The 57,671-nt window shown below is 41.7% G+C and carries 47 protein-coding genes, 1 tRNA gene and 1 pseudogene (1 of these 49 running past the window's edge); 24 read left to right on the top strand and 25 right to left on the bottom strand.

Annotated elements, in window-relative coordinates:
• The 7 genes from MTF66_RS04295 to MTF66_RS04265 all read left to right on the top strand — a co-directional run.
• Positions 1-811 carry the 3' portion of an efflux RND transporter permease subunit gene (locus tag MTF66_RS04295; RefSeq protein ID WP_248526523.1) on the top strand. It extends 2,363 nt beyond the left edge of the window, so 811 of the gene's 3,174 nt are visible here — the last part of the coding sequence; its start codon lies off the left edge, out of view; its stop codon occupies positions 809-811.
• Between the two features lie 105 nt (positions 812-916).
• On the top strand, positions 917-1,510 hold the full coding sequence (locus tag MTF66_RS04290; protein ID WP_058584935.1) for a PilZ domain-containing protein: 594 nt from the start codon (positions 917-919) through the stop codon (positions 1,508-1,510).
• Positions 1,511-1,594: 84 nt separating this feature from the next.
• Complete coding sequence (locus MTF66_RS04285) at positions 1,595-2,653, top strand: agmatine/peptidylarginine deiminase (protein ID WP_248526522.1); 1,059 nt, start codon at positions 1,595-1,597, stop codon at positions 2,651-2,653.
• Positions 2,646-3,539, top strand: a complete 894-nt coding sequence (locus MTF66_RS04280) for a carbon-nitrogen hydrolase (protein WP_248526521.1) — start codon at positions 2,646-2,648, stop codon at positions 3,537-3,539. The genes MTF66_RS04285 and MTF66_RS04280 overlap by 8 nt, the downstream gene beginning before the upstream one ends.
• Positions 3,540-3,568: 29 nt before the next feature.
• A complete protein-coding gene (gene mfd, locus MTF66_RS04275) occupies positions 3,569-7,042 on the top strand; it encodes a transcription-repair coupling factor (RefSeq protein ID WP_248526520.1) in 3,474 nt (1,157 codons plus the stop codon).
• Positions 7,042-7,872, top strand: a complete 831-nt coding sequence (locus tag MTF66_RS04270) for a peptidoglycan binding protein CsiV (RefSeq protein ID WP_248526519.1) — start codon at positions 7,042-7,044, stop codon at positions 7,870-7,872. The genes mfd and MTF66_RS04270 overlap by 1 nt, the downstream gene beginning before the upstream one ends.
• 11 nt (positions 7,873-7,883) lie before the next feature.
• Entirely contained in the window at positions 7,884-8,147 is a 264-nt protein-coding gene (locus MTF66_RS04265) for an outer membrane protein assembly factor BamE (protein WP_248526518.1), read from the top strand.
• Positions 8,148-8,175: 28 nt separating this feature from the next.
• Here MTF66_RS04265 and MTF66_RS04260 read toward each other — a convergent pair whose 3' ends face one another.
• The 3 genes from MTF66_RS04260 to MTF66_RS04250 form a co-directional block, all read right to left on the bottom strand.
• On the bottom strand, positions 8,176-9,552 hold the full coding sequence (locus MTF66_RS04260) for a hypothetical protein (protein ID WP_248526517.1): 1,377 nt from the start codon (positions 9,550-9,552) through the stop codon (positions 8,176-8,178).
• Positions 9,553-9,660: 108 nt separating this feature from the next.
• Positions 9,661-12,252, bottom strand: coding sequence for a TonB-dependent siderophore receptor (locus MTF66_RS04255; protein ID WP_248526516.1), 2,592 nt, complete (start codon positions 12,250-12,252; stop codon positions 9,661-9,663).
• Between the two features lie 590 nt (positions 12,253-12,842).
• Positions 12,843-13,262 carry a hypothetical protein gene (locus MTF66_RS04250; protein ID WP_063529357.1) on the bottom strand — a complete coding sequence of 140 codons (420 nt, stop codon included), beginning with the start codon at positions 13,260-13,262 and terminating at the stop codon, positions 12,843-12,845.
• A gap of 346 nt (positions 13,263-13,608) precedes the next feature.
• Here MTF66_RS04250 and ccoN point away from each other — a divergent pair, with 346 nt between their 5' ends.
• The 10 genes from ccoN to uspE all read left to right on the top strand — a co-directional run bounded on the left by ccoN (position 13,609) and on the right by uspE (position 22,535).
• Positions 13,609-15,042 carry a cytochrome-c oxidase, cbb3-type subunit I gene (gene ccoN / locus MTF66_RS04245; RefSeq protein WP_248526515.1) on the top strand — a complete coding sequence of 478 codons (1,434 nt, stop codon included), beginning with the start codon at positions 13,609-13,611 and terminating at the stop codon, positions 15,040-15,042.
• A 12-nt stretch (positions 15,043-15,054) separates the two neighbouring features.
• Complete coding sequence (gene ccoO / locus MTF66_RS04240; RefSeq protein ID WP_054561332.1) at positions 15,055-15,729, top strand: cytochrome-c oxidase, cbb3-type subunit II; 675 nt, start codon at positions 15,055-15,057, stop codon at positions 15,727-15,729.
• 5 nt (positions 15,730-15,734) lie between these two features.
• On the top strand, positions 15,735-15,920 hold the full coding sequence (locus MTF66_RS04235) for a cbb3-type cytochrome c oxidase subunit 3 (RefSeq protein ID WP_054561331.1): 186 nt from the start codon (positions 15,735-15,737) through the stop codon (positions 15,918-15,920).
• Positions 15,917-16,882 (top strand): cytochrome-c oxidase, cbb3-type subunit III, encoded by a 966-nt coding sequence (gene ccoP, locus MTF66_RS04230; protein WP_054561330.1) that lies wholly within the window; start codon positions 15,917-15,919, stop codon positions 16,880-16,882. Before MTF66_RS04235 ends, ccoP begins: the two co-directional genes overlap by 4 nt.
• A gap of 149 nt (positions 16,883-17,031) precedes the next feature.
• Positions 17,032-17,523, top strand: coding sequence for a FixH family protein (locus MTF66_RS04225; RefSeq protein WP_054561329.1), 492 nt, complete (start codon positions 17,032-17,034; stop codon positions 17,521-17,523).
• Positions 17,524-17,532: 9 nt separating this feature from the next.
• Complete coding sequence (locus MTF66_RS04220) at positions 17,533-19,908, top strand: heavy metal translocating P-type ATPase (RefSeq protein ID WP_248526514.1); 2,376 nt, start codon at positions 17,533-17,535, stop codon at positions 19,906-19,908.
• Complete coding sequence (ccoS, locus tag MTF66_RS04215; protein ID WP_054553052.1) at positions 19,905-20,072, top strand: cbb3-type cytochrome oxidase assembly protein CcoS; 168 nt, start codon at positions 19,905-19,907, stop codon at positions 20,070-20,072. Before MTF66_RS04220 ends, ccoS begins: the two co-directional genes overlap by 4 nt.
• Positions 20,065-20,736: a sulfite exporter TauE/SafE family protein gene (locus tag MTF66_RS04210; RefSeq protein ID WP_058584856.1), complete on the top strand. Its 672-nt coding sequence runs from the start codon at positions 20,065-20,067 to the stop codon at positions 20,734-20,736. Before ccoS ends, MTF66_RS04210 begins: the two co-directional genes overlap by 8 nt.
• Positions 20,737-20,774: 38 nt before the next feature.
• A complete protein-coding gene (locus MTF66_RS04205) occupies positions 20,775-21,509 on the top strand; it encodes an FNR family transcription factor (RefSeq protein ID WP_054553050.1) in 735 nt (244 codons plus the stop codon).
• Between the two features lie 102 nt (positions 21,510-21,611).
• Positions 21,612-22,535 carry a universal stress protein UspE gene (gene uspE, locus MTF66_RS04200; protein ID WP_054561326.1) on the top strand — a complete coding sequence of 308 codons (924 nt, stop codon included), beginning with the start codon at positions 21,612-21,614 and terminating at the stop codon, positions 22,533-22,535.
• A gap of 48 nt (positions 22,536-22,583) precedes the next feature.
• On the opposite strand, the gene ttcA is transcribed toward uspE, so the two are convergent.
• The 5 genes from ttcA to MTF66_RS04175 form a co-directional block, all read right to left on the bottom strand.
• Positions 22,584-23,477 carry a tRNA 2-thiocytidine(32) synthetase TtcA gene (ttcA, locus tag MTF66_RS04195; RefSeq protein WP_054561325.1) on the bottom strand — a complete coding sequence of 298 codons (894 nt, stop codon included), beginning with the start codon at positions 23,475-23,477 and terminating at the stop codon, positions 22,584-22,586.
• A 143-nt stretch (positions 23,478-23,620) separates the two neighbouring features.
• Complete coding sequence (locus MTF66_RS04190; RefSeq protein ID WP_248526513.1) at positions 23,621-23,935, bottom strand: hypothetical protein; 315 nt, start codon at positions 23,933-23,935, stop codon at positions 23,621-23,623.
• Positions 23,936-23,946: 11 nt separating this feature from the next.
• On the bottom strand, positions 23,947-24,840 hold the full coding sequence (gene ppk2 / locus MTF66_RS04185) for a polyphosphate kinase 2 (RefSeq protein ID WP_248526512.1): 894 nt from the start codon (positions 24,838-24,840) through the stop codon (positions 23,947-23,949).
• Between the two features lie 496 nt (positions 24,841-25,336).
• Positions 25,337-26,005, bottom strand: coding sequence for a DUF2987 domain-containing protein (locus tag MTF66_RS04180; RefSeq protein ID WP_248526511.1), 669 nt, complete (start codon positions 26,003-26,005; stop codon positions 25,337-25,339).
• On the bottom strand, positions 25,998-26,816 hold the full coding sequence (locus MTF66_RS04175) for a glucosaminidase domain-containing protein (RefSeq protein ID WP_058584850.1): 819 nt from the start codon (positions 26,814-26,816) through the stop codon (positions 25,998-26,000). The genes MTF66_RS04180 and MTF66_RS04175 overlap by 8 nt, the downstream gene beginning before the upstream one ends.
• A gap of 214 nt (positions 26,817-27,030) precedes the next feature.
• Between MTF66_RS04175 and MTF66_RS04170 the strand changes: the two genes are divergently transcribed.
• Positions 27,031-28,326 carry an anti-phage deoxyguanosine triphosphatase gene (locus MTF66_RS04170; RefSeq protein ID WP_248526510.1) on the top strand — a complete coding sequence of 432 codons (1,296 nt, stop codon included), beginning with the start codon at positions 27,031-27,033 and terminating at the stop codon, positions 28,324-28,326.
• A gap of 102 nt (positions 28,327-28,428) precedes the next feature.
• Positions 28,429-29,520, top strand: coding sequence for a DUF481 domain-containing protein (locus tag MTF66_RS04165; protein ID WP_248526509.1), 1,092 nt, complete (start codon positions 28,429-28,431; stop codon positions 29,518-29,520).
• Positions 29,521-29,588: 68 nt separating this feature from the next.
• Here the strand turns inward: MTF66_RS04165 and MTF66_RS04160 are convergent, their stop codons facing one another.
• The 6 genes and pseudogenes from MTF66_RS04160 to MTF66_RS04135 form a co-directional block, all read right to left on the bottom strand.
• Positions 29,589-31,742 (bottom strand): prolyl oligopeptidase family protein, encoded by a 2,154-nt coding sequence (locus MTF66_RS04160; protein WP_248526508.1) that lies wholly within the window; start codon positions 31,740-31,742, stop codon positions 29,589-29,591.
• Between the two features lie 161 nt (positions 31,743-31,903).
• Positions 31,904-32,905, bottom strand: a pseudogene (locus MTF66_RS04155) (branched-chain amino acid aminotransferase); the annotation flags it as partial.
• Positions 32,906-33,083: 178 nt separating this feature from the next.
• The gene (locus tag MTF66_RS04150; RefSeq protein ID WP_054561314.1) at positions 33,084-33,872 is read right to left on the bottom strand and encodes an SDR family oxidoreductase; all 789 of its coding nucleotides are present in this window, start codon (positions 33,870-33,872) and stop codon (positions 33,084-33,086) included.
• Positions 33,873-33,893: 21 nt separating this feature from the next.
• Positions 33,894-34,397, bottom strand: a complete 504-nt coding sequence (locus MTF66_RS04145; protein WP_248526507.1) for a DUF962 domain-containing protein — start codon at positions 34,395-34,397, stop codon at positions 33,894-33,896.
• A gap of 104 nt (positions 34,398-34,501) precedes the next feature.
• The gene (locus tag MTF66_RS04140; protein ID WP_248526506.1) at positions 34,502-34,906 is read right to left on the bottom strand and encodes a hypothetical protein; all 405 of its coding nucleotides are present in this window, start codon (positions 34,904-34,906) and stop codon (positions 34,502-34,504) included.
• 54 nt (positions 34,907-34,960) lie between these two features.
• On the bottom strand, positions 34,961-35,623 hold the full coding sequence (locus tag MTF66_RS04135) for a Crp/Fnr family transcriptional regulator (protein ID WP_130166474.1): 663 nt from the start codon (positions 35,621-35,623) through the stop codon (positions 34,961-34,963).
• Positions 35,624-35,677: 54 nt separating this feature from the next.
• Between MTF66_RS04135 and MTF66_RS04130 the strand changes: the two genes are divergently transcribed.
• Entirely contained in the window at positions 35,678-36,967 is a 1,290-nt protein-coding gene (locus MTF66_RS04130; protein ID WP_248526505.1) for an amidohydrolase, read from the top strand.
• 115 nt (positions 36,968-37,082) lie between these two features.
• Complete coding sequence (locus tag MTF66_RS04125) at positions 37,083-37,712, top strand: trimeric intracellular cation channel family protein (protein WP_248526504.1); 630 nt, start codon at positions 37,083-37,085, stop codon at positions 37,710-37,712.
• On the opposite strand, the gene MTF66_RS04120 is transcribed toward MTF66_RS04125, so the two are convergent.
• The 8 genes from MTF66_RS04120 to MTF66_RS04085 all read right to left on the bottom strand — a co-directional run bounded on the left by MTF66_RS04120 (position 37,709) and on the right by MTF66_RS04085 (position 53,118).
• Complete coding sequence (locus MTF66_RS04120) at positions 37,709-38,164, bottom strand: GNAT family N-acetyltransferase (RefSeq protein WP_248526503.1); 456 nt, start codon at positions 38,162-38,164, stop codon at positions 37,709-37,711. The two genes, MTF66_RS04125 and MTF66_RS04120, sit on opposite strands and share 4 nt — an antisense overlap.
• On the bottom strand, positions 38,151-40,217 hold the full coding sequence (gene recD / locus MTF66_RS04115; protein ID WP_248526916.1) for an exodeoxyribonuclease V subunit alpha: 2,067 nt from the start codon (positions 40,215-40,217) through the stop codon (positions 38,151-38,153). The genes MTF66_RS04120 and recD overlap by 14 nt, the downstream gene beginning before the upstream one ends.
• A 5-nt stretch (positions 40,218-40,222) precedes the next feature.
• Positions 40,223-43,798, bottom strand: coding sequence for an exodeoxyribonuclease V subunit beta (gene recB, locus MTF66_RS04110; protein ID WP_248526502.1), 3,576 nt, complete (start codon positions 43,796-43,798; stop codon positions 40,223-40,225).
• Positions 43,785-47,108 carry an exodeoxyribonuclease V subunit gamma gene (gene recC / locus MTF66_RS04105; RefSeq protein WP_248526501.1) on the bottom strand — a complete coding sequence of 1,108 codons (3,324 nt, stop codon included), beginning with the start codon at positions 47,106-47,108 and terminating at the stop codon, positions 43,785-43,787. The genes recB and recC overlap by 14 nt, the downstream gene beginning before the upstream one ends.
• 153 nt (positions 47,109-47,261) lie before the next feature.
• Positions 47,262-48,278, bottom strand: a complete 1,017-nt coding sequence (locus MTF66_RS04100; RefSeq protein WP_248526915.1) for an alkaline phosphatase D family protein — start codon at positions 48,276-48,278, stop codon at positions 47,262-47,264.
• Between the two features lie 41 nt (positions 48,279-48,319).
• Positions 48,320-49,447, bottom strand: a complete 1,128-nt coding sequence (locus tag MTF66_RS04095) for a sulfatase-like hydrolase/transferase (RefSeq protein WP_248526500.1) — start codon at positions 49,445-49,447, stop codon at positions 48,320-48,322.
• Between the two features lie 57 nt (positions 49,448-49,504).
• Positions 49,505-51,862, bottom strand: a complete 2,358-nt coding sequence (locus MTF66_RS04090; protein WP_248526499.1) for a TonB-dependent receptor domain-containing protein — start codon at positions 51,860-51,862, stop codon at positions 49,505-49,507.
• A 212-nt stretch (positions 51,863-52,074) separates the two neighbouring features.
• Positions 52,075-53,118 (bottom strand): alkene reductase, encoded by a 1,044-nt coding sequence (locus MTF66_RS04085; RefSeq protein WP_130166481.1) that lies wholly within the window; start codon positions 53,116-53,118, stop codon positions 52,075-52,077.
• A gap of 331 nt (positions 53,119-53,449) precedes the next feature.
• Between MTF66_RS04085 and MTF66_RS04080 the strand changes: the two genes are divergently transcribed.
• Positions 53,450-54,031 (top strand): TetR/AcrR family transcriptional regulator, encoded by a 582-nt coding sequence (locus tag MTF66_RS04080; protein WP_062565206.1) that lies wholly within the window; start codon positions 53,450-53,452, stop codon positions 54,029-54,031.
• Positions 54,032-54,116: 85 nt separating this feature from the next.
• Complete coding sequence (locus tag MTF66_RS04075) at positions 54,117-54,515, top strand: DUF2750 domain-containing protein (RefSeq protein ID WP_248526498.1); 399 nt, start codon at positions 54,117-54,119, stop codon at positions 54,513-54,515.
• A 27-nt stretch (positions 54,516-54,542) separates the two neighbouring features.
• Here the strand turns inward: MTF66_RS04075 and MTF66_RS04070 are convergent, their stop codons facing one another.
• Positions 54,543-55,427, bottom strand: coding sequence for an AraC family transcriptional regulator (locus tag MTF66_RS04070; protein WP_248526497.1), 885 nt, complete (start codon positions 55,425-55,427; stop codon positions 54,543-54,545).
• A gap of 229 nt (positions 55,428-55,656) precedes the next feature.
• On the opposite strand from MTF66_RS04070, the gene MTF66_RS04065 reads away from it, so the two are divergent.
• Positions 55,657-56,181: a carboxymuconolactone decarboxylase family protein gene (locus tag MTF66_RS04065; RefSeq protein WP_248526496.1), complete on the top strand. Its 525-nt coding sequence runs from the start codon at positions 55,657-55,659 to the stop codon at positions 56,179-56,181.
• Positions 56,182-56,191: 10 nt separating this feature from the next.
• Here the strand turns inward: MTF66_RS04065 and MTF66_RS04060 are convergent.
• Positions 56,192-56,279: transfer RNA gene (locus tag MTF66_RS04060), tRNA-Ser, on the bottom strand.
• Positions 56,280-56,427: 148 nt separating this feature from the next.
• Positions 56,428-57,468, bottom strand: coding sequence for a quinolinate synthase NadA (gene nadA / locus MTF66_RS04055; protein WP_054561293.1), 1,041 nt, complete (start codon positions 57,466-57,468; stop codon positions 56,428-56,430).
• Between the last annotated feature and the right edge of the window lie 203 nt (positions 57,469-57,671).

The following is a 57,671-nucleotide window of genomic DNA, read 5'->3' as shown; positions in this document are numbered from 1 at the left end:
CCAAGGTACTATGGTGCCGCTTTCAGCCTTTACCACTATCGAGTATAGCCGAGGCCCTGAAAACCTAAATCGTTATAACAACTTACCTGCGGTTAAATTGATGGGTAATGCAGCGCCGGGTTACAGTTCTGGTCAAGCTATTGCTGAAGTAGAACGTATTGCACAAGCAGTATTGCCACCTAATATGACCTACGAATGGACAGGCTCTGCATTCCAAGAGAAACGCAGTTCAGGCACCACAGGAATTGCCTTAGGCCTTGCTGTGATCATGGTATTTTTGATTCTAGCAGCGCTGTATGAGCGTTGGTCACTACCGCTGTCTGTGATGCTTGCTTTGCCATTTGGTACCTTTGGTGCGCTTATAGCGGTTTGGGTTGTTGGCATGACAAACGATGTGTACTTCCAAATTGGTCTGGTAACACTACTTGGTCTTGCCAGTAAGAACGCGATTCTTATTGTTGAATACGCCTTGATGAAACATCAACAAGGCTGGAGCGCAAGTACTGCAGCACTTGAGGCTGCACGGTTACGTTTTAGACCTATCATTATGACTTCGCTTGCATTCATTTTAGGCGTAGTGCCTTTAGTACTAAGCTCTGGCGCAGGTGCAGGTGCCCGTCACAGTGTTGGTACCGGTGTAATGGGCGGTATGATGGCAGCGACATTCCTTGCAGTATTCTTTGTGCCGCTGTTCTTTTATTGGTTAACGGCACGTAAGTTAACTGAAAAACGTTCAAGACAAGAGCTTGCTGATGAGATAGCAGCACATCATCAACAAGAACATGTCAAAACCCAAGAGGGTAACCTGTAAAAAATGAAGGGCAAACAATGAGTTTGCCCTTTTTTTTGATTATTTGATTACTAGCAATTTACTGCTTCGAACGCTAGTATTAAGGAAAGATGTGTGGAGTACAGCATGAATAATCAAAAATTAGCCGAATTTGAACAGTATTTTCAAATCAACGAGAGCAACCGTGTCAATTTATATGCGGTTGAACCAAGTGCTGTGCCAAAAACCAATGCTGAACTTGAAGCGGATATCCCTGCCCTATTTAAACTTGCCAACGAAGTAAACGAACTTGAGCAAACAAGCTTACGACCACTTCGTAATCTAGGTGATGTTGCACAAGAACTGGCGGCCTTTTTACAGGCGCAATCTCGTAAAATTGATTTAATCATGAGTCACATCTTAGCCTCAGAGCAGCCTGACGATAACGCAAACTATTGCGATAGTTATGGCGGTGGCGGTGTAAAACTTACCTCCGCTGATGTGTATGAATTAGGGCAAACATTTCGCACAAAGTTATTCTTACAACACGAAGCATCAGCTATTTATTGCTATACCGAATTAGTGGCCATTGAAAAATGTGATGATGATAAATACCAATACACATTATTGTTTACTGCCATTCGCGATGCTGACCAAGATTTAGTCGTAAGAGCGGCCCTGCACGCACAAACACGCCAACTTAAAAAACGTCAGCAAGAAAACAATCAGCAAGACAGTTAAAAATCACGCTTTATCGCGCACAAAAAGCTGACATCTATGGCTAAAATGCTAAACTAGCCCCACCTTAGTTTGTTTAATACCTTCATGAAATTTAGACTTTTACCTGAATGGGCTGAGCAAGATGCAGTTATGCTTACTTGGCCTCATCAAGACACAGATTGGGCAGCAAATTTAACCGCTGTTGAGCCTGTGTATGTAGCACTTTGCCAAGCAATAAGCCAACAACAAGATGTTGTGATTGTGGCTCATGATAATGCCCTCAAAGCACATATTGAGGCATTACTTTCAAATGCAGAGGTTGATGCTAAACGCATTCACTTTGTGGTGACACCCTGTAACGATACTTGGGCACGTGACCATGGCCCATTGACCTGCGCGAATATTGATGACGCAACAGAGTTGAAAGTAATGGATTTTATTTTTAATGGTTGGGGCAATAAGTTTGCAAGTGATCTTGATAATCAAATTAATCAAGTACTTGTAAATCAAGTCGCGAGCCTTAAAAATGGTTATCAGCAAAGTGATCTGGTTCTTGAAGGCGGTGGTGTCGAGATTAATGAACACGGCGTGCTACTCACAACCAGCGAGTGCTTATTAAACCCAAATCGTAACCCAGAACTTACAAAAGCAGATATAGAACAAACGCTGGTTGAGCAACTGGGTGCTACGTCGTTTCTTTGGGTTGATCATGGTTACCTTGCAGGTGATGATACCGACAGCCATATTGATACACTGGTACGTTTTGCCCCAAACAACACGCTTGTTTATGTTAAGTGCGACGATAAAAATGATGAGCACTTCGCGGCCCTTGATGCAATGGAAAAACAACTGCAATCATTTAAAACAGCAGAGGGTGAAAACTACACGCTGATTGCCTTACCTTGGCCAAAAGCAGTGTTCGATGAAGATGGTGACAGACTACCTGCCACCTACGCTAATTATTTAATTATCAATAAAACTGTTTTAGTACCAATTTATGGTGACGAAAACGACCAACTGGCGCTTGGTCAGGTTGCCAAAGCATACCCAAATCACACTGTGGTGGGTATTAATTGTTTACCAATTATTCACCAATTTGGCAGCTTACACTGTATTACAATGCAATTACCGCGCGGCTTTTTAGCAGGAACAAACAATGACTAAACCAACGCATTTAAAGGTTGCTCTTGTTCAGCAATCAAACACCGATAATGCTCATGACAATATGGCAAAATCAATTGCTGGTATTCGTGATGCAGCAAGCCAAGGCGCTAAGCTTATTGTTCTTCAAGAGCTACACCGTAGCTTGTATTTTTGCCAAACCGAAGATGTAGACGTTTTTGATTTAGCAGAAACAATCCCGGGTCCAAGCACAGATACCTTAGGTGCACTTGCCAAAGAACTTAATGTGGTGATCGTGTCATCATTATTCGAAAAGCGCGCTACGGGTCTTTATCACAATACTGCTGTGGTACTTGAAACTGACGGCAGCATTGCCGGTAAATACCGTAAAATGCATATTCCTGATGACCCAGGCTTTTACGAGAAGTTTTACTTCACGCCGGGTGATTTAGGTTTTGAGCCTATTCAAACCTCTGTTGGTAAACTAGGCGTATTAGTGTGTTGGGATCAGTGGTTCCCAGAGGCTGCACGCTTAATGGCAATGGCCGGTGCTGAAATTTTAATTTACCCAACAGCCATTGGTTGGGACCCGCGCGATGAAAAAGACGAACAAACACGTCAAAAAGACGCCTGGGTTATTTCGCAACGCGCTCATGCAGTAGCCAACGGCGTACCTGTGATCAGCTGTAACCGTGTTGGCCACGAAAGTGATCCAAGCGGTCAAAGTGAAGGTATTCAGTTCTGGGGTAACTCGTTTATCGCAGGCCCTCAAGGTGAAATCTTAGCCGAAGCGAACAACAGCGATGAGCAATTACTAGTTGTTGAATTAGACCAAGCGCGTAGTGAAAACATACGTCGAATTTGGCCTTACCTTCGTGATCGTCGCATCGATCACTATCAGGACTTAACCAAGATTTATCGAGACTAAGCAGTAAAAACAGTTTAAAGGAGTAGTAAATGGCGTTTGCGCAATGGGCAGCATTGCCTTGGGTAAAATCTGAAAAAGATAAGATTCAATGGGGACAACTTACCGGTAGCGGGCTTAGCATCGCCATCGCAGAAGGTGTAAAGCAACACAACGAGCTGGTTGTGATTGTCACCCCAGATACGCCAAGCGCCCTTCGCCTTGAAACTGAACTCGAATTTCTGTTGCCTGAAAACCCAGTCATGGTTTTCCCTGACTGGGAAACCTTACCTTATGATCATTTTTCACCCCATCAAGATATTATTTCGGCGCGCTTAGCCACGTTAAATACCTTAAAAAAAGAACAACAAAGTGTATTAATCGTGCCAGTGTCGACCTTGATGCTGCGTACTGCCCCTGCTTCGTTTATTTATGGTTCAACCCTTAACTTTAAAGTGGGTGATACCCTAGATACGCACACACTGCGTGAAAACTTAGAACAAGCGGGCTATTTACATGTACAGCAAGTAATGGAGCATGGTGAGTACGCGATTCGCGGCTCTATCGTTGACTTATACCCTATGGGTAGCCCACACCCATTCCGTTTAGACTTTTTTGATGATGAGCTCGACAGCATTCGCTTATTTGATGTTGAAAGCCAGCGCTCAGATGAAAAGGTCGACAAAATTGAGTTACTGCCTGCTCACGAATTCCCAACTAACGACTCAGACATTGAGCGTTTTCGTATCAACTATCGTGAACAATTTGGCGCAAGCTCTGAACAAGACTCAATTTATATGCAGGTGACTAAAGGAACTTGGCCTGCCGGTATCGAATATTATATGCCACTGTTTTTTGATGAATTGGCAACTATCTTCGATTACTTACCAAGTAATACAACCTTTATGCATTTTGGCGATATTGAGCATGCTGCTGATCAGTTTTGGCATGATGTGAATGTACGCTATGAAAATCGCCGTGTTGATCCGCTCAGACCTTTACTTGAACCTGTAAAGCTGTATCAAAGCGTGAATGAGCTGTTTGGTGAATTCGGTAAGTACGCGCGCATTCGTTTATCGCAAGCAAAATTAGGCACCAAAGCGGGTCACACCAACCTTGCGAGTAAAGAGCTGCCAAATGTTCGTATTGATCATAAGTTACATGAACCTTACCAAGGTTTAATTGACTATGTTGCCAGTGAGAAAAAACAAAAAGGCCGCGTGCTGCTCTCGGTTGAATCAGATGGCCGCCGCGAATCATTACTCACTTTATTAAAGCCAAGTGGTTTAAAGCTTAAAGAATTTGAATCGTTTAGCGATTTTACCAACAGTTCGAGTGATGTTGGCCTAATTGTTTCGCCACTTGAGCAAAGTGTGGTGCTAGACGGTAAGCCGCGTTTAACCATTATCACAGAGCAAGAATTGCTAGGCATTAAGGTCTCGCAACGTCGACGCCGTAAACACAAATACGAAGCCAGCCAAGATGCGCTTATTCGTAACCTTGCTGAGCTACGCGAAGGTCAACCGATTGTGCACCTTGATCATGGTGTAGGACGCTATCAAGGCCTTGAAACCATTGATGCTGCCGGTGTGATCACTGAATTTGTTACGATCATCTACGCTAACGAGGCAAAGCTATACGTGCCCGTTTCAGCGTTACATATGCTGAGCCGCTATTCAGGTGGCGAAGAAGCCTCTGCCCCGCTTCATAAGTTAGGCTCTGATGCGTGGGAAAAAGCAAAAAAACGTGCCGCCGAAAAAGTTCGTGATGTGGCTGCTGAGCTTTTAGATATTTACGCTAAACGCCAAGCAAAGCCTGGCAATAAATTTAAGCTTGATGGCAGTGCTTATCGTCAGTTTAGCGACAGCTTCCCATTTGAAGAAACTGACGATCAACGCAACGCCATTGAATCTGTGCTCGGTGATATGCAAAGTAAGCAAGCGATGGACCGTTTAGTATGTGGTGACGTTGGCTTTGGTAAAACCGAAGTGGCAATGCGCGCAGCCTTTGTTGCTGTTAACGATAACAAGCAAGTTGCGGTACTTGTACCAACCACACTGCTTGCACAGCAGCATTATGAAAACTTTAAAGACCGCTTTGCCGATTTACCAATTGAGGTTGGCGTTTTATCACGCTTTAACTCAACCAAAGAGCAAAAAGACACCCTAGATAAAATGGCTGAGGGTAAATTAGATATCGTGATTGGTACTCACAAGCTTATTCAACAAGATATTCAATTTAAAGATTTGGGCTTATTAATTGTTGATGAAGAGCACCGTTTTGGGGTGCGTCAAAAAGAAAAAATAAAAGCATTACGTGCCGATGTGGATATTTTAACGCTCACTGCGACCCCTATCCCACGTACATTAAACATGGCAATGAGTGGCATGCGCGACTTATCAATCATAGCCACACCGCCTGCGAAACGTTTAGCAGTTAAAACCTTTGTTAGACAAAGAGATGCAGAACTAATTCGCGAAGCAATTCTGCGTGAGATTAAACGCGGTGGTCAGGTGTATTTCTTACATAATAATGTTGAAACCATAGACCGAGTTGCAGAGGAAATTAGTGAGTGGGTACCTGAAGCCAGCGTAACTACGGCACATGGTCAAATGCGAGAACGCGAGCTTGAACAAATCATGAGTGATTTTTATCACCAAAAATATAACGTGATTGTGTGTACCACTATTATCGAAACCGGTATCGATGTACCAACTGCCAACACCATTATTATGGATAGAGCAGATAAACTCGGTCTGGCACAACTGCATCAGTTACGTGGTCGTGTTGGCCGCAGCCATCACCAAGCGTATGCATACCTACTGACTGGTAACCCTAAATCACTCAGTAAAGATGCTGTTAAACGATTAGAAGCGATAGAGTCACTGGAAGACCTTGGTGCAGGTTTTGCGCTTGCAACTCATGATTTAGAAATTCGTGGTGCCGGTGAGCTGCTTGGTGATGATCAATCAGGTCAAATGCAAACAATTGGTTTTAGTTTGTATATGGAAATGCTGGAACAAGCGGTTAACTCGCTCAAAGAGGGTAAAGAGCCTACCCTTGAGAACTTGCTCGGTCAACAAACTGAGGTTGACTTAAAGCTGCCAGCGTTATTACCTGATGATTATATTCATGATGTAAACGTACGTTTAGGTATCTATAAACGCATTGCAAGCTGTGCTAACCTCAACGATATGGACGAGTTACAGGTAGAGCTTATTGACCGTTTTGGTCTACTACCTGACGCCACGAAAAACTTATTCAGTTTGCAGCAATTAAAACTGCAAGCAAGTAATATTGGCATTAAGAAGATTGAAGCAAACCCGAAAGGCGGTTATTTTGAGTTTAGCCAGCATACAAAGGTTAACCCTAGCTTCATTATAGGTTTGATACAAAGTGCACCGCAGGTGTATAAAATGGATGGCGCAAACAAACTGCGCTTTGCAATTAGCGAAGCCAACGCTCGCGAACGCTTAAAAATGGTCACTGCAATGATTGCAGATTTCGATAAAAAGGTTAGCCATTAATGTTGTTTAGAAATAGTTTACTACTGCTTTGTTGCTTATTTACAAGCTCGTCATTTGCAACACGTTGGTTCGAAATAGAAGTTCTTATTTATAAACAGCGCCCGGCTCCTTATTTACAGGAAGATTTCAGTTTAAAACACGATGAAATCAAGGCTAAGCGTAGCAAAGATCTATTATCCCCTGCCTACACAGAGCAGGCAAAACAGGCTTGTATTGAAGGCGATAGCCGCTTTCGCTCAGATTCGTTCACAGATTCTTTAGTCAATACCAACCCTCACTCAAACGTGTGTGATGACAGTGTTGATTTTTTAGCAAGTTATAATCAACTGCCTGTGACACCCGTTGTAGAACCCCGTGAAGACACTGACGAAATTTATTTAATGGCGCCAGAACAATTACAGTTTGTTGAGCAAAAAAATCAGCTTGATAGAAAAGGCTTAACCCCAATTTTACACACCGGCTGGCGTTTTCCTGAAATGAGTGAAAGAAGAGCACCGAGTATCCGCATATTCGCCGGTGAACACTTAGCAAAACACGCAAGTCCTGTAGAAGAAAACAACGATTTTATTAGTTTAGTCGGCCCTACTGAGCGCTACATTCCCGATCAGCTGCAAAATGTGCCTGAGTGGGAATTAGACGGTTTAATGAAGATTTATGTTCGTCACTACCTTTTTATAAACGCAGATTTTGATATTAGTCAGCGCTTAGAAACTGGTGATTACGAAAAAGCACGTTTTTCACAATTCAAACGTGTGATCAGTAACGAGATACATTATTTTGATCACCCACGTATGGGGATGATCGTGCAAATAAGACGCTACAACCATTAATGGATACAATTATGAAAAAATATATGGCAATTGCAGCAGCGGCTGCGGCACTTACTTTAGCTGGTTGCTCAAAAGTAAATTTAGAGAACTACGAAAAAATTGAAATTGGTATGGATAAAACTGAGGTTGAAGCTATTTTAGGTTCAGCTGATAAGTGTGAAGAAAAGACACTACACACTAACTGTATCTGGGGTAGCAAAGATAAAAACATCGAAATTACCTTAGTATCAGACAAAGTGTCGCTTTACAGCAAAACAGGTTTAGACGCTAAATAAACCGAAATGGGTGGCCAAGGCCACCCTTTCATCTTTCATCTTTCAAAATGTCAGTTTGTGAGTAAATACGCTCAATATTAACAATTTTGCTGCGATTTAACGTAATCTTGTAGCGCTGATACAAAGTTTCATCTTCGCTTTGTGTAAACACTAATACCACATTTAACTGATAACGCCTCTCTACGGCTTTCTTAGAGATTTTATTGCTATCTAGATGATAGAGCTTACCTTCACCTCGCTTTAAATAGCGAGCAAACGGTGCCAAGCTAAATTGCATAGTTTGTTGCAAGGTATCGTAGCCAGGTAAAAACTCTTTAGCGTTAACTTGTGTTTCGCTTGCAAAACGCAGCCACTGAGCAGCCTGTTTATTTTGATGACGTCGCTTTGAAAAAATTCTTCTTACCGCTTTAGGCAGGCGTTTAAAACTGGTGTATTCAAGCCAAATGTATTGGCTAGCAATTTTGTCTTTGGTTATGCTGTTTTTAAATTGAAAGCGCCATTTAGGTCGCCCTCGTACGATAGCTCGCCAGATCACCCGTGTTATGTCTTCTTTAAATATTTCACGAAGACCATAAATAACACCCAAGATCAAAATCAACGTCGCTGTTACTTCGGTAAAGTTTGAGCGAGCATTTAACACAACCAACATCACAAAGGCCATGATCACAGCGGTCACCGTGCCCTTTACCATACGTTTTAAATAACTGTTTAAGTGACGCGTGCTACGTGTAAGTACCACTCCATGCTCAATCAAACGTTGTAATAGGCGCATTTTGTTGGTGATACGGTTGGCATCTTCAAGTGTCGATTGCGAGTTATATTCTTGCTCGTCACGGTAACTGTTTTCATTTTTGCAAAACTCTAATAGCTCACTGCGCTCTTTTGCAAAATCACTACTACGCGGCCCTTCATCCAGTAGTTTTAAAAATGACTGCTCTACATGCCAGCTTAAGTAGTTATCGGCATTTTTATAAAATGGCAGTAGTTTTTCGTCATCTGGGGTATAGCGTCTTAGTTTTTTCAACAAACCTCTGGTTTGCTCACACAACTCAATGGCTGCAGGGTAAAACTCTTCAGCTTCTTGGTGTTTTAGGGTGTCTTTAATATCGGCATTCAGCGCTAATCGAACTTGATAGCAATATAAGTTTAAGTTTTGCCGATAATCTTGCTGTTCACCTTTGTTTTTACTAACAAAGCGGCTTCTAACTAAAGGTAAGTGAATGTTGTTAGCGTTATACGCAAGGTGCGATTTAAAATTGTTGTTAAAGAAAGATTCTTCGCTAAGTGTTTGTGGATTAACACTCATTTCATTAGGAATGGAGAAATACAGGTCGAGTCGTTGCTCTGTGCGTGGTTTAAGCTCAGGCTCAATAATAAAAGATAAGTTTTCGTCTTGTTTAAGCAATATCACCTCGTTTTTTAATAATGCTCCCTTAGTTTACGCGTTGATAGGCTTTCAGACAATAAAAAAGGCCCAGTAAAAACTGGGCCTTAGTAATCATTTCAAACTAGATTAGAACTTAACGTTCATACCAGCGAAGAAACGACGACCTAGTACATCGTATGTGTACGGGTCAGTGTTTGAGTCATTGTTACCTGAGTAGTAAGGTGCTTGCTTATCGAATAAGTTGTTAACACCTGCAGAGAATGACACTGTGTCGTTCAGGATGTATGAACCGCTGATGTCGTGGTATACAACAGTACCAACGCTTGGTACTAGACACTCGCTGTCGTCAGCAAGACATGCGTAGCTGTCTAAGCCGTCGATCATACGTGCTTGGTATTGTGCATCCCAGTTGTCGCCAGACGCGTTAAGAGTGAAGTTAGACTTAACTTTCGCGTAGCTACCGATACCTGAAGTTACAAGACCTGTGTAATCGATTGTGCTTGTGCCTGAATCAACGATGTACTCATCAAGGATAGTTACATCAAGACCTGTGCGCCAGTTAATACCTGCAGCTTCAAATGCATACTTGAAGTTTACGTCATAACCTTTAGTAGATTCATTACCAATGTTTTGTAATTGGTTGTTGAAGCTAATGCGACCAGTGCTTTGGTTGAAGTTGATTGCAGAAGACTGACATAGAGCAGTATCTTGGTTCTTGTATGCGCCAGTAGAGGCATCAAGACAGTTTTCAACGATGTACTGGTTGTTTACGCTTGAAATTGAGTTTTCAATTTCGATTTCGTAGTAGTCAACAGTCATTGAGAAACCGTCGAACCATTCTGGAGCGTATACGAAACCAGCAGTTACTGTGTCAGCAAGCTCTGGCGTTAATTGGTCATTACCACCAACAGTTACTTCAGCTTGGTCTTGTGCACCAGGGAAGTTAACTTGTTCGAATGAAGGTGATTTACCTTGGTAAAGCTCAGATACTGTAGGAGCACGGAATGCAGTTGAACGAACAGCACGTAGCATTAGTTCGTCGTTTACACGCCAAGTTAGACCAAGTTTCCAAGTCTCATCTGAACCAAATGTGCTGTAATCGAATGCACGAACAGCTGCGCTTAAGTCAACCATTTCTGCAAATGGTGCATCAGCTAGAAGTGGAACAGCGAATTCTACGTAAGCTTCGTTTACGTCAAAACGACCGCCAGTTGGTTCAACACGTGGGTCATTTGCAAGACCTTGTGAAGTTAGTGAATCTGGAACGTACCATGCTTTTTCTTCACGACGCTCGATACCAGCAGCGAAACCAACGTAACCAGCAGGAAGTTCCATTACTTCACCGTTAAGGCCAGCAGAAAGAACTAATAATTGGCTACCACCTGAGTTGTTCTCAGTGTAGTTGTACTGTGCAAGGTTGCTACCTGACCAATCAGCTTGGTTAAGTGGGTTGAAAGTACCCTCTTCGATTGCGTCTTGGATTGAACCCATGTTAAGTAGGTTAGTTGCACGGTCAACTGAGTCGTTACGACCGAATACTACTGAAGTATCCCAGCCCCAACCGTTGTCGAATGCACCGTCAAGACCGACTACTGCACGTACAGTATCAACAACTTGCTCATAACCACGAGGACCAACATCAGTCATACGACGACCGTAAGAGATGTCTTCACCATCAGCTACGCCGTGAGAAAGAAGTGAATCACCCATTGCGTCTGCATCGTAAGTGAAGTCAAACCATACTGGCTGTGGAGCCATTTGTTGAGTTGACCAACGCTTAGAGTAAGTGAACTCAGAAACTAAACGCGTTTCATCAGTTACGTCAAAGTGGCCGATACCTGTAAGGTTTAAACGACGCATTGGCGTGTAAAGGTAGCTTGTTGCTGAGTAGTTGTAAGCATCACCTGCTGAAGTGAAGTCGTGCCACTCGCCGTCTGCTTGACCTTGTAGGTCTGCATTTTCAGCCCAAACGTGGCCGAAAGGCGTGTAAGAAGAACCGCCACAGTAGAAGCTACCGTTTTCGTAATCTTCTTCGATTGGACAATCAGAGAAATCACGGTCTGCTTGAGAAGCGTCGCCACGGTCTGTGTATTGTAAACCAATTACAACGTTACCACGGTCAAAGCTTGAACCCATTGTGATATCGAAAGACGTTTCGTCTGCATCGCCTTCACCAGTGATAGCACCGTTAAGGTTCATGTCTAGACCTTCGAAGTCGTCTTTTAAGATGATGTTAACAACACCAGCTACCGCGTCAGTACCATATACAGCAGATGCGCCGTCTTTTAGTACTTCAACTTGCTTGATCATTGATACTGGGATTGTGTTTAAGTCAACAGTAGATGCTGCGCCAGTACCAGAGTTGATCATACGACGACCATTTACTAGTACTAGAGTACGTTGTGCGCCTAAACCACGTAGGTCAACACGTGCGTTACCGCCTGAACCGTTGTTAACAGCAGGGTTAGTCATCGCACCGCTTGCTGCAGTCATTTTTTGTAGAACGCCATCGATGCTTGATGCACCCATTGCTTTGATGTCATCTGCACCAATTAAAGTTACAGGACTAGACGTCTCCATATCGGTACGCTTAATGCGAGAACCTGTAACTTGAATTTTTTCAATAGACTCTGCTGCATCATCAGCAGCTAAAACTTGCATGCTTGAGAACATTGGGATTGCTGAAACAACAGCTAAACCAAGAATTGATTTTTTCATGTGAAAACCCTACTTGTTGGAAATTTACCTTTAGTTAGGTAGCGCTCGTTATTATTAGAATCACGAGTCAGCGGAGGGCAACTTAGGCTCAGTTAACTGAACGAAAACTGAATGAAAGGTTAAAGAAAAAACAACCCCAAAATGACGTATCCATTTTAGGTAATAAGGTTTCACGATGTATCAATGTTAACAGAAAAAAACACTTCTACATCAGCAATGTAACATTATTAAGTAGCAAAAAAAACACGATTGAAATCAATTGCACGCACTTTGTAATCAAGTGTAACTAAAGCCCAATTAGTGCTACAAATGAAATTTTTACAAGTTGATCACACAACGTTATAAAAACCGTAAAAGCTTGGTAAGAATGCTAACCATAGTTATTCACTTAAATTAACTAAATAGACAAAGTTAGCCCGTTAAACAGTGTATTAGAGGAAGAATTTTTGTTTTTGTTCCTTAAATTTGTAATACCGTATAAAGATACGGCTAATAAAGAACATTAAAGTAGAAAAAGATGACGTAGGGATGACGACAATCACAGCTTTTAAATAATCAAAAGCTGTGATCAACAATAATAAGGGAAGATGTTATCGAGTTTGCAGTGAATCGAAATAATAAAGCAAGGTTTGTGGTTGATTGTCACCAGTAGTATAAGTGAGCATCATTTTCCAGGTCATTACAGGCTCAGAGCATGCGCCAACCATAGTATCAGCAACCCAAACTTGCCCTTTCTGTTTAAACTGCAGCGGAATAAACCCCATATACATAGTGACCCCTTCAAGTTTTGCAGAGAGGTTTTTAGCATCTTTCGGCAGCTTTAGGTTGATTGCAAAAGGCAACTCAGGGCTGACAGCTGGGTTGCTCAGCCAAACTTCTGCATTATTAGGGTAATAACAATGACTATTGTTCTCACAACTTGTACTTGTGCTGCCCTCTTCTATACTTTGGCTATCACATGCAGCTAAAAATACACTGAAAAGGAAAACGGGTAAAAAACTAGTTCGCACTCTATTTGCCTGTATAAAATAAAAGCGGATACTAGTGAGCTACCCGCGAAAAGACAACCATGCTAGATGGAATAAGCTAATAAAAATACAATCTCTGACAAAAAATAACCAACAAAGCGCTAAAATTTGATTGATGTCATAATTTTATGCAATTGACCTATCTTTTTAAGGTCAAAAATTTTATCATTTCCATCGCAAAAATAAGGGTTTCTCGAGTTTGTTTTCTGAAGCTAGCACCGCTAAGTTGGCTTTAGGTAACACGCTTGTGAAGTAATAGTAGGCCCCACTTTGAATAAAAGTGGGTAATTCATTTCTAAAACGCATTTATTGCAGCGGAAGCCAGAAAATGAGCCAAACAGTAGCATCACAAACTGAGTACAATTATAAAGTTGTACGCCAATTCGCTATTATGACAGTGATTTGGGGCATCGTTGGCATGAGTGTTGGGGTTCTGATTGCTGCCCAATTAGCTTGGCCAGCACTTAACTTTGATACACCATGGTTAACTTACTCTCGACTACGTCCGTTACACACGAACGCAGTAATTTTCGCATTTGGTACAAGTGCACTTTTTGCGACGTCTTATTACGTCGTACAACGTACATGTCAAACGCGCCTTTTCTCAGATAAACTAGCAGCCTTCACCTTCTGGGGTTGGCAACTTGTTATCGTACTAGCAGCGATTACCTTACCACTAGGTATCACCAGCTCAAAAGAATACGCAGAACTTGAATGGCCAATCGATATTCTTATCGCCGTTGTTTGGGTAACTTACGCAGTTGTATTCTTTGGTACGTTAATCAAGCGTAAAGTATCGCACATCTATGTTGCGAACTGGTTCTACGCTGGTTTCATCATTACTGTTGCCGTTTTACACATTGTAAACAGCATGGCAATTCCAGTTTCACTAACTAAATCATACTCTATCTACGCAGGTGCTGTAGATGCAATGGTTCAGTGGTGGTACGGTCACAACGCTGTTGGTTTCTTATTAACTGCTGGTTTCTTAGGTATGATGTACTACTTCGTACCAAAACAAGCAGGTCGCCCTGTTTATTCTTACCGTTTATCGGTAGTTCACTTCTGGGCTCTTGTTTCTTTATACATCTGGGCAGGTCCTCACCACCTACACTACACTGCGCTTCCAGACTGGACGCAAAGCTTAGGTATGGTTATGTCAGTTATCCTATTCGTTCCATCTTGGGGTGGTATGATCAACGGTATCATGACGTTATCAGGTGCATGGCATAAACTACGTACTGACCCAGTACTTCGTTTCTTAGTTGTTTCTCTATCTTTCTACGGTATGTCAACGTTCGAAGGCCCAATGATGGCTATTAAGTCAGTTAACGCGCTTTCTCACTACACTGACTGGACTGTAGGTCACGTACACTCAGGTGCACTAGGTTGGGTTGCAATGATTTCTATCGGTGCTATCTATCACCTAATCCCTGCACTATTCTCACAAGGCCGTATGTACAGTGTTAAACTAGTTAACACGCACTTCTGGTTACACACTGTTGGTGTTGTTCTATACATCGTAGCAATGTGGATCTCAGGTGTAATGCAAGGTCTAATGTGGCGTGCAGTAAACTCAGACGGTACGTTAATGTACAGCTTTGTACAGTCATTAGAAGCTTCGTATCCGTTCTATATCATGCGTTTCCTAGGCGGTGTATTCATCGTAGCAGGTATGCTAATTATGGCTTACAACGTTTATCGTACTATTGCAGCGAAGAAAGATTCGCTTCAATTAGACGCTGACGCACAATTGGCATAATGGAGTAGCACGATGAGCAATAATAATTCACAAAACAAACACGAAATAGTCGAAAAGAACGTTGGCCTAATGGCTATCTTGACTGTCTTTGCAATCAGCTTTGGTGCGTTAGTTGAGATTACTCCACTAATGTTCCAAGACGATACGACTAAACCTGTTGATGGCTTACGCCCTCTTACAGCGTTAGAAATGGAAGGTCGTGATATCTACGTGCGTGAAGGTTGTTACAACTGTCACTCACAAATGATTCGTCCTTTCCGTGACGAGGTTGAGCGTTACGGTCACTACTCTGTAGCTGGTGAGTCAGTATGGGATCACCCATTCCAATGGGGTTCTAAGCGTACTGGTCCTGACCTAGCTCGTGTTGGTGAGCGTTACTCAGACGATTGGCACCATGCTCACTTAATGGACCCACGTGCTGTGGTTCCTGAGTCAAACATGCCAGCGTTTCCTTGGTTAGACGAAAACAGAGTCGATACGACCCATACACTTAAAAAGCTTCAAGTATTCCGTGATAGCTTCGGAATCGACAAAGCAAGCGACCGTTACGACGGTAAAGGTTACGGAAGTGACGAAGAGCTAAAAGCTGACATTGCGAAAATCGAAGCCATGAACAATGGTGAAGGCGCAACTGAAATGCAAGCTCTAATCGCTTACTTACAACAGCTTGGCACACACTTGAAGTAATTATTATGGATTACGGAACATACAGAGGCATTTTGACTCTGGTAATTTTAGTACTGTTTATTGTGATTGTTGTATGGGCATACAGCAAGCGTAGCAAAAGCCGATTTGATAACGCTGCTAATGCCATATTTGAAGATGAAAAAAAACACAACAACACAATCTCTAACGAGGAAAAGGAGTCTGAGAAATGACTAGCTTTTGGAGTATATGGGTTATCGTATTAACCCTAGCGTGTCTTGCTATCATCTTCGGCCTACTTCTGTGGAACTTAAAAAACTACACAGGTGTTAAAGAAGGCGAAAGCTGTGGTCACGAATTTGACGGCATTGAAGAACTAAACAACCCACTACCAAAATGGTGGACTTACATGTTCTTCGCGACATTCATTTGGTCTGTATACTACCTTGCTGCTTACCCAGGTTTAGGTAACTGGGAAGGTTTAGGTAAATGGACAAGTTCTAACCAAGGTATTACTTCTTTAGCTGAGTCTAAAGAAGCGACTGAACAAGCATTAGCTAACGGTGAGAACGTTCAATTAGACCAAGAATTTATCGCTGCTGATGAGCGTTTTGGCCCAATCTTTGAGTCATTCGCAAAACAAGATATTGAAACACTAGTTAAAGATGAAAAAGCGCTTGAGATTGGTCAACGTTTATTCTCACAAAACTGTGCACAATGTCATGGTTCAGATGCACGTGGTGGTCAAGGCTTCCCTAACCTAACGGATAACGATTGGTTATACGGCGGTACACCAGACAAGATCAAAGAAACACTTCTTTACGGTCGTGTTGCTGCGATGCCACCTTGGGGTGATGCACTTGGCGAGCAAGGCATTAAAGAAATGACTGCTCACGTACTTAGCCTTTCAGGCCGTACTGTTAACCAAAAAGACGCTGCTGCAGGTGCTGCTAAGTTTGCAATGTGTGCTGCGTGTCACGGTGCTGACGGTAAAGGTTCAGTTGCACACAACTTACCATTTGGTGCACCTAACCTAACAGATAACATCTGGTTATACGGTGGTTCTAAACGTGCTGTTGAAGAAACACTAATCAATGGCCGCGCCGGTGTAATGCCAGCATGGAAAGACATTTTAGGTGAAGATAAAGTTCACTTATTAACAGCGTACGTTTACAGCTTATCGCAAGATAAATAACCACGCGGTTAATAAAATGTATAAACAATTAATCTTTTAATTCAATAGATTAATTAAGATCAAAAAAGCCTCCATCTGGAGGCTTTTTTTTAGTCTTTTGCTTTTAAATCCGATAAAATGCGTACAACGTTTTTAAAGGTATAAGTACTATGAAACCCACTCCTTGGTATAAAAACTTTTGGCCATGGTTTTTAATCTCTTTTCCTCTTGCAGCTATCATCGGCTGTGCTGGTCTTATTTATATGGCGATTGGCAACGGCCCAGATATGGTTGTTGATGATTACTATAAAAAAGGCAAAGCAATTAACCTTGAACTCAGCAAATTTAATAAAGCAAAAGCACTTTATTTACATGGCGATTTAAATGTTGCAGGCGACAAAGTAACTTTCACTTTCACCAAGGGTGATGCAAGCAATGTTCACTCTTTAAAAATGTCATTTTATCATCGCACCATTAAAGCCAATGACTTTGATGTAAGCCTAATGAAAAACGCTCATGGCGATTTTACTGCCCTACTCGACACCCATGTTGACGGTGCATACACAGTGTTTATTGAACCAATCGATAACAGTTGGAAACTTAAAGAAGATGTAATTCTACCAACTGATAAAACGATTTCGATTAGCCCTGAATATAAGTAGTAAACTCTAATGTCCGATAATTGCTTTCATTGTCTTGAAAGTGTGCCAAAAGGCTTTAATGCGACTGTCGAAATAGACGGTAAGGCACAACCTATGTGTTGTATTGGTTGCCAAACGGTTGCTGAGAATATCGTCGCCCAAGGCATGACCGATTACTATAAATTTAGAACTGTGCGCTCTGGTAAAGTTGAACAGCTTGTTCCAGAGCAACTCGAGTTGATTAAAAGTTACGATAACGAAGATATTCAAGACGAGTTTATTTCAGCCACTAATGATTTATCAGAGGTGCTATTAACTGTTGAAGGCATCACCTGTGCTGCCTGTGCTTGGTTAATCGAAAAACAGTTACTTAATTTAAAAGCGATAAAACGTGTTGATGTAAATACATCGACTAACCGTGCCATGATCCAATGGGATAAATCGGTCATACCGCTTAGCCAAATTATCACCTCATTACATGAAATCGGCTATAAAGCCTACCCGTTTCAGGCAGACCTTGAAGCGAGCCAAAAACAACAAGCCGCGAAAGCCTACATTCGCCGTTTAGGGGTTGCCGGTCTGATGACCATGCAAGTAATGATGTTTGCTTTTGCCATGTATTTTGGCATGTTCTCTGGCATGGAAGAGAACTTCGAGCAGTATTTTCGATGGATAAGCTTAGTACTTGCTTCTCCAGTTATTCTTTATAGTGCCCTGCCATTCTTAACCAATGCCATTAATGGTTTAAAAGCCAAACAGCTGAATATGGACTTACCCGTCTCATTAGCTATTTTCGGTGCTTATGGGGCAAGTTGTTACGCCACATTAATGTCGGTTGGCGAAGTTTATTTTGAATCTATCTGTATGTTTACCTTCTTATTATTATTAGGTAAATATTTAGAATTTAGAGCCCGTTTAAAAGCCAGTGAATTTACCGCTAATTTGCAAAAGTTACTGCCGCTTACAGCTCGTATTATTGATGAAAATAATCAAGAATCGATAATTGCGGCTAAAAAACTAAAACTGGGTGATATTGTATTAATCAAAGCAGGCGAGACAATTCCTGCTGATGGTATTGTTACAAAAGGTCAAACAACCGTTGATGAAGCCATGATGACGGGTGAACACCAGCCAGTTAACAAGTTTGTCAGCCATCAAGTTTACGCTGGAACGATTAACCATGATGGTGTGATCAGTATTGAGATCAACAAAATCGGTCAAAATACCCTGCTTAATCAAATTATTAAGTTGCAACACACAGCGTTAACCAAGCGCCCGCGATTAGTTGAGATAACAGATAAAGTAGCGCAGTGGTTTGTTGCCTGTTTATTAGTGTTTGCCTCAATAACAGCAATTGGTTGGTATCAAATAGACCCCGAGCATGCCTTTTGGGTTACTATTTCTGTACTTGTTGCAACCTGCCCTTGTGCGCTTAGTTTAGCAATTCCAACCGCTCTCACGTGCGCTGTAGCCAGCCTTACGAAGCGTGGAATTTTAATTAAACAAGCCCATGTGTTAGAAACGCTACCACAATTAACAGATATCGCTTTTGATAAAACAGGTACTTTAACGCAAGGTCGCTTTACCATTGAACGCGTTGAACTAGTTAACACCCAATACAGTGAAGCTGATGCATTACGCTTAGCAGCGCAACTTGAAAGTTTCTCTGAGCACCCTATTGCTAATGCATTCGCTGGTTTCAACGACACAGTGAACCCTATTGAAAATGTGACTATCGAACCGGGTAAAGGCATTACCGCTTTACTAAATGATCAGCACCTTGCGATAGGTAAAAGCGGTTGGTTTGATACCGAAAAAGCAGATGCTCAAGCAACCTTATATATCGATAAGCAAGTCATTGCGCGCTTTTACTTAGCCGACAGCCTACGTAATAACGCAGAAAAATTGATTACTACACTTCATTCGCAACAAATTAAGTGCCATATGTTAACGGGCGATGCCTCTAACAGTGGTGAGCGAATTGCAAAACAGCTCAATTTAGATACCGTGCATGCTGCATGTAGCCCTCGCGACAAACAAACCCATGTCGAAGCACTTGCAAGTAAAGGTGCCATTGTTGCTATGGTGGGTGATGGCGTGAATGACAGCCCAGTATTTGCCAGTGCCCATTTATCTATTGCGATGGAAACCGGCGCTGATATTTCCAAAAATAGTGCTGATGTGGTATTACTCAATAGTGATCTAACAGCCATAGAGCATTTGCTTACTGTCTCGAAAAAGACGCGCCGTATTGTTAAGCAAAACTTGGCATTATCACTTATTTACAATGGTTCGATTTTACCATTGGCAGCCCTTGGGCTCGTTGCTCCTTGGATGGCTGTAATTGGTATGTCTGCAAGCTCCATTTTGGTTATTACCAACTCATTAAGGTTATTAAAACTATGAGTATCATCTACATGCTTATCCCAATTGCCATTTTATTTGTGCTAATTGCTATTGGGGTATTCTTTTGGGCTGTAAAAAGCGAACAATTTTCTGATTTAAACAAACAGGGCCACAGTATCCTGTTCGAAGACGATAAAGAGCAGCACAACAAAAGTAATGATTGATCCGCTGTTTATTAGTGCATTTATAATGGGCTTGTTAGGCAGTGGTCATTGCCTTGCTATGTGTGGTGGCATTGCCAGCAGTTTACAACTTGCTGCCAACAAAAACCGTGCTGTGAGCTTTTCGATTGCTTATAACCTAGGCCGTGCACTCAGTTACATGCTTGCCGGTGCACTTGTAGCAGGAATTAGTAGTCGCTTTGCAGCGCAAAATACTTCTATATCGATAGCGTTGTCGTTTTTGAGTGGTATTTTTATGCTCCTTGTTGGGGTTTACATTATGCGTTTAGCGGCAACTCTTCAGTGGCTAGAAAAACTTGGCAAAACCCTAGTATGGCAGCATTTAGCTAAACTTAATCGTTATTTATTACCTGTCGATACTACCCCAAAAGCCCTACTCTATGGCGCTTTGTGGGGCTGGCTGCCCTGTGGATTAGTTTATTCAGCGCTAACCTGGGCACTGACTAGCCCATCAGCATCACATGGTGCAGGTGTGATGTTGTTTTTCGCGTTAGGCACCTTTCCTGCGATGATAAGCGTAGGACTCGTCAGCCAGAAAATAAACACTATTTTCAACCATGTTTGGACTAGGGTTATTCTAGGCAGCGTAATAATATGGTACGGTATATACTTATTAATTATAGCAACCGATAAGCTAATTCATTAATATTACTGGTTGTTAACTTATTTGAATGGATTTGATGTATGGACTTCTCACAAAACAAGTCAAAAGGCTTATGCACAATTAGCTGTAATAATTGCAGTATCAGCCAGCTATGTTTGCCATTTTCATTAAACGGTCAAGAAATGGATCGTCTAGATGAAATCATCGAACGTAAGAAACCACTGCATAAAGGTGATTATTTATTTGAGTCTGGCGAAAGCTTAAATGCCATTTATGCGGTACGCTCTGGCTCGTTTAAGTCTTATACTTTGTCAGAACAAGGTGATGAACAAATTACTGGTTTTCATCTAGCTGGTGATTTGGTTGGTTTCGATGCTATTAACAAAATGGCTCATCAAAGCTTCTCACAAGCCCTTGAAACTTCAATGGTATGTGAAATTCCATTCGATACTCTAGACGAATTAGCGGGTAAACTACCTAAGCTACGCCAACAAATTATGCGTTTAATGAGTAATGAAATTAACTATGACCAAGAAATGTTATTGTTACTCAATAAAAAGTCAGCTGAAGAGCGTTTAGCAAGTTTTATTTATAATCTTGCAGAGCGCTTTGGTGAACGTGGTTTCTCACGTAAAGAATTCCGTTTAACCATGACACGTGGTGAAATCGGTAATTATTTAGGCCTTACTGTTGAAACAATTAGCCGCCTTTTAAGCCGCTTCCAAAAAGCTGGTTTTATTAAGGTTGAAGGTAAATTTATCACCATTTTGGACCAGCAAGCGCTTGCAGCAACAGCAGCGATTAAATGTAAATAGAGTTTGATTTAACGCAACTTTATATTGTTTGCCCCTTTAACTGTTCTAAATTTAGGTTACACTCAAAGTACTACTTTTTGCGGAACAGTTAAGGAGCAGCACATGGACGCAATTAAACGAATTTTAGCAGTTATAGACCCAACCAAAGAGCAGCAACATAGTTTAAGCCGCTCAATTGATCTAGCCAAAAAATCTGGCGCGACCATCACCGCTTTCCTCAGTATCTACGACTTCTCTTATGAAATGACCACAATGCTTTCTGCTGATGAGCGTGAAGCAATGCGCGAAGCCGTAATAAAAGACCGCCAAGAATGGTTAAATGAACAAATTGCCCTTTACCCAGAGCTTACCATTGATAGCTGTGTTGTTTGGCATAACCGCCCTTACGAAGCCATTATCAATACCGTGATCAACGATGGTTTTGACCTTGTTGTCAAAGGCACCCATCAACACGATACACTTAAGTCTGTTATTTTCACACCAACTGACTGGCACCTCATTCGTAAGTGCCCTGCTCCAGTTTTGCTTGTTAAAGAGAAAGAGTGGCCGGCAAAAGGCAACATTTTAGCTGCTGTGAACGCAGTGAGTGAGAATGAACAACACCTTGAACTTAACAAGCGTATTATCAATGACGCTCGTTTCATTTGTGATTTAGCCAACGCAACGCTTAACCTTGTGAATGCCTACCCAGCAACTCCAGTTAATATCGCTATTGAAATTCCTGAGTTTAACCCAGGTGTTTACAACGAATCAGTTAAAAAACATCACTTTGAATCAACGCTTTCATTAGCTGAAGGGTTTGATATTGATAAAGCTCATTGCCACATTGAAGAAGGCTTACCAGAAGATGTTATTCCTGATGTGGCTTCACGCCTCAACAGCGAATTAGTAGTGATAGGTACAGTTGGACGTACTGGCTTAAGTGCTGCGCTTGTCGGTAACACAGCAGAGCATGTTATTGATAGCCTTGACTGCGATGTTTTAGCACTAAAACCAGACGGCTATGTAAGCCCACTTGCTAAATAACCTTTTAAATATGCATTAAAAAAGCCCCAGTTTGGGGCTTTTTTCTTTTTATATATTTGTTACATCAATAAATAATGATTCATCAATGTTTGTTGATGAGACCACCGCCTCGCTAAAGTCATAGCTTTCACGATTGCCTTCTCTATCAAGTGGTAAATTTTCAAAATCAAATAAGTTTCTGTCTGCAAGCTGGCTTGGGCTAACATTTTGTAAAGACTTAAAGATACTCTCAACACGACCTGGAGTTTTCTTATCCCACTCAGTCAACATGGCTTTGATTGATTGACGCTGCAAGTTTTCTTGTGAGCCACATAAATTACAAGGAATAATTGGAAAGTCTTTGTGCTCAGCGTATTTAATTAAATCTTTTTCACGGCAATATGACAACGGACGGATTACCACGTTACGTTCATCATCAGAGCGCAATTTTGGTGGCATCGCTTTTAGTCGTGAACCATGGAACATATTTAAGAACATTGTCTCAACGATATCATCCATGTGATGACCAAGTGCTAGTTTGGTTGCACCAATTTTTTCTGCAAATGAATAAAGTGTGCCGCGACGAAGTCGTGAACACAGACCACAGGTTGTTTTGCCCTCTGGTACTTTTTCTTTTACTACTGAGTAAGTATCTTTATCAACGATGTAATACGGAATATTTAGCGTTTCAAAGTAATCAGGCAAAATGTGCTCAGGAAATCCAGGCTGCTTCTGATCAAGGTTTACTGCAATCACTTCAAATTTAATCGGCGCTGCTTTTTGTAAATTAAGCAAAATATCTAGCATTGCAAAAGAATCTTTACCACCACTGATACATGCCATAACAACATCACCGTCTTCGATCATGTTATAATCAGTAATTGCGTTACCAACATGCCTTCTTAGACGCTTTTGAAGTTTATTAAATTCAAGAGTTTCTTTTCTAGTATCAGTTTGATTCATTTGCTCTGCTCATACAGGCTTTTGTAAGCCATGTTTCATAGTAAAAAGTTCGGCGTGGATTATACGGACTTTTTGAGCCAGTTGAAATGATTAGCTATAAACTTAAAACAAAGGGCACATTAGCCCTGTGCCCTTTGTTAACGTTAAGCGCTTTTAGTTTTAGCTTTTTTATTCTTTGCCATTCGTTTAGCACGTTTTATTGCCGACTTTTTCGACGCATTTTTCTGCGCTATTTTTAACACTTTAGCCTCTTTTAATTGCTTTTTTGCTGCTTTCAAGCGCTGTTTAGCATTTTCTGCTAGGTTCTCTGCTTCACTAGCACACTCTACAGCTGCTTGTGCTTTAAGTGCTGCATCTTTTGCAATTTCAGTGGTTTTGGCCACTTCTTTTTTACTCTTTTCGAGAATTTTTTCGAGCTTAGCAAGACGTTTCTCAAATACTGACTGTGAATTTTGCATAGTATTCTCCTTTACTGACGTGCAGACATGCGGGTAGGCTCGGTGACAATAAGCGGGTCGAGACGATTCACAATTTCGTGATCTTTTTCTGGGTAATCCAAACAACTTAAAAAATGACGCATACAATTTATACGCCCGCGCTTTTTATCGTCAGAGCGAATTTGTGTCCAAGGTGCATCCTTAGTATGGGTATGAAACATCATGGCATCTTTGGCATCACTATAATCATGCCATTTAGCCAGTGATGCCATATCAACTGGGCTTAGCTTCCATTGTTTGAGCGGATCATTTTGGCGCGATTTAAAGCGTCTAAATTGCTCTTCTCTACTGACCGAAAACCAATATTTAAATAGCTTAATACCGCTATTCACCAACATACGTTCAAGTTGGGGTGTTTGACGCATAAACTCTAAATATTCGTGATCATCACAAAACCCCATTACCTTCTCAACACCGGCTCGGTTATACCAAGAACGGTCAAATAGTATAATTTCACCCTTGGTAGGTAGGTGGTTAATGTAACGCTGAAAGTACCATTGATCACGCTCTCTTGCAGAGGGTTTTTCTAAAGCCACTACGTGCGCCCCACGAGGGTTTAAATGCTCCATAAAGCGCTTAATAGTGCCACCTTTACCCGCCGCATCACGACCTTCAAATAAAATCACAATTTGCTGGTTGGTATCTTTTGCCCAGCCTTGCATTTTTAAAAGCTCGATTTGCAGTTCGTGTTTATGGCGCTCGTATTCAACTACGTCCATTTTGCGTTTATATGGGTATTTACCGTCAGCATTCCACTTTAAGCTTGGGTTTTTAACATTTAGATCAAAAACCACATCCTGCTTAGCATTAGCTTCGGCTAATTTCTGTTGTTTAACTGATACAGGTTCGACATTGAATGTCTGCATAACGACTCCTTTTAAACTATAACTACCTATATTGAGATCTTTATAGTTTTACTTTAAGCCAGTTATTGCTAAGTAATTTGATCTAAATCTATATTTTTAATTCTTGAAAAATCATTTAAAAATAGAAGGTTAGCACTTAATAATTAATTAAAAATAAGGATACTAAAATAAAATTAAACCTTTTATCTATAGCAAGAAACAACCAGTAAAAACTCATATCTTCATACTGTTTGCAGATCTAAAAACACGCTAATTCTTAAATGCACAGCAATACAAATAGTTAGAAAAGATATGAATTAAGGGAAATAATGAAGATAAAATAAACAGTAAAAGTAACTGCTCTGCTTACGATGAATTTCAAATTTTGATGCTAAACCAAAATACCGAGGCAACTCTTTAAAAAAAGAGACATAAGAACTATCTGCTTCACAACGAAAAAAGGACCTAATAAGGTCCCTTTTGTAGATGTTTAATCGCTTTTGCCAATATATGGACGCTATTTAACAATCCACGGTGTGGCACTGATGAGCTCAGCATGACTGCTAAGAACTGTTTTATCGTCTTGCCAGTCGTCTGTTACTTTTATTGAACAACGCTGCTCTTTACAGCTAACGTCATTTGCCGAAATAGCATCTTGGCCATTAAATTTAAGTACAACACCTTGTTGTTCAGGCAGTAAAAACCACATTAATTTGCTAACAAAAAAGCCTGACAAATCAGATAAAAGCTCGTCAAATTCTTCATTTAACGTATATAAGTTCGCTTTACTGAGTTCAAAATCAGCCAGATCCGTTGCTTCAATTTGTAACTTTAATTGGCATTCATGTTTTGGATTTTCTGGTTGAACAACTATTACGGCTTTATCTGTATCAAGCTGCTTATCGAATGGTAAAAGTAGTTGAGCCTTATCTGTATAAGTTAGGTCAAACTCTTGTTTTTCTGTAATTATTTTACCTGATTTAATTGTGCATACTTCGTTGCTTGCAATATCAGACAAATAAAAGTTAACTTGTGCGTATTGAAACTCGCCTTTATTAACAACTTTCAAACGATCGTAAAAGCCATCATAGGCAACAACAAATTCTGTTGCAGCGGCCTTTGAAGCAACTGCACCTAGCGCAACCGCGATGGTTGCTGCTTTTAACCATGGAAGGAGTTTATTCATCAAAGTAAGCTCTGTTTTGATTTATCATTTTATTTAATTCTTCAATGTACGCTTCACGTCGTTCAGAATAAGACAGCAAACCTTGTGTTAGCTTAGTTGCATCAATTGGCTTTTGCTGGCGACGTAAATCAGCACGAATTGATCTTAAATCTTTATACGCCGCATGGGTATTAATATTTTTAAAATAAGAGTTTACAGCAGCACGTACCGATTGAAATGCAGCCACTTCGTGAGCAGCTTCGTTGGCACGGCGACGAGGAACCATGCCACAGCCTTTTTTATAACACCACTGGCCGAAAAAGTTTAAGCCAATACGTGCAAAACGTGACGTACCCCATGCTGACTCATTAGCTGCTTGCATAAGCGCAAGCTCTTTAGGAATGATATCTACACGACGAAGTGCCTGGGTAAGCGATAAAGTATCTATGGTGGTAGGCAACTTGTAGCTATTCAGTATTTTTTTAATATCTGATTGCTGTTTGCTACTTAGTGGCTCATTGTACTCCAGCATCATGCGCGCGATTTCTAAAGTCGCACGTTGCTGTAGAATCTTTTTATTTTCGGCCTCAACATGAGGGCGAATAAAATCAAAAAATGCATGTTTCTTTTCTTTCACATCAGTAAAAGCTGCAAAATCTGGCAGTTTCACATTATGTAATGGCTTTTCTTTTTTGATTACGCGCTGGGTCCCTTTTGGCGTTGTCTGCGATTGTTCAGACCCACTTTCTACTACTTCTTTATCTACAAATGGCGATAACAACGCCCATGCAAAAAAAGCAGCAAGTAAAGCTCGAAAAACGTAATTAAGCATGTATTCTCTCATATAAACTACTACTCATGTGCGGTAACGTCACGCACACACAAAGGCGAAGTATACCAAAACCGTCTATTTTTGGCGAATTTGCCCTAAGAAAATTACCTAAACCTTTACCAAAATAGCGTGATTTAGCGCCAATTTACTCGCAATTTTCAAGCGCTTGCGTATACTGAAAAGCAAGCAAACGAGAAAAAGGTAGGTTTTTTTTATGTGCCAATCTTGGCAAGCTCGCATTATTGATCAACAAAAATATCGTCCAAACGATAACCGCTCAGCTTGGCAAGTTGACCGCTCTCGAATCATACACGCCGCAGCCTTTAGGCGGTTGCAGGCTAAAACCCAAATTATGGGTATTGGCTTAAATGATTTTTATAGAACCCGTCTGACCCATTCTTTAGAAGTTGCTCAAATTGGCAGTGGTTTATTACGTCATCTAAAAAAGCAGCACCCTGAATTTACGAATTTTCCGAGCGGTAGCCTACTCGAGACCCTATGTCTTGCTCATGATATTGGCCACCCTCCTTTTGGTCATGGTGGTGAAATAGCATTAAATTACATGATGCGCGAGCATGGTGGCTTTGAAGGTAACGCCCAAACATTAAGAATTGTGTCTAAGCTTGAGCCCTATTCAAATGGCTATGGCATGAACTTAACCAGACGCACCTTATTAGGTTTTATTAAATACCCAGCCTTTATTGATGATTTGTGGCACAGCATTCCACCTTTGACTGAGCAACGTAGTTTTATTAAAGCTGACCATTGGCGACCAGCCAAAGGCTTATATAAAGACGATAAAGATGTTTTCGATTGGATCATTGAGCCACTCTCTAATAATGATAAAGCGCTGCTGAGTAGTCATTATAAGGTTGATGAGTTTAGAGCTAAAACCCATTACAAATCGATAGACTCAGCAATTATGGAATTAGCTGACGATATTGCTTATGCCGTACATGATTTAGAAGATGCCATAGCCACCGAAGTTTTAACGCTGGCTGATTGGCAAAATCATGCCCTTGTACGATTACAAGAGCTTGACTCAGCGTGGCTAACTACCCATTTAAGCACGATAACCGCCAGACTCTTTTCTCATCACGAGTATGAGCGTAAAGACGCTATTGGTGAGTTGGTTAACACCTTTATTATTAACGCTCAGTTAGTTGTACAAAACGCAGATTTCGAATCTGAAATACTGCAGTACACAGTAAGCCTACCGGATGAATTTGCTGAAATTCTTAACGTGCTAAAACATTTTGTTTTTAAACGTTTAATTCGCGAGCCAAAGATGCAGCAAGTAGAATTTAAAGGGCAAAACCTGCTGATTGAGTTATTTAGTGCTTTTGCCAGCGACCCTATGCGCTTATTACCTGAAACAACCCAAGAAATGTGGCTAAATGCGCACCAGCAAGGTGATAATGCAATGCGCATAATATGTGACTACTTATCAGGGATGAGTGATGAATATGCTTATAAAACCTATCAGCGCTTGTTTTTGCCATCTGCTTAAGTAATTTTTTGAACAGCAGTTAAAATTGTTCTAAAATTAAACAGGTTATAGTAATAACAACCTCACCCCTTGAATGCATTTTATTTAACATGGATTGAAATAATGCTCAAAAAATACCTGCTTATTAGTGCTGCTGTTGCAAGCTCATTTGCTTGCTATAGTGCAGAATCACTTCCTGATCCGCTTCTTGAAGAACGCGGCATAATCATAAAAGATGCCACTCATTTCGATTGGGTACGGCTGAATTCGGGCGAATGGCTCAAAGGCGAGCTAGTCTCCATGTATGATAAAGAGATTGAGTTCGACAGTGATGTGCTCGACACACTAATTATTGATCGCGAAGATGTCTACATGATCATCTCAGATCGTCACCATACTGTGCGCTTTAATGATGGTAATGAGCTAAGCGGCACATTAAATATCTCTGGTGGTTATGTAAAAGTTGGCGAACAAGAAGCTAAATACCGTTATCGCGATTTAGTCTCTATTGCTCCTTCAGTTGAAAGCGAACTCAGTGCATGGACAGTGAAAATATCACTAGGTGCCGATATATCAAAAGGTAATACCGAGCAAACCGAATATTCGGCTCGTGCAGATATCAAGCGCCGTACGGCGTCTAGCCGTTTCCTCGCAGAGTTTTTAGGTTATCGCACCACCAGCGATGAGCAAGTCACTAAAAACAACATTCGCGCTAACGGTACCTTCGACTGGTTCCAGACCCAAAAAATGTATTACCGCCCTATCTTCTTTGAGTACTACCGTGATCCGTTTCAAAATATCGCTAACAAGTACACTGTGGGTGCCGGTGTTGGTTACTATGTAATGGATACCGATAAAACAGAATGGGATTTTTCAACAGGCCCTGCTTATCAAAAAACTGAGTTTGATACTGTCGCTACGGGTGAAGAAAAATCAAATTCATCTTGGTCATATTTTGTCGGCACTAATTACGAGCTAGAGGTCACCAAGAAAATTGATTTTACCTTTAATTATCGCTACCTAACTGCAAACAGTGATGCAGGTGGTGACTCTCAATATGCGATGGCTGCGTTTGAGTTTGAGATCACTGATGATATTGATTTTGATATGTCATTAGTATGGGACTATTTAGCTGACCCGATTGCCGATGAAAACGGTGTAGTACCAGAAAAAGAAGATTACAAAATGATTTTCGCGCTGGGTATCGATTTATAAACATCTCGATTATTCGATACAAAAACGCCGAGCTTAGCTCGGCGTTTTCATTTTAGTTAATAAATATCTTATAGCGATTTAACACCCATGTTATATAGGGTAAAGCCATAAATATCAGCGTATTGATCAATGATCTTACTTGTTGGTGTTCCTGCACCATGGCCTGCATTTGTTTCAATGCGAATAAGATACGGGTTTTGTTTCGCACCTTTTTCTTGTAGCTCTGCTGCAAACTTAAATGAATGCGCAGGCACAACACGGTCATCATGATCCCCTGTTGTTACTAAGGTTGCAGGGTAGCTAACACCCTCTTTTACATTGTGAACTGGTGAATAGCCTTTTAAGTACTCGAACATTTCTTTACTTTGTTCACTCGTACCGTAGTCATACGCCCAACCAGCACCCGCTGTAAAGGTGTGGTAACGCAGCATATCTAAAACACCTACAGCAGGAAGCGCAACTTTAAATAGCTCAGGGCGCTGTGTCATAACCGCACCAACTAATAAGCCACCATTTGAGCCACCACGAACCGCTAGGTAATCAGGTGAGCTGTATTGTTTTTCGTTTAAGTACTCAGCCGCAGCAATAAAGTCATCAAATACATTTTGTTTCTTAAGCTGTGTACCATTTACATGCCATTCTTTACCGTATTCGCCACCACCACGAATATTAGCAACAGCATAGATACCACCGTGCTCAAGCCATGCCGCAATTGTAGGGCTGTAGCTTGGTGTTAGGCTCACGTTAAAGCCACCATAACCATATAAAATAGTCGGATTTTTACCGTTAAGTTCGGTGCCCTTTTTGTACGAAATAATCATCGGAACTTTGGTGCCATCTTTTGATGTATAGAACACTTGTTCAGAGATGTATTCTTCGCTATTAAATTTAGCACCCGACTTGCGGTACACATCAGACTTACCTGATTCAACATCAAACGAATAGGTATTGCCTGGTGTAGTGTAATTAGTAAATGAGTAATACAGCGTTTGTGCATCGTGCTTACCGCTAAAGCCATATGCAGTACCCACACCTGGCAGGCTGATGTCACGCACCAATTTACCTGATTTATCGTATTGTTTTACTTGTGAAATCGCATCAACCATATACTTAGCAAAGAAGTAGTCACCACCTTTTGAAAGGCTAAGCACATTGTCAGTTTCTGGGATTAAATCTTGCCAATTTTCAGGGCTTGGATCAGCAGCATCAACAGTCACTACACGTTTATTTGGCGCATTTAAGTTAGTCACTAAATACAGTTTCGAGCCGTCATTATCAATAATTGAGGTATCTGAGTCAGTGTTATCTAAAATAGTCACTAGTTCGCTGTCAGGCTTAGTTAAATCTTTGATAAACAGTTTATTACCTGAAGTTGAAGTACTTGCAGCAATTATTAAATAACGATTATCACGGGTTACATCAGCACCAATATAACGATGTTTCTGAGCCTCTGTGCCACCATAAACTAATTGGTCATCTGCTTGTGCCGTGCCTAACTTATGGTAGTAAACTTTATGTTGATCTGTTTTTGCAGATAGCTCACTACCCTTTGGCTTATCGTAGCTCGAATAATAGAATCCTTCGTTGCCAAGCCAAGAGATACCGCTGAATTTTACATCGACTAATGCTTCTTCAATTGGTTGTTTAGTCGCTGTATCAATAATGATAATTTTACGCCAGTCACTGCCGCCTTCAGAGATTTGATAGGCCGCTAGCGTGCCGTCCTCTGTGAATGTTAAGCCCGACATTGAGGTTGTGCCGTCGCTGCTAAAAGTATTTGGATCTAAGAACACCTCAGCTTCTGAGTCACCTTTTTTACGATAAACTACATACTGATTTTGCAGACCATCGTTTTTATAAAAGTAGGTGTACTCACCCTCTTTAAATGGCGCTGTGACTTTTTCATAGTTCATCAACTTTTCAAGCGTAGTTTTTAGTTTATCGCGATACGGAATATTTTTTAGATAAGAAAAGGTAACGTCATTTTCGGCTTTAACCCACTGGGCTGTTTCGTCGCTCATATCGTCTTCTAACCAACGATACGGATCGGCTACTTTCTCACCGAAATATTCATCAACAACATTGCCTTTTTTAGTATCTGGATAATTCACAGCAGCTTTAACCTCTGCAGTTTTTACTGTTTGTTCTGTTTTTGTTGGGGTAGATTCACCGCAGCCCGCCAATGCAACAACAATTGCACATGCTAGTGTTTTCTTGATCATAATAAATTTACTTTTAGTTATTGTTAATAAAATGAAAGTAAAATTAAAGCATTAGAATGTCTAGTAATTTGCGGTTAAACACAGGAAGTGCTGTAAACCAATGTAAAAACAAAAAAGCCACGTAGTAACGTGGCTCTTCAAAGCATGTATTTGCTCAACGATTATACTTTTGTTAACCAGCCATGAGTATCTGCTGATTTACCCCATTGAATATCATTCAATGCTTGGCGTAATTTAGCAACTTTCTCACCTGGTTCACCCGACCCCACTTTAAACTCTTGGTCGTTATGAATAAGTGTGCCAACCGAGGTAAGTACCGCAGCGGTACCTGATAACGCAGCTTCAGTACCTGGTTTAGCGGCTCTTTCTAGTAACTCAGACACAGTAAAGTTACGCTCAGATACTGTCATACCTAAATCTTTAGCAATCGTTAAAATACTATTACGCGTCACACCGTGTAAGAATGTGCTATCAAGTGCTTTTGTGATGATTTCATCACCATCAATTAGAATGAAGTTTGCAGCACCAGTTTCTTGTACATCACCACCAGGGCAGAATAAAATTTGGTCTGCTTGATGCTCTGAGCGAGCTTCTAAGATTGGACCTAATGCACTTGCATAGTTACCACCACTTTTAACCATACCCATGTGTGGTGCACAGCGCATGCCGTCTTCTTCAAGTAATACACGTAATGCTGTAGCACCACCTGAGAAATAATCACCTACTGGCGAAAGTAATACATAAAGCAAGGAACTCATTGACGGTGCAGCCGCTTTACCAATTGCCGCTTCTGTACCAATGTGAGTTGGGCGAATATACATTGAACCCGGCGGTGTTGGTGTTTCGTCTGCGTACTCTTTTACAATGTCTTTGATCATTTGCTCAAGCATGCTTTCGTCAAAGTCAGGTAAGTTTAGTAACTTAGAGCTTTGTTTCATACGAGCAATGTTAGCATCCATACGAAAGATATAGACCGAGCCATCTTCGTGACGAAATGCTTTTAATCCTTCAAAACAGGTGCTTGAGTAATGTAATACGTGAGCACCCGCATGTAATTCGATTTTATCAGATGGGACCAGCGCGCTTTCACTCCATGAGTTATCAGCAAAACGTGCTTGGATCATTTGTGGCATAAATACAGTACCAAATGCGGCCATTGTTGTTCTCTCTTGTTTGGACTACTTTTACCCCATTGTATGCTAATCCATCCCCGTTTAACCATAGCAAACTAGTGCCTTTTATCGATTAAAGTGATAATAATCCGACCATTTGGTACAAAAAATGCGCAACCCAAGTTGCGCATTGTTTACTGAGAATCATTCGCTAACAAATGACTATAAATTATCTGTAGTTCATTTTTGCTGTGAGGCGATTAAAAAAGCCCGGGAAAAAACGCTTGATAGTCGGTGCTAAACCACTTATACCTTCACCAATAACAACTTCATCTTTCTCGGCTTCAATGGCTTTAATCATTTTTGCAGCCGCTTTTGCCACATCCATACCGTTTTCGATTGATTCCTCTGGCTTATTTTGCGGTTTACCTTGGCCATCTAACGAATTATGCGCAATGGCTGTTTTAATTGAACCCGGGCAAATAGTCAGGCAATTCACATTTTTGTCGGCTAGTTCAGCTCTTAAGCAATCCATAAAGCCGACAACCGCATACTTAGAACCCGAATACCCAGTTCTGAACTTTGAACCGACTTTACCAGCTACACTGCTAATTGATACCACCATGCCCATACCTTGCTTCACCATCTGTGGTACGACCGCCTTAGTTAAAGCAATCAAACCAAAGTAATTTACTTCCATCAGTTGGCGATAAACCGTAAATTCGTTTTCTAAAAATAGACTACGCTGCGACACCCCACCGTTATTGATAAGCACATCAATGCGGCCAATTCGCTCAATCACTGCAGGCATATCTTCAAGCAAGGCTTCGGGCTTTGCCAAATCAAGAGCGACCACATGATGATTACCGCCGAGTCTTGTATTAAGAGCGTTGAGTTTTTCCTCATTACGGGCAGACAGTACTAGCGTTGCCCCTTTTGCCGCCAATTGCTCACAAAGTGCCTCACCAATTCCAGAAGATGCCCCAGTAACCCAAACTGTTTTACCATTTAATTGCATGTGTGTTCCTTATTATTGTTGTTATGCTTTGTTAGGCCCTGCATGTTGTTCGATATGATCAGCAATATCTTTATAAAAACCAAGCATAATCAAGAACTCTGCTAATACAAATAAAGGCCCTATTACCAAACCAATTAAATCATCAACAAAAGCTGGCTTTTTACCTTCAAAATAGTGACCAATAAACTGAAACACCCAACCAACAACGAAACTGCCAACGCTCACAGCTAGCCATAACTCTGTTGAAAGCGACACCACAGGCTCAGCAGCAATGCTTAACAAACTTAAGCATACAGCCATAATTAACCCCATTGATAAGCTAAGCATTAAGTAATAAAGGCAGGTGAGTGCAATCACCACGGTTGCCAAGGAGATAACGGCAGGTTCAGAGATAAGCGTGACGCGTTGCAATAAACAAATAATTGCAAACACAATTAATGGAATGCCAATAAAGTGAGTGTAAATATTGCGTTTAGAACGGTGATAGAGGGCGTAATTTGTCAGTTGTCGTTTTAATGTTTTCATTGTTTTTCCTGCCAAAACTGTGTTCAAAATTCAGATTAGCAGAAAATTCACCAACAAGAATGTCAACTAGCCGACATTTAAAGTTGCTAGCTTAATCTCACACATTAAACCAACGCATCAATAACTTTGCCTTTTTCAGCTTCTGGTCGCATATCCATGCGTTCGCGACCTTTTTGATACTCTTCATCGAGCATCGCTTGCAGCTCATTCATTTTTTCTTGCAGTGCTTTAGTATCGGCACCTTGTTGTTGCATTTGTTCAGCAAGCTTCTCTATTTGCGCTTTTATTTCATCAATTTTCTCTTTATCAACCCCGAGCCGCTGATAAACCAAAGCTTCTTGAGCTTGTGCTAAAAAAGAGCTGGGCTCAGACTGCTTTTGTAAAAGTTGTTGTGCTGAAGATGCTGGCGCATGCATGGCTTTCACACCCTCAGTGCGAGCCGTTTGCGGCAGCTTAGCTGTAGCCGAAGCGTGATAAGGGCTATATTGATTATGAAATGTAATTGCCACAAGTTGTCTTCCATTTAAGCTTGATTACAACCTTGTAGCAATTTTGGTTCCAAGCTAGCATTGAGATTGCAATTTATCGATATCAATAATTTCAATCGTTTGATATTTAAGATTAATAATTGAATCAGCTTGCAGGGATTGTAATATTTGGTTAATGGTTTGGCGTGTTAAATAGGTCATATCGGCAAGTTGTTGCTGGGTAAGCGGCAAACAACTTTGGAGTGACGATTGATAAAGCATGCACAACCGCTTACTTACCTTTTGCTTTGCTGTAAGGAGTGCGTGATCTTCTAATGAGTCAAACAGGTTTCGCACTTTATTGGTAAGCAGAAGCCCAAAATCATGCCAATATGCAGGATGCTCTTGTAATAACTGAGTTAATGCCCGCTCAGGTACGTGTAAAAGTCGTACCGCAGTTTGAGCATACACATCGTGGGTCCGCTTACCACCATCAAACAGAGCAACTTCACCAAACCACATAGCACTGGTTACAAAACTGAGCACGGCTTCTTTGCCTTGGCTATTAACCCCAGAAACTCTAAGCACGCCATTAATAACACAATACAGACCGGTATTTTCATCACCACGCAAAAACAATGCATCACCCGCATTTAAGGTGATTAATTTAGCATTTTTTACTAGCTTGTCCCTAAATAATTGTGTGCGATTTTTAAACCATTTGTCTTGGTTAATTACCGAAAGGTCTTGTTCATTCAAGTGTTTATCCTTTACATTGTTGTAGTGTGCATACAAATAATAAAAGGATACGGGATGTTAAACAAACTACTTTCGACCAGCCTACTTCTCAGTGCTATTTCTACACCTGCATTTGCTAGTGATGTTAATACTGAACTTAAATCTGCCAATAAAAGTGTCAGCGAAAAAGTTATTAAATGGCGCCGTCATTTACACCAATACCCAGAGCTTAGTAACCGTGAGTTTGAAACAGCCAAATACGTGGCTAAGCATTTACGTTCGTTAGGCCTTGAGGTTCAAACAGGTGTGGCTCATACCGGTGTGGTTGCCAAACTTAAAGGGGGCAAAAAAGGCCCGCTTATTGCGCTACGTGCAGATATGGATGCACTACCTGTTAAAGAGCAAGTAGACTTACCTTTCGCGTCAACTCAAACAACAGAGTACAAAGGCAATACCGTTGGCGTAATGCATGCCTGTGGTCATGATAACCATGTGGCTATTTTAATGGCGGCAGCTGAGTCTTTAGTAAAAATTAAAGACCAACTAGCAGGTGATATTCTGTTTGTCTTTCAACCTGCTGAAGAAGGTGCTCCTGATGGCGAAGAAGGTGGTGCTGAGCTGATGCTTAAAGAAGGCTTATTTAAAGAAAAGCCAGAAGCCGTATTTGGTTTACACGTAACCAGCTCACTTAATACCGGACAAATCGGTTTTCGTGAAGGGCCGCTAATGGCCAGCGCCGACAAATTTACAATTACAGTAAAAGGTCGCCAAACTCACGGCTCACGCCCTTGGAATGGGGTTGACCCAATAGTGGCGTCATCACAAATTATCATGGCAACACAAACCATTGCCTCACGCCAAGTTGATGTAACCAAAGCGCCTTCTGTGGTTTCATTTGGTGCCATTAATGGCGGTGTGCGTAACAACATCATCCCTGATCAAGTTGAAATGGTTGGCACAATTCGTACCTTTGACCAAGAAATGCGTGCTGATATTAAAAAACGTCTAGCTAAAACCGCTGAGATGGTAGCTGAATCAGGTGGCGCAGAAGCGCATGTTCACATTGATCATGGCTACCCAGTAACAGTGAACGATGTTGAATTAACCAAGAAAATGACACCAACTCTTGCTGGTGTGGTTGGCAAAGAAAACCTGATCACAACGCCACTTATCACTGGTGCCGAAGACTTTAGTTACTACGCCTTAGAAACACCAGGCATGTTCTTTTTCTTAGGTGTCACACCAAAAGGCCAAGATGCGGTTACAGCACCTAGTAACCATTCACCACACTTTTTTGCAGACGAAAAAGCTTTACAGCTTGGCGTAAATGCAATGACGCAATTAGTGGTTGATTACCTAAAATAATAAAAATTTTCTTACCGGCGGGTGACATAACTACCCGCCCTATTTTTTAGCTGTTCAGCATCAATAAAGTTCATTTTGCTAGGGTTAGATTACTATAAACAGGTAAGGAAGCCCCATGACATCAGAATACTTTCATTTTTTAAGCATTATCGGTGTAGCGTTTTTTGCTATTTCTGGCACCTTGCTGGGCCATGAAAAAAGTGTCGGTGGTTTTGGTGTGGTGGTTGTTGCCACAGTCACAGCTCTGGGTGGTGGCACACTTCGAGACATATTGCTCAACAAACCAGTATTTTGGATAGCACAACCAGATTATTTGTACGCAACTTATATAGCCATATTCGCCTCTATTTTATCTATTCGTCACTTACCCGATTTAAGTAACTACAGCATGTTGTTAGTTGATGCCGTAGGGATGGCGATTTTCAACATTATTGGTATCGAAAAGGCACTGATTGAAGGGGCTGATATGGTTGTGGCTATCACTATGGGCATGACCACAGGTATTTTTGGTGGCCTGATGCGTGATGTGATCTGCCGAGAAGTGCCTTTAGTAATGGGCGAAGAACTTTATTCAACCGCTTGCTTATCTGGCGGGTTAACTTACGCGGCTTTATTCACCCTTGAGGTGAGTTATATTTGGTGCATTCTTGGCGCATTTGCTGTGACGGTATGTTTAAGATTAGGCGCCATACACTTTGGCTGGCAACCTAACCTGTTTCGTAAAAGAAGCTTTAAACGCTCTTAGCAAGTCATATAAATACAGCCATCGAGTGGCATGTCCGCTGGATACTGAGTTTGTATAAAACCCAGTTTTTCATAGGCTGTTTTAGCAAGGGTATTGTGGCTATACACAAACAACGACAAACTATCGCAGTTCAATTGCTGTTTGCCCTGCTCTCCTAGTAAATTAATCAACACTTTTGCAAGACCTTTACCACGTTCACTTGGCGCGATAACTAGCCGCCCTAAATGGCAACGACCTTCACGTAAATAATATTGCCCAAACCCTAACATCTGGCCTTCGTCATTAATCAACGCGAAGGAATTCAGCGCATCTAGGTTTAAATCTTTTCTAAAGCTTTGTGTATCAAATGGGTAATTAAAAAATGGCCCAGACCAAATACGCAGTTCAGCCTCTGAGTTAAACCAACCCATTAACTCGTTGAGTTGGTCACTCGTTACTTTAACTAGCTTCATGTTTTAACCTATCGTATAAACCCGATGCACGTGTAACAGATTTATTCATTGCCATGAGCAATACATTTTTATCGGCCACCAGCTCAAATGTGGTTTTCGCGCGGGTGATCCCCGTGTAAACCAATTGTCTGTTAATGCCCTGATTAGCCTGTTTTATTGGCGGTAAAATCATCGCTGTGTAAGCAAATTCAGAGCCTTGCGACTTATGAATTGTCATGGCATACACTTTGTCGTGAGCAGGTAAACGTGCGGGCGAAAAGGCACGAATATTTTCTTGTTCATCAACAAACATGGCTTTTAACTGACCTTGCTCATCGTGCATTAAAATACCGATGTCGCCATTAAACAGTTTTAGCTGGTAGTCGTTTTGGCTGATCATAATTGGCATACCCACGTAATGCCTTTGATATGGCGAGATTAAACCTTGTTGAGCCAGTGCTTTTTCAATACGCTGATTAAGGCTATTTACACCATAATCTCCCTCTCTGACTGCAGCTAACAACTGATAATGCGCAAATGCTTTATGCACACTGGCAACACTTGCCCCTTGCTGGATAAGCTGCAAATAATCGTGATATTGCAACGCCGCTTGTTGCACAAATTGCTCAATCGGTTTACTAATTACGCTGTAATTAAGTTTAAGGTCTTTAAAGCCACCTTGATTAATCGTTTGCTCAACGTAGCCTAGTAAGCCACTGTTATTGGTATTTACAGCTTGTGCTAATTGACCAATGCCGCTACTGCCATCAAAACGATAACTTTGCTGTAAAAACGCAATACAATCGTTAAGTACAAAATGACTGCTCGCCGCGGGTATTTCGCTCTGATCATTAAAACAAACGCGATTAAGCTGCGCTGCTCTTTCACTGCTGTAATCAGGCATTTTGCCAAGCTCTAAGCCTTGGCATAGATCGCTGAGAATACTGCCCGTATCAACCGAGGCTAATTGGTCTTTATCACCCAGTAAAATAAGTCTTGCATGGCTTGGAAGTGCCTCGATTAGTTTTGCCATAAGCGATAAATCTACCATCGATGCCTCATCAATGATCAGTACATCTAAATGCAGCGGATTACGCTTGTTATGGCGAAACTTATTGGTATGCGGAATAACGCCCAGTAAACGGTGAATCGTTTGCGCGCTGTCAGGAATAAGTGGCGCGATATTATCGGGGATCATACTAAGCTTTTGCTTTGCCCCTAAAATCGACTCGGTTAAACGCGCTGCCGCTTTACCTGTCGGTGCAACCAGCTTAATTGTTAGCGGCGCACTGGCATACAAAGATTGTAATATGGCTAGTAGCTTAGTTACAGTGGTGGTTTTACCTGTACCCGGGCCGCCAGTGATCACACTAAAGCCTTTTGTTGCGGCAATCGCACAGGCTACTTTTTGCCAGTTTAATGTTTTAATAGGATCGCTTGGGTTGGTTGTATGTTCACTGCTAGGAAAATACACCTCAAGTAATGACGTTAATGCGGCTTCATCAAGGATGAGTTCTTTCGTTGCTAAATGATGTAAACGCGAGGCCAGTGTGGTTTCGTACTCTGCCAATCGGGCAAAGTAAAGTTTATTCGCAAACAATAGCAGTGGTTTGTCGTCCCCGACACACTCAGCATTCATTAGTTTATCAACGGCTTCAGCAAGGCCAAATTCCATATCAAACGGGGTTAAAACATCAGGGGCTGCAATGCTGGCATCAGCTAGGCTTTGCTGTTTAATTTCAAACGGGTTTTGCCAGTTTATATTCACCAGCTCTAAACAACTGTGCTGACTTTGCTGCGCAGCCGCAAGTAATAAAATCAGGTAAAAAACTTCACTGTGCGCCGCTTCGTTACTCTCTATCAGTGTTTGTGAACCGGCTACTGTTTCTGTACCAGTCAATAGCTCTGCAAGTTTAACATCAACTAAGCGAATACGTTTTGCCTCAAGCAAATAACTCAGTAAAGGCTGCGTTTTAATCTCTGTGACAGGTAACACTGAATCGCTTTGGGCATGTTGTGCTGTCTGCTTATTCATTGGCTCGTTTGGCTCATGGTCATCAAAGCCGAATGTCATTTGACTCATAGCATCGCTCCTTGTGCGAATAAGCTATCAAGCTCAGTTATTTGCTGTTTTGTTAGCTGATTGAAATACACCCCTTGCCCTTCGCTCATACCACGTAAGAAGGTGTAGTAAACACCACCTAAATGCGTGTCGCTATCGTAATCATGAATACGTTGTTTTAATAAGCGGTGCAATGCCACGGTATATATCAAATACTGCAAATGATACTGATGACTGGTCATGGCTTGCTCTAGTTGCTCATGTTGGTAGTCAGCCGCACTATTGCCTAAAAAGTTCGATTTATAATCAAGAATATAATACTTACCCTGCCAGCAAAATATTAAATCTATAAAGCCTTTTAGTAAGCCTTGCACCTCACTAAAATCAAGCTGCCCGGGTAAGTTGAAATGTTTAACTAAAACTTGGTTAAGCTTATCGCTTGAGAGCGATAACAGGGGTAAGTTAAATTCCATTTCGACCAAACAGGTATCAGGTTCAAGTACTGATAAACTAAGCCCTTTATCGTTTAATGGGCAATTCAGTGCAGCAAGGATCCACTGCTCGGTCATTTCCTGCCAGCTATCGTCAATGTGGTATTTTTCGAATAACGTTTTGATCACTTTATCAAGGGCGTGGTCGTCTTGCTCAGTGGCTGGACGCTTTAACGCATAAGGGTCAGTAAAGTCTAATTGCTCAAAAATTTCATGTAAACAACTACCCGGCTTTGCCCCTTTAGGGAAGCTGTAAGGAGATAAAGCATTTGCATTTTGGGCTAAAAACTCATCTTTTTCGTGGTCTTCATCACTGCGACCAAGCTCAATATGATCAGTATGCTTTTTCAGCGTTAAGCTACTAAAGCTGGTTGAGCGCCAATCACGCTGAATGTCTGCTTTAACAGTATTAACTTGATAAACTTGCTCACTGTCTTCACCAGCAAATGTTAACTTCTCAAGCTCATCTGCTTGGCTAAACGCCTCATAGTGCATGTGCGCAGAGCCTTCACAAAATTGTTGTAACAACGCGCGCCATTCATCGCCCGATTTGATCTCTAACCCTGCAAATAATACGTGGCCGATACTAGTACTTTGAATACCAGGGCGAGCACTGCGACCTTGGGCAATGTTATACATCCCCACAGAACAAAAATGCACGGCACGAGTCAATGCTACGTAAAGTAAGCGCAAATCTTCAGCTAAGCGCTCTTGCTCTGCTTTTTGCATTGCGTCGTCACTTTTAGCAAGGTCATAAATCAGCTTACCGTCTTTATGGTAAAGGGCTTCTTTGCTTTCGCGATAACCGCAGGCAAACGGCATGAATACAATCGGGTACTCTAAGCCTTTTGAGGCGTGCATGGTGACAATTTTCACCAAATTAGCATCGCTTTCTAGGCGAACTTGCACCGCTTCGCCATCTTGTTGACTGACTTTTTGCGCAAACCAACGCAGCAATCTGTGAGTGCCCTCAAGCTCAATTTGCTTTTGCTGTAATATTTCCCCTAAATGGCGGAAATCGGTGAGCCAGCGTTCAACGTTGTAGCCTAAGCCTTGCCAGCGCGCTGCAAGTTGATTATGGCTTAATAAACGCTCGAGCATCGCCATTGCGCCTTGTTTATGCCAAATGTGGGCAAGCTGAGCAAAAAAGTTTAGATGTTCTTGCCATGCACTTTCATTTTCATGAAGCTCATAAATACGGTTGTAGCTTAAACAAAACAATGGCCCTGCTAGTACACCACGCAGTAATGACTCATCATACTGACCATGCAATGCCGTTAAAAAGTTAAGTAAATGATGACTAAGCTCTTGGTTAAAAACACTATCACGGGATAAATACACGCTGGCAATGGCGGCTTCTGCCAGTGCTGTTTTCATAAGCTGTGCTTCGTTTCGGTCACGCACTAACACACAGATATCAGCGGCGGTGAGAGGCTTTCCTGCGATAGTCGCATGGCCTGCATTAGCTTGCTTTAGTAGTTCAGTGATTTTTTTCGTATATTGCAAAGCCAATGCTTGTTGAGCAACCCCTTTGCTGGTTGGCTTGTTGTTAGCTTCGGCGTACTCATCAACAAAAACCGAAAATTCAAACGCACTGGGCATTTCACCGTTTATTAAAAACGCTTTGTCTTGCTGTTTTCCTTTGGCATTAACCTTTTGAAATGGGATCGCATCGTTATAAATAAAGCTATTAGCATTTTTAGCAAATAAGCGGTTTACGCTATCAACAACCCCTTCGCTTGAGCGGTAGTTGGTATCTAGGGTGTATTGCTTATCCTCTGAAACGGCTTGTTTTGCGCCAATATAAGTAAAAATATCTGCACCACGAAAACCATAAATAGCCTGTTTTGGATCACCTATCATGGCAAGCGTGGTGTTTTTAATGCCATAAATGCGGCTAAAAATACCATATTGAACTGGGTCGGTATCTTGGAATTCGTCAATCATGGCAACTGGAAACAAGGCGGCAATTTTTTCACTTAATGCTTGGCCTTGCTCACTTAAAAGTGCCTGATGCAAGTTACTCAGTAAATCATCTGGAGTAATAACGCCTTGCTCTTGCTTGCGTTTAACTAATGCATTTGCCACCCATTTAGCTGCGTATTGCACTATCGCAATATTCAACCCGTTATTAATGAGGCTACTGAGTGTGTCCATTTCATCAAACCGAGCCAGCATTTCATGACTCAGCAAACTGCCGTTTTTCTTATAATTTGCAGGGTCGCTTAAATTCTCTGAGCTCCACACTTCAAACGAGTATTTACTGGTTCCAAATACAAAAAACAACTCGTCATTGTTTATATACTCTTCAAGCGCAGCAAGGCTGTTTTTTCGACCAGGGGTTTTTGAGCCACTTAAATCAGACGCTTTTACGGCATTGATAAATTCACTCTTACGGCAGGCAGTTTTAAATGCTGGTACTTTTGCCACAAAGTTGTCGCGCGCTTGCCATATTTCATCAAGGTCATACTCAGGGGTAATCGTTGCCCCTTGTTTATTGAGTAGACTTACCACCTGTGAATACAGTGACGCAGGTACTGGGAAAATATCGGTAATTGCTTGGGTGCGCTCTTTTGATTGTGGGTAAACAAAAGCACGCCAGAAGTCATTAAGGGTTTCTTGAATAAGCTCACGCTCATCTAAAATAAACTCTAAGTTAAACGCCACGCCGGATTCAAAGGCATGTTGTTTCAGCATTCGCTGACAAAAGCCATGAATAGTGAATATAGCGGCTTCATCCATCGACTTTGCCGCAGCGTCTAGCAAATCAAATGCGGCGTGTTTGTCAGTTACCTCGTTAATTATTTGCTCAATCAGCTCATCATCAGGCTTTTTACCAAGCAGAGCATCTCTGGCATTGATTATACGCGCCCTTACACGGTCTTTAATTTCTTGAGTTGCGGCCTCAGTAAAGGTCACCACCAGTATTTGCTCAACACTCAGCGGCGTATTTAATTGTTCATCTTCACCGGTCGCTTTTTGTAAGCCCAACAAATACCGTAAATACAAACCTGTGATGGTGTAGGTTTTACCTGTACCGGCACTGGCTTCAATAAGGCTTTGCCCACACAGCGCCATACTCATTGGATTAAGCGTTTGCATGATCTGCCTCCTGTGCTAATTCAACAATTGGCGATAACAGCAGCTCGCTCCATTTTATAAACTCTTCTTCACAGTCTTTAAGGCTCTTTATGGTTAAACGAATATACGGGTTTTCACCTTCACCTATGCCTATGTATTGCGGTGCGAACTTATTGTTTGCTTTAACCATATCTTTGTCTGTTTTTATGTACTCGTAACCACTGACCGGGAAAAACGCCACAGGGCGAGTTAAAAGCGTTTCATAAAACGAAAACCAATCGTTTAAATAGCTGCGGGCATCGTCTTCTGACAAGGGTGAAAAACTAATTTGCTTGTCTAAACCAAGAATAAGGGTTTCAACCGGCTGGCCCATTATTTGCGCCGCTAAATGATGCACAAAGCCGCGAATAACATCTTTTGCTTTAATACTGGCGGTGCGATAAAACACCTGTTTTTGACCATAAATATGATTTAACCAACCTTCTAGTGTGGTATTGGCTATTTTAATATTTACTTCAACGGGTAATGCTTCATCACCTTGAATATGCGCTTTTACCTGCCCTGCAAGCGCATCAACTCGGTGCTGCATACTTTCAAATACAAGATCGCCAACATGGGCTTGTGGTAATTCACCGCGCTGCATAATTTGCGCTTTATTAAGCGGTAGCTCTTGAATGCTCGCTTCGAGAATTTCATCGAGGTAAAAGTAGCGGCGTAATGCGTCTAAACTAAATGGCTCTTCATCTTTAGCGATATCGTTAAATTGCGGTAAGCGTAAACCCAAACTTTGCTGATAAAAGCTCTCGTGCGGCTGGCAAATACTGCGAATAAACTGAGTTAACTCAACACTGCTTTCTGGCTGAACACTAAGCGCTTGCTGAGGTTCAGGGTTAACAGCTTGAGTTGGCATCCACACAGGGTTATAGCTGTGTAATTGTGTGGCTAACGGTTTGTTTTCTTTTTGCTCGTCATCAGTTTTCTCTTTTAGATAATAAGCCGAGTTAAATGGCTGTAAGTGCTGATAATTAATCAGCGCCTCTGGTAGCTTTAAGTGAGTGTCTTGATCAGCAAACTCAAAACTACGGGCTATGTATTCCAGCAGCTCGCTCACTAAAGTTGAGGGCATTCTTTGTTGGTTATCAAAACAAGAACGGCCAATATAACTGATGTATAAATTCTCACGGGCACTTAAAATCGCTTCTAAAAACAGGTAACGGTCGTCGAGCTTACGAGAGCGGTCGCCTTTTTGGCGTTTTGAGAAAGGCACTAAGTCAAAACCAATTGGCTGAACTGTACGCGGATAATCCGCATCATTTAAACCTAGCATGCACACCACTTTAAATGGCACCGCACGCATTGGCATCAGCGTACAAAAGTTAACTTGCCCCACTAAAAAGCGCTGTCCTACGCCTTTTTCTTGAATACCTTGTTTTACAAGGTAACTAACAATGCGCTGCGAAACAGCTTGTTGGTAATCGCCATTGTCATAATGCTTAATCAGTGTATCGAGCACTTTTTGCAGCACTAATAAATCCCAGCTTTGTTCGCCTTCATCGCTGTACACATCGTTTAATAATTCTTTTAGAATTTCTGCTTTTTCGTTAAGTGGTGCATCAGCTTGCAGTTTGGCTTTATAACGGGCCAGTACATCAATAAATTCAATGAGTTTATTTAAGGTATTTAATGCCATGCCCTCAACTTCATCGGCACTGTAAATCCCCGAAAACGGCAATTGTTCATCACGTTGTGCAACGCCAAGTAACAAGCGGTTTAGGCCATGTTGCCAAGTGTTTAAATCTATTGCGGGTAAGCCAAAACTGTCTTTGTGGGCGGCATCTAAGCCCCATTTAACGCCAACGCGTTCAAGCCAAAAACCAATTTGCTCATATTCATGGGCTTCGAGGTTAAACTTCTCCGCAATTTGCGTGACTTGCAGCAAATCAAGAATGTCAGACACACCAAAGCGTGAGTAAGGTAAATCGGTTAAACTAGCAAACGAGCTAAGTACTGGTTTTTCTTGCTCTATCGCTAAATCGGCTAACGCATAAGGGATAAAGCGTCGCCCTTCGGCACCACCAAACACCGCCTCAATATACGGGCTGTATGTGCCAACATCCGGCATCATTACAATAATATCTTTCGGTGTTAGCGCTTTATTTTCATTGAATAAATTGAGTAAGTAATCATGTAGTCGTTCTACTTCACGAAGAGGCGTGTGACAATCGCTCAGCACAATGCTGGTATCGTCTGCCTGAATTGGCAATTTGCCTTCGTCATTAATAAACCATTCTTTATCAGGCGTTAGTGATTCACCCTTAAATGCTAATTGGTAAATTTCAGACTGAATTTGCGATAGCAAGCTTTGATCAAACTCGTTATCGAATCCGTCAAGCCACTGCGCGTCTAATTGTAGTAACTGCTCAAAATAGTCTCGGCCTAATTTACCCCACGACGAGAGTAACGGGTTACCAATAAAAAAGTATTCGTGATCAGGGTTTTTAGCGCTGTCTTCAAGCGCTTGCAACTGCGGGCGTTTAGCATATTTAGCAGCAATCTTGGCTGCTGTTTTTTCATCGAGTGTGTCGCCCCAATAATGCTCACTCGGGTTAAAGAAAAACAAAAACACCTGCGTTTTTTTCGCAATGGCCTGAAATACTTCAAGCTGGCTACTCGCAATTGCAGAAATACCAAATAAGCTAATGCGCTCAGGTAATAGGCTTGCGTCCATTTTTTCAAGGGCTGCAAGAAGTTTGTCTTGCATATTGGCGCGGTGATATTGGCTTTGCCCTAGTTCTTTACTGTGCGCCACCAGCTTACGCCAGAGATCTGGCTGCCATGGCGCAATGCCCACATCAACATCATCAAGTTCATCGATGCCCTGCTCCCAAGTGGCAATCCAATTGGGGCGATACATTAAATATTGGTCATAAACGTCGGCGATTTTCTCGCACAAGGCAAAGGTTTTTTGCCCTTCACTGTCACCATCTAAATAGGTTTTAAGTGGTAAGTACAGCGGCTCATCAATGCAGTTTGGTAAAATCGCAAACAGCTTCCAAGCAAGGTTAGCTTTGTTATACGGTGATTCACTGGGTACATCAGGCAGCAATTGTTGGTAAAGCTGCCATATAAAACTCGAAGGCAGCGGAAAATCAACCTGAGCGGCAATCCCCAAGTGTTCACTTAAACCTATTTTTAGCCACTGCGACATACCCGGTGACTGCACAAGCACAATTTCTTTTTTAAAGGGACTCGTTAATGGATTAACTTTAAGAAGAGCGTGAAACCGCGCTTGCAGTGCTTCCATGCGATTTGATTGAATTATATTCAGCACTTTACACTGTCCTTGCTTGAAACTAACTAATTGACACAGTGTAAGATATTTTAATTAGATGGGATAGAGAGAAATACCCGCAAACAAGGCTTATTCCATGTTTACGGGCATGGGCTGCGGGCATATGTTAAGGATATGCACAGCAGGCAATATTTACTGGTATGGGCTTATCGTCGATAACGCGAACTCGGTGTGCATTATCTCATCACCCTTGATACCTTTAAGCGCAATACGAATGGTAGGGTCTGCTTTTTGCCAATCGATTGTTAAATCGCCGTAGTTAACCTCATGAGTGTAATCACCCACACGGTGTTTATTAGGGCTAACATCTTTCCACTTTTCTGTAAGCCCAGAGCTGGTCATCTCATATAACGGGTAATCTAGGTTTTGTTGATACTTAGACAGCTCCCCCCAGTGGGTATCGCCACTGACAATAATCACACCATTTACTTTATGCTTTTTAATAAGCGCAAATAAACGCTCACGATCAGCCGGATAATTTGCCCATGACTCCCAACCTGTAAAATCAGCCAATAACTGTAAGCTTGAGGCAATGATTTTTATCTTTTCATCTGACTTAAGCTCTTGTTCAAGCCATTGCCATTGGCTTTCGCCAAGCATAGAGGCATTTTTATCGGTTGTTGGACTATAAGGCCCTTGTTTTGCCGGTTTGCGCTTAAGTTGATAGGTCATCGCCGATACGTGATTCAACGGTGCGCGATTAAAACGCAGATCAGGCATGATGACTTTTACTGTTTGCTCACCCTCACCGTACGTGTACGAAGTGTAAATACCATCTTCGCGAGTTCTGCGAGCAGAATCTGCTGGCTCTTGCCAAAAGTCGAGCATGATTTTTCGTGATTGCTGTTTTTTTGGGTATTCGCTGCCAGCGTCATTTTCGCCATAATCATGGTCATCCCACATGGCTATTATCGGTGTATTTGCACGTAATGTTTTAAAGCCCGGCTTTTGCCCTAAACGTTGATATTTATCGGCAAGTACCGACATATCTTCGGTATCTCCATAAATGTTATCGCCAAGGAACATAAATAAATCGGCTTGCTCTTTGTTGATAGCATCAAAAATGGGGATAGCTTTGTCTTGATGACCACATGAGCCAAACAAAATTTTACTCGGTGCGGCAATCGCACTCGCACAACTAACCAGCATTAATCCAGATAAGGCGCTTCTAAAAAAACTAAGCGTTAAACTCATTTTAAAATCTCCTTAATCGGCGCTGCCATCTTCGGGTTAACTTGCTGACTGTTGATGCCTAAAACGCTCAACACAGTTGCAGCCACTTGCGCTTGTTTAAGCTCATTTTTGGTCTTTATTAAGCCCTTTGCTTTTATATCTGGGCCAATGGCCGCTAACCAAATATGCTCAGAGCCAACAATACCGTTTGGAAAACGTTGCTTACCTTGCTCTGAACGTGCCAAAGCACGCTTCGAACTATGATGCTGCCAATCATCTGCATGACTGCCACGGCCATGATCGGTGGTAATGATCAATGTAGTGTTGTCTTTATAGTCCGGTGTTTGTTGAATTGTTTGCCAAAGGTCACGAATAAACGCATCACTTTGTTTAGCCGATTTTAAATAGGCATCGTATTTACCGTTATGAGCAAAGTCATCGGTTTCACCCAAGCTAATAACAAGCAAACGGGGTTGTTTATTTAATAAATATTGTTTGGCAAATCGGTAGGTAAAGCTGTCGAGGCGAACATTGTGCCAAGGACTTGGGATCTCGCTTTGCATTTGGTTTAGCAGAGTCGCTTCCTCTGACTTCACAAGATCAAAATCTTCAAAGCCAGCATTAACATAAACCCCACTGCGCTCACGATTTACAATATAAGGAAACACATCCCAGCTACCAAAAAGCGCGGTTTTACCTTTAAATTCTGGCTTAGTATTTAAACTCTCTAAAATGGTTTTGTTGGGGTTAGGCACTTTATCGTTACTATCGATATTCTCATCTACCATACCGGTTAAAATTTCACTGTAACCTGGGTATGAGAAATACCACGGGTTGCTTACCGACATCAATGAGCCTTGCGTTCTATCGCCAATCAAAACGCCCTGCTTTACCAATGTTTCACTAAAAAATGGCATTAACGCTTGAGTTCGCTGTGCTTGGTCATCTCGCCAAAAAAGCGCCTTTAGTTCATCTGTATCTGCAACAAAATCAGTGTTATTGATTAGGTTTTTATCTGCACCAGAGAACACTTCTTGCCAGCGCAGTCCATCAAGTGTGACAAGCACAACATTGTCGGCAGCTTTACTGTTTAAGCTTAATAGTGCTGCCGCTACCACCACCGTGGCTAAAATTAGTTTTTTCATATTTCACCTGCAAAAAAGCCCATCAACGATGGGCTATTTAAAACGTTAGCTTATTACTTAAAACTGCGCTGTAAGTGTTAAAGCTGCGGTACGTGGTGCACCAATAAAGTAGGTAGAGCCATTACCTGTGCCACCTGCGAGATATGATTTATCAAACAGGTTATTCACCACAAATGCAAGGTCGATTGATTTAAACACGCCTGAATCAAGACTGGTGTTATAACCAATGTTTAAATCAACCAAGGTGTAACCATCAACCTCATTACGCGAACGGGTTTGCTCATCAGTCCATGCACCTAAACGCTCACCTGTGTATTTAGCCGATAAACCAAAGCGGAAATCACCGCTGTAGTAGTCTGCCGATACCACAAATAAATCTTGTGATGAGTCAATCACTTCATCACCCGCTTTAAAGCTGGCTGATGCATCCTCAAGTAACTCACCCTCGCTGTTGTAAGCACTTGGATCGTTCGATTGATACTCAGAGTTATTGTAGGTATACGATGTGTAAAGATTCCATTTGTCAGTCAGCATATAGCTTGCAGAAAGCTCCACACCCGTTGACTCAATACCACCAACGTTGATGTAAGAACCGTTCGTGCCAATGGTGTAATCAATTCCATCGGTATCACTGCCCGGAGCAATAAAGGTAATGCGGTTATCAAATTCAATGCTGTAAGCTGTTGCCGTTAAGCTTAAGCGGTCATCACTGTAGCGCACACCAAGGTCGATGTTTTCAGCTGTTTCAGGTTCAATTTCGGTCAGTGTTGATGAATCACGTTCAAGTACACCATCTTTAATTGCCGCAAAGTTTTCGCTGTAGCTGGTGAATAGCTCTGTGCTTGCAGATAGCTGATACAGCACACCACCGCTGAATAGTATGTCTGAATCACTGTCGATTTTATCTGAGTATTCATCTTCAAAATGGTTATAACGCTGCAGCTCAACAAGGTACTGTTTAGCACCTAAATTAAGCGTGAAATCACCTAAACTGATTGAGTCTTGTACGTACCACTTGAATGTATCTGTTTCGAAGGTGTTTTTATACTGTGTCCAATACGGCGTATGGTCAAAGTGATGATAAATACGGGCATCAATAACTTTATGCCAGTCACGTGACTCATCACGGTCTGTTTGTTCAAACCAAAAACCGGCTTCAATATCATGATTGCCAAGGGTTACTTGGTATTCACCGGTCATACCTAAGCGGTCTTTTTTGTAGTGAGTATGACGATACGACATAACCGGAATGGCATCATCTGGGTAACAGGCTGGGTTTAAGCCAGGGCCAGATGACCATGGCCATTCTAAGCTTGCCGTACAACCTGCAGCTGGTGCAAGTGGGTTACCGTCGCTATCTGTAAAGCCATAGCTGCCAGCGTTTTCGCCACCAATCGTTGTTGGGTTGCCATCGCCATCAACCGGTGACGTTAAATAAGGCGGGATCCAATCACCACGACCCGAGTTTTTATGGTAATAAGGCGACAAGCTTAAGTTTGAAGTGGCACCTAATGCGTAATCAAACTTTACATACGCAAGAGTATTTTCACGCAGTGTACCCCAGCCCTCAGCAAACATTTGATCAAAATGCGGCACGCCAGTCCAATTCCAAGTTAAACGATCCCAATCAGGGTTTTGTTCAAACTCGCTAATGCTAATGCTGTTATAGTTAATTTCGTGAACATCATCATACGAAACACGACCTGTTACAGTTAAGTCACTAAAGTCTGATACAAACTTCGCTTCGATGTGCTGATTGTCTTTACCACCATTGCTGCCATCACCAACCCAGCGGCTGGTATCTGTTTGCGAATAGCTGATATAGGCTTGCGTGTTATCAAACACAGTGCCGGTTTCGTGCTTCACAAAGTAGCGGCTAGCATTGTGATCGCCCGTTGTATAAGCAAATGTGGTGCTTTGCTCTGTACTCGGTTGTGCACTCACAAAATTAAAAGTACCACCTAATGCTTCGAGTGATGCAGAGGCAATATCAGACGTACCTTGCCCTACTTCAACCGTTGCTAAGTTTTCGCTGTCTAAGTAACGGTTTGCTTTTGCACCGCCACCATAGTTAGAACCGCCATTAGGAATACCATCAATCGTCATACCTAATTGCTGTTGATTACCATCGATACTAAAGCCACGCATAGTAATGGTGGTTGACCAATCATCACCACCAAACGCATCACCTTCGTTGATGCTGATACCCGGTAGGTTATCAATCACGGCTAACACGCTTGATACTGAACTTTGTTGCTCAAGCATGGCAGGTTCAATAACGTTATTTGCATAACTGGTTGGCTTTGCAACAACGGTAATTTCTTCAATTTCGTTATTCGTGTTTGCATTTGCCGATGTTGCTAAAAGCGTTGCGACTACAAGGCTTAGCTTTGTTTTTTTAGTTACTGTGCTCATTGTTTTTCCAAGGTTACGTATTTAAAAGCGGGCACAGTATGCAGAGCGTGTATGACATTTAGGGTCAAAATTTTTGACACAACAATTAAACAATTAATGCATTTTCATGGCACATTTAAGACTTAACTGTTTAATAAATAAGAAAGTATTAGAAAAAACGCCCAGTTAAATTAACTGAGCGCTTGTTGGTTGGACAATATTATTAGGTTTGCTTAAATCAGTTCAGCCAGCATTTCGTCGCTGTATGGTGTTAACGCTTCACCATTTTTAACTTTACTGATGTAATCTGGGTTCGCAATGAATGGGCGACCAATCGCAATTAAGTCAAATTGGTTATTATCGATAGCTTGATTAGCTGTCTCAAAGCTATAGCTACCTACCCCGACTAAAGTGCCTTTGTACGCACCGCGCATATATTCAGATGCTGACTTATCACCTAAGCTTGCAAAGCGCATGCTGTCATCAAAAATACCAACATGTAAGTACGCAAGATTACGCGTTTCAAGGGCTGGTAATAGATAATCAAATACCGCTTTATCACCGTCACTTTCAGTCATATTAAAATACGCGCCTGGCGATAAACGTAATGCAGTTTTATTTGCACCAATTGCTGCCACTACTGCATCAACGACTTCAAGAGCAAAACGCGACATGTTTTCTGGTGTTTGACCGTATTGATCTTCACGTTGGTTGGCAGCAAAGTGTAAAAATTGATCAATTAAGTAACCATTAGCACCATGAATTTCAACCCCGTCAAAACCCGCTTCAATTGCGTTTTCGGCCGCTTTTGCGTAGTCAGCAATTAAACCTTGAATGTCTTCAATGGTTGCCGCTTTTGGAGTAACGTAAGTTAATTCACGCATTCTTGGTACCGAACCTTCAATACCAATTGCTGATGGTGCCAGTACATCACCACCAAAAAAGTGAGGATGAGCAACACGACCTACGTGCCAAAGCTGAGCAAACATTTTACCGCCTTTAGCGTGCACAGCATCGGTCACTTTCTTCCAACCTTGTATTTGTTCACTGGTAAATAGGCCCGGTGTATTTGGATAACCTTGAGCATCTGGGCGAATAATCGTTGCTTCGCTAATAATTAAGCCAGCATCGGCACGGCGTGCATAATAATCAACCATTGCTTGTGTAGGTACTAGGTTATCGTCGCTCATACAGCGCGTAAGTGGTGCCATTAGTACTCGGTTTTGCAGCTCAATGCTGTCGTTTAATTTAAACGGAGAAAGTAAATCGGTTGTCATGGTTTTATCCTTATCTTGAACATACATTCAAGATAAGGGCGAAACATACACACTTCAAGGTTTATTTTGAATAATCGTTCAAGATTACGTAAACTTCGTTTATACCAACTCGCTTAATTAAGTGGTCTATTTTGAGGCAAGAAAACCTCGTTGATAACAAGGCAAAAATTTCGTTATTTAGTTGTGCTCGGCAATTGCTCCTGCATTGCTCTACCTTCTGCATCCATGCAGTCGTAAATCAGAAATTTTTAACGCGGGTAGCGATAGGTTTAATCCCTCAAAATGACTAAGTATTATTGCGGATTGGTATTATATACCGTGAGGAGCTTTAATGAGAACTGCTGAATTTGATACTGAATTTGTTCTACGCCAAGCCATGCATGCTTTTATGCAATATGGCTATGCGAAGACCAGTATGCAAAAATTAAAAGAAGTAACTCACCTTCACCCGGGTTCTATTTACGCGGCTTATGGCAACAAAAAAGGCTTGTTTTTAGCCGCCACCGAGCAGTATCAAAAAGATAGAAACCAACAATTTACTGCCCTTTTTAATGACCAACAATCAATTTTATCGACCCTCAAACATTACTTAACTGTGATTGTTGATGAGTGTATTGAAGGTGAAGTAGCTAAAGTGTGCTTACTTACAAAGAGTATCTCTGAGGTTGAAGGCAACGACCCCCAGATTTGTACTGTGCTTCGTGGTAACTTAAACGCTTATGAGCATGCCCTCGCTGAGCAGCTTCAAAAAGCGCTAGATAACAACGAATTTGTAAGTAGCAAGTCAGCGCAACAGTTGGCGCGCTTTTTAGTCATGGGCATATACGGTATTCGTACCTATGCGCTGACAAATCAAGATCCTAAATCTCTGCAACAACTTGCTGACGATCTATTTGCCGCATTAGTAAATTAATTTAGCTATTAACTTTACTTGTCATATTAATTTATCACCTTATGATTAAGGTGTAGCTGTGTATAACTAAAAGAGTGAGCCTGTCATGAATAATGCAACTGCTAAACGTGTTGAAACTGAATTTGATGCTGTACTCACCTTAGGCGCTAAGAAACGACTCGCTTATATGTTTGAAACGGTTCAAGAGTTTAAACAAGTGTGGATCCTCAATGATGAACATGGCTGCGTCATGCTCTCAAACGAAGACGACGACTGCGTGCCTGTATGGCCTAGCCGTGAATTTGCCCAAAGCTGGGCAACCGGTGAATGGCAAGACTGCACACCAAAAGCCATCCCTGTAAAAGACTGGTTAAGTCGCTGGACACCGGGCCTTGAGCAAGATGACTTACTCATTGCTGTATTCCCAACAGACCAAGACGACGGCACAATTTTATTCCCCGATGAGTTTGACTCACAACTGAGAATGCCAAAAAGACGATTTTAAATGTAAGGGAGCCAAGCGCTCCCTTTTTTATGCGATTTGTTGTAACCGCAGTGCCGAAATATCTTTTATCGGTGGCTTACCAAAAAAGCGTGTGTACTCGCGGCTAAACTGGGATGGACTCTCGTAACCCACTTTTAAAGCCGCAGAGCCCACATCAATTCGCTCATTCAGCATTAATTGCCTTGCCGCCTGCAACCGTAAGTTTTTTACGTATTGCAATGGGCTCATCTTTACCACATCACGAAAATGTAGCCTGAATGTCGACGGGCTCATGTGCGCATCACGGGCTAAATCATCAATTGAAAAATGACTCGTGTAGTTTTCTTTTAACCAACATAAGGTTTTGGCGATTTTTTGATGGGCAGAGCCAGACATCACAATTTGCCTTAAATAAGGGCTGTGCGGACTATTTAACAAGCGCAATATGATTTCTTTTTTAATAAGTGGCGCAAGGTTAGCTTTTAATTGAGGCTCTTTGTCGAGTTCTAAAAGCCTAAGTAAAGCGTCAAGCAAGCCATTGTCAGTATCAACCACCGACATGGCTTGGTGTTTAGGGAACTTGTCTTGCCCAGCAAAATCCATTTCAGCAACAATATGGCTGATTTCATGGGCATCTAAACGTAAGTAAATGCCGTAAAATGGCTGCTCTTTACTAGCACGCGTTATTTGTGAAGCTACGGGCACATCGACTGAGGTCACCAATGATTGGCCGTCAGTGTAATCATAACTATGTTCACCCAACACAACTCGCTTTGCACCTTGCAAGCTAATACCCAGCCCTAACTCATACACGCAGGCCATCGGTAATGAAACTTCGCTTCGTCTGAACACCAATAACTCAGGAATCGCCGTTTCAAAATTACCGTCTGCAATCGCTATCGCTTTAACCGCTTCTATTAATGCCTGACGCATTTAGATTACCTCTAAGAAATACTCAATTAAGTGTATCACCGTAATTTGAGGTTAGGACCATTTTAGGTAACAGTTCGTTATTTTAGGCAAAAATTAAATCATTTATGGCAAGCAGAAACTGTCATCATCAACCATAATGTATTTTCAATTTTTCGATTGCATGCTCTTTGCAATCAGCCAATGCTACAAAACCTCAATACATTCAATATCTAAAATCAAAAGAGAAATTATGAACCATAACAACACGGATTTATTTGTGTTTGTCGCGATCGCTGCTTTGGTCACCGTTCATGACAAGCCCTTGTTAAAACGAGCATGTCAGCACGCATTGAATGATGGCGTTTCAATGCAAGAGTTGTGTGATATTTTACCGCATATTAGTGTGTATTCTGGGGTGCCAAAAACATTGCTAGCACTAGAGATCTTAAAGTCCCTTGATGATATTAAAGGTTCAAATACGTTGCTTATTAAACGGACAGAGCAGCAACTAAAAACCGCGCTCACATTTGGCCAACTACCTTTTGGTTTAGATCAGCAAAACAACAGGGTATTTGAGCTTGCCTCTTTAGGCGCTTTATTTGCGCTAGACAATGCCAGCAGCTTAGTTAGCGAGCAACTTAAACGCTGTGTATTACTAGGTTATAGCCGTGAACAACTTGAATTATTAGTAATAGAACTTGCTAGGAAAGTCAGTAGCCACATAGCCATGCGCGCTAAATGTAATCTTGAAAAGCACTTTGCGATGGCAGGGTAAATTTAAGAAATGGCGGTGACGGAGAGATTCGAACTCTCGATACGTTGCCGTATACACACTTTCCAGGCGTGCTCCTTCAGCCACTCGGACACGTCACCTAAGGCGCTTAGAGTTTAGCGCGGCGTTATAGTATGAAAACAACCCTACAGACGCAAGGGCTTTTTAAAATAGTGCAGTTAAGTGATTAGTAATCAAACAAAAAAGGCAAGGTAAACACCTTGCCTTTTGTATATAGTCAATTCGCACTTAACGCTGAAGCGTTGCTGAGAAATCTAACATACGGTTAAGCGACTTTAATGCGCCTTCGCGTAAGTCCATATCAACAAACACTTCTTTACCTTCTGGGTCTGTCAGTGCTTCTTCAATAGCTTTTAAGCCATTCATTGCCATCCACGGGCAATGTGCGCAGCTTTTACATGTTGCGCCTTCACCTGCTGTTGGTGCTTCAAAGAATTCTTTCTCTGGGCATAACTGCTGCATTTTGTAGAAAATGCCTCGGTCAGTCGCTACGATGAACTTTTTGTTGTCCATAGTTTGCGCTGCTTTGATTAATTGGCTTGTTGAGCCAACCGCATCAGCTAAGGCTACAATCTCCGCAGGAGACTCTGGGTGAACCAATACAGCCGCATCTGGGTGTAAGGCTTTCATATCCTTAAGTGCTTTGGTTTTAAACTCGTCATGAACGATACAGGCGCCATTCCACATGATCATGTCTGCACCTGTGTTCTTTTGAATGTAAGAACCTAAGTGTTTATCTGGACCCCAAATGATTTTTTCGCCTTGCTCATCAAGGTGCTCTACGATCTCTAGGGCACATGAAGAAGTAACAATCCAATCTGCACGCGCTTTAACAGCGGTTGATGTATTTGCATACACGACTACTTTGCGATCAGGGTGCTGATCACAAAACGCTGAGAATTCTTCAATTGGGCAACCTACGTCTAATGAACACGTTGCAGCAAGCGTTGGCATAACAACTGTTTTATTTGGCGTTAGGATTTTTGCTGTTTCGCCCATAAAGCGAACACCGGCTACCACAATTACATCTGCGTCGTGCTTAGCGCCAAAACGCGCCATTTCTAGCGAGTCAGCAACACAACCGCCTGTTTCTTCAGCAAGTGCTTGAATTTCAGGATCAGTGTAATAATGGGCAACAAGAACCGCGTTCTTGTCTTTTAATAATTGTTTGATACGTGCCTTATACTCAGCTTGCTCGTCTTTTGATAACGGAGCAGGCTTTGGAGGGAAGATATAATCTTCAGGCATAATTTGTTCAGCTAGACTCATTTCTCGACCACTTAGTCCACAGTGCATTCATGGCGCGAATTATACGAGAATCTTAAGCTAAAGAACAGTATTGCTGTGAGCTGTTAAGATAAATAAAGGATAACTTAGAAAGAAAAGATAAATCAGGAATGGTGGGTCATGATGGACTCGAACCATCGACCAATGGATTAAAAGTCCACTGCTCTACCAACTGAGCTAATGAC

The organism is Pseudoalteromonas sp. 2CM39R (assembly GCF_023161845.1).
Note: the sequence above shows the minus strand (reverse complement) of the source record. Positions and strands in the feature narration are given on the sequence as shown.

Coding starts and splice junctions, on each gene's coding strand:
- MTF66_RS04290 (WP_058584935.1), top strand. CDS start 917: ATGAATAATCAAAAATTAGCCGAATTTGAACAGTATTTTCAAATCAAC.
- MTF66_RS04285 (WP_248526522.1), top strand. CDS start 1,595: ATGAAATTTAGACTTTTACCTGAATGGGCTGAGCAAGATGCAGTTATG.
- MTF66_RS04280 (WP_248526521.1), top strand. CDS start 2,646: ATGACTAAACCAACGCATTTAAAGGTTGCTCTTGTTCAGCAATCAAAC.
- mfd (WP_248526520.1), top strand. CDS start 3,569: ATGGCGTTTGCGCAATGGGCAGCATTGCCTTGGGTAAAATCTGAAAAA.
- MTF66_RS04270 (WP_248526519.1), top strand. CDS start 7,042: ATGTTGTTTAGAAATAGTTTACTACTGCTTTGTTGCTTATTTACAAGC.
- MTF66_RS04265 (WP_248526518.1), top strand. CDS start 7,884: ATGAAAAAATATATGGCAATTGCAGCAGCGGCTGCGGCACTTACTTTA.
- MTF66_RS04255 (WP_248526516.1), bottom strand. CDS start 12,252: ATGAAAAAATCAATTCTTGGTTTAGCTGTTGTTTCAGCAATCCCAATG.
- ccoN (WP_248526515.1), top strand. CDS start 13,609: ATGAGCCAAACAGTAGCATCACAAACTGAGTACAATTATAAAGTTGTA.
- ccoO (WP_054561332.1), top strand. CDS start 15,055: ATGAGCAATAATAATTCACAAAACAAACACGAAATAGTCGAAAAGAAC.
- MTF66_RS04235 (WP_054561331.1), top strand. CDS start 15,735: ATGGATTACGGAACATACAGAGGCATTTTGACTCTGGTAATTTTAGTA.
- ccoP (WP_054561330.1), top strand. CDS start 15,917: ATGACTAGCTTTTGGAGTATATGGGTTATCGTATTAACCCTAGCGTGT.
- MTF66_RS04225 (WP_054561329.1), top strand. CDS start 17,032: ATGAAACCCACTCCTTGGTATAAAAACTTTTGGCCATGGTTTTTAATC.
- MTF66_RS04220 (WP_248526514.1), top strand. CDS start 17,533: ATGTCCGATAATTGCTTTCATTGTCTTGAAAGTGTGCCAAAAGGCTTT.
- ccoS (WP_054553052.1), top strand. CDS start 19,905: ATGAGTATCATCTACATGCTTATCCCAATTGCCATTTTATTTGTGCTA.
- MTF66_RS04210 (WP_058584856.1), top strand. CDS start 20,065: ATGATTGATCCGCTGTTTATTAGTGCATTTATAATGGGCTTGTTAGGC.
- MTF66_RS04205 (WP_054553050.1), top strand. CDS start 20,775: ATGGACTTCTCACAAAACAAGTCAAAAGGCTTATGCACAATTAGCTGT.
- uspE (WP_054561326.1), top strand. CDS start 21,612: ATGGACGCAATTAAACGAATTTTAGCAGTTATAGACCCAACCAAAGAG.
- ttcA (WP_054561325.1), bottom strand. CDS start 23,477: ATGAATCAAACTGATACTAGAAAAGAAACTCTTGAATTTAATAAACTT.
- MTF66_RS04190 (WP_248526513.1), bottom strand. CDS start 23,935: ATGCAAAATTCACAGTCAGTATTTGAGAAACGTCTTGCTAAGCTCGAA.
- ppk2 (WP_248526512.1), bottom strand. CDS start 24,840: ATGCAGACATTCAATGTCGAACCTGTATCAGTTAAACAACAGAAATTA.
- MTF66_RS04180 (WP_248526511.1), bottom strand. CDS start 26,005: ATGAATAAACTCCTTCCATGGTTAAAAGCAGCAACCATCGCGGTTGCG.
- MTF66_RS04175 (WP_058584850.1), bottom strand. CDS start 26,816: ATGCTTAATTACGTTTTTCGAGCTTTACTTGCTGCTTTTTTTGCATGG.
- MTF66_RS04170 (WP_248526510.1), top strand. CDS start 27,031: ATGTGCCAATCTTGGCAAGCTCGCATTATTGATCAACAAAAATATCGT.
- MTF66_RS04165 (WP_248526509.1), top strand. CDS start 28,429: ATGCTCAAAAAATACCTGCTTATTAGTGCTGCTGTTGCAAGCTCATTT.
- MTF66_RS04160 (WP_248526508.1), bottom strand. CDS start 31,742: ATGATCAAGAAAACACTAGCATGTGCAATTGTTGTTGCATTGGCGGGC.
- MTF66_RS04150 (WP_054561314.1), bottom strand. CDS start 33,872: ATGCAATTAAATGGTAAAACAGTTTGGGTTACTGGGGCATCTTCTGGA.
- MTF66_RS04145 (WP_248526507.1), bottom strand. CDS start 34,397: ATGAAAACATTAAAACGACAACTGACAAATTACGCCCTCTATCACCGT.
- MTF66_RS04130 (WP_248526505.1), top strand. CDS start 35,678: ATGTTAAACAAACTACTTTCGACCAGCCTACTTCTCAGTGCTATTTCT.
- MTF66_RS04125 (WP_248526504.1), top strand. CDS start 37,083: ATGACATCAGAATACTTTCATTTTTTAAGCATTATCGGTGTAGCGTTT.
- MTF66_RS04120 (WP_248526503.1), bottom strand. CDS start 38,164: ATGAAGCTAGTTAAAGTAACGAGTGACCAACTCAACGAGTTAATGGGT.
- recD (WP_248526916.1), bottom strand. CDS start 40,217: ATGACATTCGGCTTTGATGACCATGAGCCAAACGAGCCAATGAATAAG.
- recB (WP_248526502.1), bottom strand. CDS start 43,798: ATGCAAACGCTTAATCCAATGAGTATGGCGCTGTGTGGGCAAAGCCTT.
- MTF66_RS04100 (WP_248526915.1), bottom strand. CDS start 48,278: ATGCTGGTTAGTTGTGCGAGTGCGATTGCCGCACCGAGTAAAATTTTG.
- MTF66_RS04095 (WP_248526500.1), bottom strand. CDS start 49,447: ATGAAAAAACTAATTTTAGCCACGGTGGTGGTAGCGGCAGCACTATTA.
- MTF66_RS04090 (WP_248526499.1), bottom strand. CDS start 51,862: ATGAGCACAGTAACTAAAAAAACAAAGCTAAGCCTTGTAGTCGCAACG.
- MTF66_RS04085 (WP_130166481.1), bottom strand. CDS start 53,118: ATGACAACCGATTTACTTTCTCCGTTTAAATTAAACGACAGCATTGAG.
- MTF66_RS04080 (WP_062565206.1), top strand. CDS start 53,450: ATGAGAACTGCTGAATTTGATACTGAATTTGTTCTACGCCAAGCCATG.
- MTF66_RS04075 (WP_248526498.1), top strand. CDS start 54,117: ATGAATAATGCAACTGCTAAACGTGTTGAAACTGAATTTGATGCTGTA.
- MTF66_RS04070 (WP_248526497.1), bottom strand. CDS start 55,427: ATGCGTCAGGCATTAATAGAAGCGGTTAAAGCGATAGCGATTGCAGAC.
- MTF66_RS04065 (WP_248526496.1), top strand. CDS start 55,657: ATGAACCATAACAACACGGATTTATTTGTGTTTGTCGCGATCGCTGCT.
- nadA (WP_054561293.1), bottom strand. CDS start 57,468: ATGAGTCTAGCTGAACAAATTATGCCTGAAGATTATATCTTCCCTCCA.